This is a genomic window from Leifsonia sp. EB34 (genome assembly GCF_041260585.1).
Lineage (GTDB): Bacteria > Actinomycetota > Actinomycetes > Actinomycetales > Microbacteriaceae > Leifsonia.
The window spans coordinates 1-53,547 of sequence record NZ_JBGCCV010000004.1; the positions used below are offsets into that span (position 1 = coordinate 1).

Sequence of the window (53,547 nt, forward strand, 5' to 3'; positions counted from 1 at the left end):
ACGCGGTCCTGGACGACGAGTTCCCCCTCTCGATGTTCTACGAAGCGCTGAACAAGAAGATGGCCACCGTCATCGAGTCCACCTCCGGCATCACCCGCGAGAGCGACGCCTGACGACGCCCGTGGGCGCGTCAGCGTCGCGGGAACCAGAGGGAGAGCTGGTGGGCGATCCGCCCGACATCCTCGAGCTCACCCGCCGCGATCGCCACGATGAAGTCGAACATCGCGTCCTCCTCGTACCGCTCTTCATGACCGTTGAGCTGAAAGAACAGGACACACACGATCCAGCCCGTGCGCTTGTTCCCGTCGAGCAATGCGTGGTTGCGCAACAGGGAGTGGAGGAGGGCGGCGCCTTTCGCGTAGACCCCGGGATACGCGTCGCGACCGAACAGAGTGGCTGCCGGCCGCTCGAGCGCCGACTGCAAGAGCACGGTGTCACGGACGTAATCCAGCGGGTCGCCGCCGTGGACGGCAGAGATGACGAGGAGCGACTCCTCGAACGTCACGTACCGGACGCTCACGCGTCCCGCAGTCGCTCGAGCAGGCCGGCGTTCTCCGTGACGATACGGTCGATCATCTGCTGAGTGGCGCTATCGTGCGCCGCAATGTAGGCGTCCACGGCATCGAGCACCGTCGCGGTGAAGTTCGTGTGGGTGTCAGCAGCGATCGCCGCGAGAGCCGTGACCTGGTCGTCCCGGAACGCGATGAGTTTCTTGCTGCGGGCGGGGGGCATCGTCTGAGTCATGGATCCGCCTCCTATATATCGACGTTCATCGAGTATATACACGAACCGGCAGCGGCGGCTTCCCCAGCGCCCTACCCCGCCGCGGCGACGCGCTGCGCGAGGTACTCCACCTCCGCGACGCGGCGGCGCTGCGCGCCGGGCGCATACAGCCCTGCGCTCTCGTCGACGAACCCGCGCACCGTGGCGGCCATCGCCGCTACCGCGTCCGCGGCGAGCGCGCTCTCGTGCTCCGCCCGATGCAGCGCGAGCACATGCCGCCGCAGCCCCGGCTCGAGGGTCAGCAGCTCCGTCCCGTCCCCGGGCAGCGCAGAGAGCGCGGGCACGAGGGCGATGCCGATGCCCGCCTGCACGAGGCCGCGCACGGAGTCGGGGCGGGCGCCGCGCATCGCGACGAGGGGGTCGAAGCCCGCTCCCCCGCACAGGCGGATCAGGCAGTTGTCGCCGGCGGAGCCCTCCCGGGTGGAGACCCAGGTCTCGGCGGCCAGGCGCTCGATCGCGACCGTCCCGGCGCCGGCGAGCGCGTGACCCTCGGGCACCAGGAGGTACAGCTCCTCGTCCAGCAGCGGCGTCACCGTCGCAGCGGATGGCCAGCGCTGGGGCACCAGGTCGTACTCGGCGACGACCGCGACATCCAGGAGCGCGTCGCGCAGCTTGGCCACCAGCTCGTCCGGCTCGCCCTCGTCCAGCGCGAGATCGACGTTCGGGTGCGAGCGGCGGTAGTCGGCGAGGCTGCACGGGAGCAGGCGCTCGTTCGCGGCCGCGAAGCCGCCGATGCGGAGGCGGCCGAAGCCTCCGGAGCCGAGGCCGCGCATGTCGTCCTCCAGCGCGCCGAGCGCCATCAGGATGTCGTGGGCGCGTTCGGCCAGGAAGAGCGCGGCCGCCGTCGGCCGGATGCTGTGGGCGTCCCGCTCGAACAGGGTCGCCCGGAGGCTGTGCTCCAGCGCCGCGACCTGCTGCGAGACCGCCGACCCGGTGTAGCCGATCTGGCGGGCGGCGTCCGCGAACGAGCCCGTGCGGACTACGACGGACAGCGTGCGGAGATGGACCGGGTTGAGCATGAGCGTCAGGTTCCGTCGGAGAGGGAGGCGGCCGCGAGCGCGCTGACCGGTGACGCGAGCAGCCGCTCCACGTCCACCCGTCCGCCGGCCGCCGCGAAGTCGCGGTCGACCGCGTCGCGCAGCGCCGGGTCGGCCAGGTAGTCGGCCATCGTCGCCGCGAGCCCGAACGCGCTGTCGATCACGGCGGCGTCGCCCAGCGGGCTGATCGCCTGCCGGCCGAAGGGCGCCGTGTGCATGACGATCGGCTTCGGCGAGATGCTGACGGTGGGGTGGATGGCCGGGCGGCGCACGCTCACGTTGCCGAGGTCGGTCGACCAGCCGCCGCCGACGAGGCCGGGCGGGTCGAGCACGATCCGCCGGCCGCGCGCGGAGAGGTGGGTGAAGTAGCGGGCGGCGAGCGCGGCGTTGCTGCGCACCGGGAGGTACGCCGGGAACGGGTCCCAGCGCTCCTGGAGCCGGGTGCCGGAGAGGAGGGCGGCGCCGTCGAGGATGCGTTGCACGCGTTCGGACAGGTCCACCAGCCCGTCGAGGGTCTCCGAGCGCAGTTCGACGGTGAGGCTTGCGGTCGCCGGGACGACGTTGGTGGCCGATCCTCCGTTGGTGATGATGGCGTGCAGCCGGTCGGTGGCCGGGATGTGCTGGCGCAGCGCCGCGACCCCCTGGTACGCCGCGACCACGGCGTCCAGGGCGTTGCGGCCTTCGTGCGGGGCGGAGGAGGCGTGGGCCGCGACGCCGTGGAAGGTCGCCTCGACGTCGCGGACGGCGAGGGAGGTGAACGACGCCACCTCGTCCGGCCCGGTGAACGGGTGCACCATGACGACGGCGTCGATGTCGTCGAACGCGCCAGCACGCTCCAGCACTTCCTTGCCTCCGCCGTTCTCCTCGGCCGGCGTCCCGAGCAGCACGACGGAACCGCCGAGCTCCGGGAGTTGCGCACTCACGCCGAGGAAGGCCCCGACCGCCGCGGCGCAGATGACGTTGTGCCCGCAGCCGTGGCCGACCTCGGGCAGCGCGTCGTACTCGGCGAGCACCGCGATGCGCGGGCCGCCCGTGCCGGCCTGGGCGCGCAGCGCGGTCGGCATCCCGAACACGCCCACGGTCGGCGCGAAGCCGTGCCGACGGAGGAACTCGGACACGATGGCGGCCGAACGGTGCTCCTCGAACCCGACCTCGGGCGTCGAGTGGATGCAGTGGCTGAGGCCGATCAGGTCGGACCGGGCCTGGCCGATCGCGTGCTCGACGGCCCGGAGGACGTGGCCGGGGGCGCCCGTGGTGCGGGGCGTCGCGGTCGCCGGGCCGTCGGTCACCGGGGTGTCGGCGGAGGAGCGTTCAGGTGACATCGTCGTCTACTCGATTCGAGGGAGCGAGAGTTGAAGCTTTTTCTTACGATAACTCTTAGACTGTCGTAAGTACAACTAATCATGGAAGAATGTGCGCATGACGGACAACTCGCTCCCGGATGTCCCCCGCCTGCGCCTGCTCAGCGAGGTCGCGCGGCAGGGCTCGCTCGCCGGGGCGGCGCGGACGATCGGCATCAGCTCCTCCGCGGTCTCGCAGCAGATCAGCATCCTCGAGCGGGAGGCGGGCGTGAAGCTGCTCGACCGCTCCCCGCGCGGCGTCGGCCTCACCGGCGCGGGCGAGATCCTGGTCGAGCACGCCCGCCGCATCCTCCGCCTGCTGGAGGCCACCCGCGCCGAGATGGACCAGCTCAGCGGCGAGCTCGCCGGCCGCGTCCGCATCGGCGCCATCCCCTCCGTCGCCCGCTTCGTGCTGCTGCCCGTCGCCGAGAGCCTCGCCGCCGACGCCCCCGACATCGAGCTGACGGTCAACGTCATCGAGCCGGCGGAGAGCATCGACCTGCTGCTCGGCGGCGCGCTCGACGTCGCGATCATCGACCTCTACGACAACGTGCCGATGGCGTTCCCCGACTACCTGCACACGACCGAGCTGCTGCGGGAGCCGCTGGTGCTGGTCGCCCCGCCCACGTTCGACATGCCGGCGAAGGTGCGGCTGGCCGACCTCAAGAACGAGCCCTGGGTGATGCCCGAGGAGCTCGGCGCCTGCGGGCAGGCGGTCCGCTTCGCCTGCCGGTCGGAGGGCTTCGAGCCCAACGTGCGCTGGCACACGGCGGACCTCCTCCTCCTGGTCGAGTCGATCTCGCGCGGCCGGGGCATCTCGGTGCTGCCGCCGCTCTCGATCGACCGCGGCGTCGCCCCCGTCAGCATCCACGCGCTGGACCGGCCCCACCTCGGCCGCCGGGTCCTGGCGGTGACACGGGCGGCGGACGAACGCCGGCCGATCGTCCGTGCGGTGCTGGACGAGATCCGCCAGGCCGCGGCGACCCAGAAGGCCGTGATCGAGGCGGCGGCCACGGCCGGGAACTGACGAGCGCGGCCCAGCCGAAGGATCCCTGGCGGCAGCACCAGCGACCGCCGCGCTCGGAATGGTGCGCACGATCCCCCCGACTCGCACACTGGTGAACGAACCCCCATCACCGGCATTCCGAGGAGAAGATCATGACCGCCGAACGACTCATCGCACAGGTTCCCGGCCACTGGCAGGTGCCCGGCCAGTTCACCATCAACCACAGCCACGGCATCCGGGTCGGCGACATGATCTGGGTCGGCGGCCAGGAGGACCTGGACGAGCACGGCAACGTGCGGCACCCCGGCGACATCGAGGCCCAGTGTCACGCCGTGATGCAGTCCCTCCAGGCGGTCATCGAAGACCTCGGGGGGACGATGGGCGACGTGGTCCAGTTCAACACGTTCTATTCGGGCGAGCTCAGCGTCGAGGAGTGGCAGCGCACCTACGACATCCGGTTCAGCTACTTCCCGAAGCCGGGGCCGACCGCGACCGGCATCCTGATCGGCAAGGAGCTCAACATCCCCGGAATCCGGGTGGAGGTCAACGCCGTCGCCGTCGTCGGCAGCGCGGCGCGCGACACCGGGCGCCCGGCCGTGACCGCGGTGACCGCATGACCGCACGCACCCTGGGCGTCATCCTCTGCGACCTCGACTCCTACGCGGTCGACGACCTCGACTGCGTCGAGGCGGGCGCCCCGGCGATCAGCGCCAACCCGGTCGGCTTCTTCGAGAACCCGGCGAGCTGGCCGGGGATCCCGGTGTCGTACGCCGTCGCGCGCGGCGCCCGGGTGGAGCGGCTGGTCGCGGGCGACCCGGTGGCGATCGACGCCTTCTGGCGCGCCAGGGAGCGGCTGGCGCACTGCTCGCTCATCATCACGGACTGCGGGTTCTTCTACTACGCGCGCCAGTCCGACCTCCCGACGGCGAACACGCTGACCAGCAGTCTGGACCTCCTGCCGCTCGCCGCCACCCTAACCAGGGCGCGGATCGGCGTGCTCACCGTCTCCGCGCCGCTCGCGAGCCGCATGCTCGCGGCCGACCCGCTGTACCCGCGGCTGACGATCGTCGGCCTGGAGGATCAGCCGGGCTGGAGCGGCATCCTCACCGACGACCACGCCTACGGCAACGGCTGGGACCTCGGCACCCTGCGCGCCGGCGTGGAGGCCGTGCTCGAACGCGAGTGCGCGCCGGGCGGCCGCCTCGCGGACGTCGGCGCCCTGGTGCTGGAGTGCACGCTGCTGCCCGAGTTCCGCCGCGACATCGCGCAGTACACCTCCGTGCCGATCCTCGATGTCGCATCGTTCGCGCTCAGCGCGCTCGGCCCCGGCTTCGACAGCGGGGCCGGCTTCGACAGCGGGGCCGGGTACGACGACGGGACCGGTCAGGTCGCGAGGCCGCGCAGGTAGGCGGAGTACCCCTCCGGCGCACGACCGGAGAGCCGGCCAGAGGTCGTCACCGGATGGCGCTCGCTCTCCGCGATCCGGAAGCGGGCGTCGCGCAGCCGGGCGACCAGGTCGACGTCCTCCCCGACGAGCAGTGGGAGGAAGCCGCCCACCCGCAGGTACGCGTCCGCCCGCACGCCCAGGTTGGCGCCGTGCACGTGGCCGAGCGTCGCGCCGGGCGGATGGCTGCGCTGCCAGGCCCGCCGTCGCGGCTCGTCCAGCTCGGCGAGGCGCGGGACGACCGCGCCGACGTACGCGTCGGCGGTGCGCGCCGCGCGCAGGTGCTCCCGCAGCCACGGCCGCGGAACCGTGCTGTCGGCGTCGGTGAACGCGATCCAGGTGCGGTCCGGCGACGAGCCGCATGCGCGCAGCCCGGTGAGGACGGCGTCGTGACGGCTCCGGCCGACGTTCTCGTGCTCGCGCTCGATCACCAGCGAGTCGGGGAAGCGCCGCGCGACGTCCAGCGAGCCGTCCGTGCAGGAGTCCAACACCAGGACGACGGACGAGCGGACCGGGACGGCGGCGCGGGCGCGCTCCAGGGAGCGCAGGCAGTCCGCGAGCGTGGCCTCCTCGTCTCGCGCGGGCACCGCGATGAGGATGTGGTCGACGCTCACCCGAAGACCTCCAGGACGAAGTCCTCGTCGTGGTGCCGCACGAGCGGCCGGAGGCCGGAGCGGTCGGCGAAGGCCGCGTGCGCGTCGGCGCCCGACTGGGCGAAGTCGTCGGCCTGCCCCGTCCAGTGGCAGAGCACGACGTGGCCGCCGGCAGCCAGCGAACCGGCGATCCGCTCCACCGTCGTCGCCCACTGGTCGGCCGCGAGGTAGTAGGCGACCTCGGACACCACGATCAGGTCGAACGAGCCGTCCGGCCACTGGTCGGGGACGCGCATCCGCCGCACGAGCACGTTCGGCTCCGCCGCAGTCCGCTCCGCCGCCAGCGCGACCGCCGCGGCGGCGCTGTCCACGCTGAGCAGCTCCGCGCAGCGCTCGCCGAGCAGCGCAGACATCTCACCGTTGGAGCAGCCGATCTCGAAAGCGCGCCGGTACTGCTCCTTCGGCAGCGCGGCCTGGATCAGCGCGCGCTTGCGGCGCTCGTACCAGCGCGTGCGCACCGACCACGGGTCGTCGCTGCCGCGGTGCAGTGCCTCGAAGTGGTCGACCGGGGCGCGCGTGTCCGGTTCGAGCAGCACCTCCCTGCCGCGGACGGCCCGCTCGACGAACCCCTCGCTGAGCACGCCGGCCGGGTTCCCGGGCGAATGGAGCTGGCTCGAGAACGCCGCGAGCGCCAGACGTTTGCGTTCCCGCGCGGCCGCGGTGACCGCGAGCCGGCTCGCCCGCTCCCAGGGCAGGTCGTCCGGCGTCCCCCACTGCCACAGCCACAGCGGGTAGAGCAGGAGCGTGTGCCCGCGCTCGGCGCAGACGGCGGCGACTTCGCGTCCCAGGGTCCGGTGGTCGCCGTGCCGATCCCCCGGCCACGGGGCCAGCACGAGGGTCGCGCCGGCGGGGCGGTCGGCGAGGGCGCGGTCCACGGCGGCGCGCAGGGCGTCCGCCTCGTGCTTGAGACCGCCGTCCGGCAGGCCGAGCGCGGCGACCTCGGCGGGTGTGCTGAGGCGCTCGAGAGCCTCCCGCAGCTCGCCGATCCGCTCGCCGTCCCCACCCGTCGCCACGACGACGGAGACGGGAAGGTCGAGCTCCCCGGCCATCGCGAGGAGGCCGCCCACGCCCAGCGTCTCGTCGTCGGGGTGCGCCGAGAAGACGACGATCCCGCTGAAACCCGCCAGCCACTCTGCGCTCCGCTCCGGCACGGACTCCCAGCGGGCCGGGTCCTCCCAGTCCTCGAAGGAGGTCTCCGCGACCAACGGGTCGAACGTCACCACGCGCGCCCCCCTCCCGCCAGGTGGCCGGCGAGCGAGGCGTCGTCGCGGCCGCGGTGGTACTGGGACACGTACAGCTCCAGGTCGGCGCAGCGGCGGGCCAGGTTCTCGTCGAAGGCGAGGGCGGCGGGGCCGAGGACGTCCCGCGCAGCGGCGAGCGCGGCGACCACGGCGTCGGCGACGGTGCCCCGGACGGCGTGCGCGAGGACGGCGGGGTCCGCCACCTCGCCGGCGTCGATCCGGCTCGCGGCGTCGTCGAGGGCCAGCCGGCCGCTCTCCAGCCGCCGGTACAGCTCGCCCGTCCGCGCGGCGCCGAGCTGGTCGTCCGGACGTGTGCGACAGCGTGCCGTGAGCGCCTCCAGCACCGGCAGGCAGCCGCCCCACCAGCACGCGGCCACCCCGATCGCGCCCCAGCGGAAGCCTGGGCGATCGAGGTACCAGCCCTCGCCGCCGACGGGCCGGACTGGCGACCGGTCGAAGTCGACCGGCCCGCTGACGACCGCGCTGAGACCGCGCGCGACCCACTGCGCCGGAGCCGCGCTCACCCCGGGCGCCCCCATCGAGACCGCGAACATCCGCCGGCCCCCCTCCGGGGTGGCGGCGGTGACGAGGGCGCTGGTGATCCGCCCGGCGAGCGAGCACCACGGCTTGCGGCCCTGCAGGGTCCACCGGTCGCCGTCCTGGCTCGCGACCAGCGAGGCGTCCGGGCCTTCCGCCGCGAACACGCCCCAGACGGTCCCCCGCTCCGGCTGCGGCTCGTCGGCCTCGGCGAGGATCGCCACGGCGTCCAGGTGCGGTTCGAGCACCCGTGCGGCGGTGACGTCGACGGCGGCGACGCGCGCCAGCCCTCGGAAGCGCTCGGCCGTGCGGCCCGACGCGGGCAGCGGGAGCAGGTCCGTCGGCGGTGTGGAGCGGAGCGCGTCGAGCAGCGGCCCCACTTCGCCGCCGCACGCGGCCGCGGCGGCCAGATAGCCCTCGATCCCGACACTCACGACCGGCGGGGAGGTGTCAGGATCATGCATGTCCCCCACGCTCGGATCGCGCGCGCCGGCGCGCAACCCCCTTGCGCCGCCGCGACCGGTGTGTCCGCTCGTCTGTGTCCACTCGGCTGTGTCCGCTCGTCTGTGTCCACTCGGCTGTGTCCACTCGTCTGTGTCCACTCGGCTGTGTCCACCCCTCGGGAGCCCAACTGCGGCCGTCGCTCGCACGGTACCCGCCGGTCACCCGCCAGACAACCGGGTACGTCCCGCCCGGGGCCCGCGTAGCGTCCGTTGCGGAACCTCTCCTGCACCCGGCCGTGCCCCGACCGGGCGCACCGCACGAAAGGAACACGAACGATGAGCGAACGCGACCCACGCAACACCGACCCGGACGACCTGCCCGACGGAACCGGCCCCCAGTCCGAGGAGTCGGACGACGGCGCGGACACGGCCTCCGGCGGCGGCGCCGACGACCGGTAGCGCCACCACCACCAGACCACGACGAAAGGGGAGTTCCGGCGAATGCCTGAGAGCCAGTACGAATTCGACAATCCCGTCGACCGCTACCCGCACATCCACCCGCCGGAGGCGCAGGTCCCCGAGCCGGGCCGCGACAGCGAGCTGGACCCGCCCGCCGACCGCGGCGAGTCCAGCTACGTGGGAACCGGCCGCCTCACCGGCCGCAAGGCCATCGTCACCGGCGGCGACTCCGGGATCGGCGCGGCGGTGGCGATCGCGTTCGCGCGCGAAGGCGCCGACGTCGCCATCGTCTACCTGCCCGAAGAGGAGGTCGACGCTCAGGCCGTGGCCGAGCAGATCCGCGGCGCGCAGCGGACCGCGCTGCTGATCCCCGGCGACCTGACCGACCGGGCGTTCTGCGACCAGGTGGTGCAGCGCGCCGTGGACGAGCTCGGCGGGATCGACATCCTCGTCAACAACGCGGGCAAGCAGGTCTTCTGCCCCGACCTGACCGAGCTGCCCGACGAGCAGTTCGACCAGACGATGAAGACGAACGTCTACGCGATGTTCTGGCTGACCAAGTCGACGCTCCCGCATCTGCGCGCCGGCTCCACGATCATCAACACGACCTCCGTGCAGGCCTACCTGCCGAGCGAGCTGCTGGTGGACTACGCCACGACCAAGGCCGCGATCAACACGTTCACGAAGGCCCTCGGGCAGCAGCTCGCGCCGAAGGGCATCCGGGTCAACGCCGTCGCCCCGGGGCCGGTGTGGACGCCGCTGCAGGTCAGCGCGGGCCAGCCGCCCGAGAAGCTGCCCGACTTCGGCTCGCAGACCCCGCTCGGCCGGCCAGGACAGCCGGCCGAGCTGGCGCCGGCGTACGTGTTCCTGGCGTCGCCGGAATCCAGCTATGTCGTCGGAGAGACGCTGTCGGTCACCGGCGGGATGCCGACGCCGTGAGCCCCGGTGGACCCCCGGCGTCCGGGCGCCGGGGGTCCACCGCTCAGCGTCGCGCGGCCCGGCCGCCGACGGCCACCAGAGCGGCCGCGACCGTTGCGGCCCCAGCGGCGCCGAGGGCGCGGCGGTTGCGCGACGCCCACGCCTGCGCACTCCGAGCCTTCGCCCGGCCGTCGAACGGGCCGTGCGTGCCATGGTCGACGTCCCGGTCCGCGGGCTCCCACAGGTTCGCGGGCTGGTCGGCGGGACGCGGCTCGTCGGTCTGCTGGGACGCGTAGCCGGTCCGGCCCAGGTAGCGGTCGAGGAGCCCGGGGATGAGCCGGTTGCCGATGATCGTCTGCACCGTCGAGATCCCCACCCAATAGGCCCGGCGCGGCCGCAGGGCGGCGTGCACGATGGTGCGCGCCGCGACCTCCGGCTGGTAGATCGGCGGGACCGGCTGGGCCTGCTTCGGCAGGCGCGACAGCAGCCAGCGGAACTGCGGCGTGTTCATCGCGGGCAGGTGCACCATCGTGATCGCGACGTCGCTGTGGTCGTGCATCAACTCGGCGCGCACCGACTCGGTGAACCCGACGATCGCGTGCTTGGCTCCGCAGTACGCCGACTGCAGCGGGATGCCGCGGTACGCGAGCGCGGAGCCGATCTGCACGACGACCCCGCGGCCGGCCGGGCGCATCCGGCGCAGCGCCGCCATCGTGCCGTACACGAAGCCCAGGTAGCTCACCTCGGTGGTCCGGCGGAACTCCTCCGGGGCGATCCGCCCGAATTCCGCGAAGACGGACGAGAACGCGCAGTTCACCCACACGTCGATGCGTCCCCACTCGGAGACCACCCGCTCCGCCGCGGCTTCCACCGCGTCCGCGTCGGCGACATCGACCGAGACGGTGAGCGCACGGCCTCCGGCCGCGCGCACGTCGTCGGCCGCGGCTTCCAGCCCCGCCTCGCCGCGGGCCAGCAGGGCGACGCTCGCGCCGTGCCGGGCGAACTCGACGGCGGCGGCGCGGCCCACCCCTCCGCTGGCGCCGGTCACCACGACGACGGCGCCCTCCAGTGTCTCGATGCGGCTCATCGGTTCTCCTTCATCTGGGCTCCTTCATCCGTGCTTCTTCGGTCAGCGGTCAGGTCCACCGCCGATGCTCCGCGCTGCCTCCGAATCCGGTCAACCCCTTGCGTTCGGGCGGCACTGGGCATTGCATCCGAAGGGTCGGGACGAACCGAGGAAGGGGCACGATCATGACCGTGAAGCTCAACCGGAAGGCCCTCGACCACGCCCGAAGCCTGGTCGAGAAGGGCACCGTGGTCCACGACGAGCGCGACGACTGGAGCGAGGACGCACCGAGCGCGGACGCGGAGAACAAATTCATCGAGAAGCACGGCTGGGAGCAGTACGCGCTCTGGCACCTCGGCGAGGACGCCGAGAAGAGCGAAGAGACGAAGGGCCGGTACAGCTTCCCGTACGGCGACTTCGCCAAGGTCCACCGCTGCGCCGTCATCTCGCTGGAGAGCCGGGCGGCACAGAACGACCACGATGACATCGCCCGCGCCTCCAAGAAGCTGCTCGAGCAGCTCGACGGCGAGTGAGGCCGGGCGTGGGCCGTAAGGACACCAGGAACAGGACCACGAGGAAGCTGCGCCGCAGCGACACCGTGCAGGGGATCGACCGGCTCGTGCGGAACGTCGAGACGGGCAGGTTCGAGCGTTCGCTCTCCGCCCTGACGGCCGCGGGCGCCGTCGTCACCGCCGCCGAGATCTACTTCGAGCACGACAAGGCGAGCTTCGGCAATCGCTGGATGTGGGCTCCCGTGATCCTGGGGCCGATCGGCGCCGTCGCGGGGGTGGCCGGGTTCTTCAGCAAGACCGCCGCCAAGACGGCGCTCCCGCTCGCCGCGGCCACGATCGTGGCGAACGGCGTGCAGGGCGTCTACCTGCACGCCCGCGGCATCGGCCAGAAGCCCGGCGGCTGGCACAACCTCCGCTACAACCTGGAGATGGGACCGCCCCTGCTCGCTCCGCTCCTGGTGACCCTGGTCGGCGGGATGGGCCTGCTGGCCGCGATCCTGAGGCGGGAGAAGTGACGGCCGCGAGCCAGGGCGACGGCGACCGGGTGCCGGAGCGCTTCCCCGGCTTCCGCGTGCTCGACCAGGCGCCGGCGTGGGACGAGACGACCCGCGCCACCGTGCTGGACCGGGTCGGCCGGCCGCCGGACATCCGCTTCTTCGACGCGACCGAGGAGGCCGCGGCGACGGCGTTGTTCGACCGCCTGCTCGACCAGCACCCCGAGAACCGGGCGGTCCCGGTGACCGCGATGGTGGACGCCCGGCTCGCCGAGAAGGAGACCGACGGCTGGCATTACGACTCGATGCCGGACGACTGGGTCGCCTGGCGGACGAGCCTGGCCGCGCTCGACGAGGAGGCCCACGCACGGCACGGCCGTGCCTTCGCCGTGTGCGGGGAGGACGACCAGGTCGCTCTGCTCGCCGACGTGAAGGACGGCGACGGCGACTGGCGCGGCTTCCACCGGGCCCGCATCTGGAGCCTGTGGACCCGGTACGCGTGCACCGCCTTCTACAGCCACCCAGCGGCCTGGGACGAGATCGGCTTCGCCGGTCCCGCCTACCCCCGCGGCTACAAGAACCTCGGCATCGACCGGCGGGAGCCGTTCGAGGTCGCCGACGCCCGGCCGGGCGACCTCCCCCAGGCCGGGACGGGATCCGCATGAGCACCGTCCGCGACCGCAACGACTCCGCCTGGCTGCTGACGCCCGACGGCTCGCGTGCCGAGCCGCGCCTGACCGAGCAGATGCGGCGCTTCGCCGACAGCGACGAGGTCGACATCGCCATCGTCGGCTGCGGCGCGGGCGGCTCCGTGCTGCTGCAGCGCCTGGCGCGCGCCGGCTGGGACGCCGTCGCGTTCGACGCCGGCCCGTTCTGGGACCCCGCACGCGACTGGGTGAGCGACGAGGCGGGCTCCCACCACCTCTACTGGACGGAGCCGCGGCAGATCGGCGGCGACGACCCGGTGCCGCTCGGGTCGAACAACTCCGGCCGCGGCGTCGGCGGGTCGATGGTCCACTACGCCGGGTACGTGCCGCGCTTCCACCCGAGCGACTTCCGCACGTTCACCGCCGACGGCGTCGGGGCGGACTGGCCGATGGAGTACTCCGACCTCGCGCCGTTCTACGACGACATCGAGAACGAGCTCCCGGTCGCCGGCGAGGACTGGCCGTGGGGCGACCCGCACAGCTACCCGCATCGGCCGCACCCGGTGTCGGGCAACGGCGAGACGTTCCTCCGGGGCGCCTACGCGGCGGGCGTGGAGGCCAAGGTCGGGCCCGTGGCGATCACGAACGGCCGGTTCGGGCACCGGCCGCACTGCATCTACCGCGGGTTCTGCCTGCAGGGCTGCAAGGTGAACGCCAAGGCGTCGCCGCTCATCACCCACATCCCGGACGCGCTCGCCCACGGGGCCGAGGTGCGCGCGGACAGCATGGTCACCTCCGTCGAGGTCGATCAGTTCACCGGCCGGGCGACCGGGGTGCACTACGTGAAGGACGGCGTCCCCCGCTTCCAGAAGGCCAGGATGGTCGCCATCGCCGGATACTCGATCGAGACGCCGCGCCTGCTGCTCAACTCGGCGTCGGCGCGCTTCCCGGACGGCCTCTGCAACGACTTCGACCTCGTCGGCCGCTACCTGATGGTGCAGGGCGCACCGCAGACCGCCGGCCGGTTCGAGCAGGAGATCCGGATGTGGAAGGCGCCGCCGCCCGAGGTGAGCACGGAGGAGTTCTACGAGACCGACCCCACCAAGCCCTACAAGCGCGGGTACTCCATCCAGACCGTCTCGCCGCTGCCGATCACCTGGGCGGAGCACGTCATGGCGCAGGGGTACTGGGGCGCGGACCTGCGCCGCTACATGTCGGACTACGTGCACTGGGCGTGCCTGGGCGCGCTCTGCGAGTTCCTCCCGCGCGCCGAGAACCGCGTCACGCTGGCGGACGAGAAGGACCGCTACGGCCTCCCGGTCGCGCACTTCGCATACTCGCAGGGCGACAACGACCGCGCGCTGGCGAAGGCCGCGCAGGCGACCATGGAGCGCATCCTGGAGGCCGCAGGCGCCCAGGAGACCATGACCGTGCAGCGCTATGCGCACCTCGTCGGCGGCGCGCGCATGGGCGCGGACGAGACGCAGGGGGTCGTCGACGCGGACTGCCGGGCGTTCGCCGTCCCCAACCTGCTCATCACCGACGGGAGCGTGCTGCCGACGCAGGGCAGCGCCAACCCGGCCCTGACCATCATGGCGGTCGCCGCGCGTGCGGCGGACCGCCTCATCCGGCGGCCCCAAGGCTGAGCAAGCCATGCAGGCCGCTGGAACACCGCAGATCGACTGAAGGAGAGAGACACATGGCGACGACAGTCAGCGAGTTCGTGATCGGACGGCTGCGGGAGTGGGGCGTGCGGCGCGTGTTCGCCTTCCCCGGCGACGGCATCGGCGAGTTCGACGGGATGCTCGGCAAAGCCGAGCGCGCCGGCGAGGGGCTGGAGTACATCCGGCCGACGCACGAGGAGATCTGCGCCCTGATGGCCACGGCGCACGCGAAGTTCACCGGCGAGGTCGGCGTCTGCATCGCGACCTCCAGCCCCGGCGGTTTCCACCTGATCAACGGCCTGTACGACGCGAAGATGGACAACCAGCCGGTGGTCGCGATCGTGGGCCAGCAGGGGCTCAACTCGTTCGGCACGTTCAACCAGCAGGAGAGCAAGCTGGAGCAGACGTTCGCCGACGTCGCCGATTACGTGCAGACGATCGTGTCGCCGGAGCAGGCGCAGGCTGTGATCGACACCGCCTTCCGCACCGCGATCACCCGCAAGCAGCCGTGCGTTGTCATCCTGCCGCACGACGTGCAGGGGATGGAGATGGCGGCCCCCGGAGCGGAGATGTGGGTGTCCCGGTCGAGCGCCGTGGCGCCGTCGACCGCCATCGCGCCGCCCGCGGAGCAGCTCCGGGCGGCGGCGGACATCATCAACGCCGGCGAGCGGGTCACCTTCCTGGTCGGGCACGGCGCTGTCGGGGCGACCGACGAGGTGCTCGCGGCCGCGCGGCTCACCGGCGCGGGACTGATGACGACCCTGCGCGGCAAGCAGGTCGTCCCCGGCGACGTGCCCTTCCACACCCAGCAGCTCGGCCTCCTCGGTTCGCGGCCGAGCTACGACCAGATGCAGGACTGCGACACGCTCGTCCTGCTCGGCACGAACTACCCGTACGGCCAGTTCCTGCCGAAGACCGGCCAGGCCAAGGCCGTGCAGATCGACCTGCGGCCCGAGCAGCTCGGGCTGCGCTACCCCACCGACGTGAGCATCTGGGGCGACGTGAAGACGACGCTGGCCGGGCTCCTCCCCCTGCTGACGCAGAAGACCGACCTGTCCTGGCAGGAGAAGGCCGCCTCCGGGATGCGGGAGTGGGACGCCGAGCTCGCCGCCCAGGCCGAACAGCACTACGACGACGGCGTGAACCCGCGCCGGGTCTACCACGAGCTGAACAAGCGGCTCCCCGCCGGGGCGATCGTCACTGCCGACGCCGGCACCAGCGCCGACTGGTACGGCCAGCACATCCGGCTCCGCGACGGGATGCGCGGCGACCTCTCCGGCCGGCTCGCGACCATGCTCGCCGCGATGCCGTACGCGGAGGCGGCCAAGTTCGCCTACCCGGAGCGCCCGGTCGTCTGCACGATCGGCGACGGCGCCTTCCAGATGCTCGGGATGAACGAGCTGATCACCGTGAAGAAGTACCTGTCGCGGTGGTCGAACCCGACCTTCGTGGTGCTGGTGCTGCACAACGACGACCTCACCCAGGTGTCCTGGGAGATGCGCACGGAGGACGCCAACCCGGTCTGGCCGACCTCGCAGGACGTCGAGTCGGTCGACTATGCGGGCTGGGCGAAGCTGCTGGGCTTCCAGGGCATCACGGTCACCTCCGACGACCAGATCGAGGCGGCCTGGGACGCGGCGCTCGCGCACCCCGGCGTGACCGTCATCGACGCGCACACCAGCAAGAACGTGCCGCCGCTGCCTCCGCACATCACGTTCGAGTTCGCGAAGAACACCGGCCTCGCGCTGCTGAAGGGCGACCCGGACGGCCTCGCCGCCATCAAGGACTCGGCGACCTCCCTCATCACGGAGGGCGTCGAGCGGGTGAAGGGGGCGCTGCACCGCTCGACGGACGATGACGACGATGCGCGCTAGCTCACCGGACCGGATCCGGTCGATCCGGGCCGACGCCTATGTGGTGCCCACCGCGACCGAAGGCCGGAGACGGCCGGAGAGCGACGGGACCATCGGCTGGGACAGCACCGGGGTCCTGGTGGTCGCCGTCGACGCAGGCGGCAGCACCGGGCTCGGCTACGCGTACACGGCGCCGGCCAGCCTCCCGATCGTCGAGGACGTGCTCTGGGCGATCCTCGACGGCGCCGACCCGTTCGACACGGAGCGCCTGTACTGGGAGCTGGCCGCGGCCACCCGCAACATCGGCTGGCCCGGCGTGAGCGCCGGCGCCATCGCGGCCGTGGACATCGCGCTCCACGACCTGAAGGCCCGCCTCAGCGGGATGTCGCTGACCCGGCTGCTGGGCGGCGCGCACGAGGGCGTCGACGCGTACGGAAGCGGAGGGTTCACCGACTACACCGACGACGAGCTGAGCACCCAGCTCGGCTCGTGGGCCGCCCAGGGGCTGGGCTCGGTGAAGATGAAGGTCGGCTCCCGCCCGGACGACGACCCGCGCCGGGTGGCGCTGGCCCGCGAGGCGATCGGCCCCGGCGTCGAACTCTTCGTCGACGCCAACGGCGCGTACGAGCGCAAGCAGGCCCTGCGCCTGGCCGAGCTGTTCGCCGAGGAGGGCGTCACCTGGTTCGAGGAGCCGGTGTCCAGCCAGGACCGGCATGGACTCCGGCTGCTGCGCGACCGGATGCCGGCGCCGATCCGCGTCGCGGCCGGCGAGTACGGCTACACGCCGGCCGATTTCCGCGACCTCCTCATCGACGGGTGCGTCGACGTGCTCCAGGCCGACGCGACCCGCTGCGGCATCACCGGGTTCGGGATCGCCGCCGCGCTCGCGACCGCCTTCGGCGTGCCACTGTCCGCGCACACGGCTCCCGCGCTCCACGCCTCCGTGGCCGCGGCGCACCGGCCGGCGATCAACGTCGAATACTTTCACGACCACGTCCGCATCGAGGAGCAGTTCTTCGACGGACTGCCCGCGCTGGCCGACGGCCGGCTCCTCCCCGACCGCTCGGCCCCCGGCCACGGACTGACGCTGCGCGAGCCCGACATCGAGGTGCACCGTGTGCGGCGTTTCGCCGCCGGCGACTGATCGACCGGGTGCGGCGCCGCCCGGGGACGTGCGCGGTGGCGATATGGTCGGCTGGTGGTGGTGCCTCTCGTCCTCGATCTCCTCGGCACGTTCTTCTTCGCGATCTCGGGCAGCCTGCTGGCCGCGCGGCGCGGCTTCGACATCATCGGCTCGCTGCTGCTCGGCTCGCTGACCGGCCTCGGCGGCGGCGTGATCCGCGACGTCATCCTCGGCGTCACGCCGAACGCGTTCGCGAACCCGGTCTACCTGGCGCCGCCCGTCGTGGCCGCCGTCCTCGTCTTCTTCCTGTCGGGCGCCGTCGCCCGCTTCCCGCGGACGCTGCTGGTGTTCGACGGCGGCGGCCTCGCGCTGTTCTGCATCACGGGCACCGTCATCGCGCTGGGGCACGGCGCGAACCCGATCGCGGCCGGTGTGCTCGGCGTGACGACGGCCGTGGGCGGCGGCCTCCTCCGCGACGTCGTCGCCAACCGCGACCCGCAGCTCTTCGACCCGCACGACCTCTACGCCGTCCCGGCGATGCTCGGCGCCGCCCTCATCGTCGTGATCTGGTCGCTGCACGGCTACAACCCGTGGACGGAGGCGGCGGTCGCCGCGCTCGTGTTCGCCTTCCGGATGCTGTCGCTGCGCTTCCGCTGGCACGTGCCGCTCGCGGCCGTGTCGCGGCATCCGGTCTGAGGGGTCAGGCGTCGGCGGCCGCGCCGGTCAGGCCCCGCGCTCCGCGAGGAAGGCCGCCAGCTCCGCCGCCGTCGGATACGATGCCTGCGCCCCAGCGTGCGCCGCCGCGTAGCCGCCCACCCCGACCGCGAAGCGCGCCGCCTCGATCAGCGAAGCACCGTCCGCGAGGCGCAGCAGCAGCGCGCCCATGAAGGCGTCGCCGGCGCCGGTCGTGTCGACGGCGTCGACCCGGACCGCGGCGACGTGCGCCGGGTCGGCCGCGCCGTCGACGATGAGGCAGCCGTCGGCGCCGCGCGTGACGACCGCCCGCGCGATCCCGAGCGAGGCGAACCCGTCGCGCACGGATGCGGGGGCGGAGGCGACCGCGCCGGCCGGGAGGCCGAGGAGTGCCTCCGCCTCCCCCTCGTTCACGAGCAGCACGTCGGCGACGGGCGCGAGGTCGCGGGCTGCCGGCCCGAACGGCGACGGGTTGAGCAGCACGGTCGCCCCGGCCGCGCGGGCGCGGTCGGCCGCGGCGCGCACGGTCGCGTCCGGCACCTCGAGGCAGAGGCCGATCACCGCGGAGCCGTCGAAGACCCGCTCGGGGAGGTCGGCCGGCGCCAGCGTCCCATTGGCACCCGGCGAGACCACGATCGTGTTCTCGCCGTGCGCGTCCACGGTGATGAGCGCCGTCCCGGTAGGGACGTCGGCGCGCACGCTCACTGCGGAGGCGTCCACCCCGGCGGCCGCCACGGCCGAGCGGAGCAGGTCGCCGTTGCCGTCCGCTCCGACCGCGCCCACCATCGCGACGTCGCCGCCGAGCCGGCCGGCGGCGACCGCCTGATTGGCGCCCTTGCCGCCCGCGCCGATCCGCAGGTCGCCGCCCGCGACGGTCTCGCCCGCACGCGGGAAGGCCGCGGTCCGGACGACCAGGTCGGCGTTCAGCGAGCCGACGACGACGATCCTGCCGCCCGTCATCTGGTCGCCTCCGGTGCGGCCACCTCGGCCGAGACGGGACGCGGGATCAGGAAGGACACCCCGAACGCCGCGGCTGTGATCACGGCGCCGAGGATCATTCCGGCAGAGTATCCGGTCGTCGAGTGATCGGTCGCCCCGGCGGCGATCTGGATCGCCGGCAGCAGCGCGAAGCTCAGTCCGGCGCCCAGGTTGAAGGCGCCCGCGTTCAGGCCGGGGAGGAAGCCCGGGTTCGCGGCAGGGGAGAGCACGATGCCGAGCCCGTTCAGCATGATGTTCGCGATGCCCGCGTAGGTGATGCCGAGCAGCACGGTCGCAGCGATCAGCACCGGGAGCGAGTGCACGCCGACGAACGCCATGATGAGCGTCCCGATCACGCTGCCCGCGAGGCCGATCCGGAGGATGCGGCGGTAGCCGAGCGTGGGCGCGAGCCGGCCGGCGAGCGGTCCGACGACCCAGCCGACCAGCGCGTACGGGGTGAGGAAGGCGAGGGAGGCGACGTCCGGCGCCATCCCGAACCCGGCGTGCGGATTCTGCGCGATGGAGGTGACCAGGCCGTTCACGACGGCGAAGACGCCGGTCATCGTCAGCAGGGTAGTGAGCAACAGCGCCCAGGTCGAGCGCGGCTTCAGGTACGCGGTGGGGATGAGCGGCTGGCTGCGGCGGTTCTCGATCGCCCAGAACGCGGCGAACGCGAGCACGGCGACCAGCAGCGAACCGATGACGAGCAGCCCGTTCGCGGCGGCGAGCTTGCCCGCCTCGTTGAGGCCGGTCAGCAGCGCGCCGAGCGAGACCGCGAGCGGGACCACGCCCCACCAGTCCATCCGGACGCCTTCCGACGGGCGCGACTCCACGCCCCAGGCGGCGAGCATCACCACGGCCACGACCGTGACGGCGGCGATCACCCAGAAGACCGCGCGGAAGCCGAACGCCGTCGCGAGCCAGCCGCCGGCGATCGCGTCGATGCCGGCGATGCCGCCGTTGACCGCGGTGAGGAGGCCCATCGCGGCGCCGTAGCGGCGCGGGTCGGAGATCTCGGAGCGCAGCATCAGCAGGCAGATCGGGACAACGGGTCCGGCGACGCCCTGCACGATCCGGCCGACGAAGAGCATCTCCACGTTGACGGCGAGCGCGGCGACGACACTGCCGGCGAACATGACCACGAGCATCCCGAGCAGCACGCGCTTGCGGCCGAAGATGTCGCTGAGGCGCGGCAGGAACAGCGAGAACACCGCGGCCACCGTGAAGAACAGGGTCTGCGACAGCCCGATCGTGGCGTCGTCGCTGTGCAGCTCGCGCGCCATCGTGACGAGGACGGGGCTGAGCATGCTCGCGTTGAGCTGGAACGCGACGCAGGCGGCGAGGAGGGCCGCGGTGAGCGCGGCGATCCGGACCGGGCGGCCGGTCGGGGCGGAGGTGGCGACGGGGGCGGTCACGCGACGGCTCCGTTCGCGGTGGTCGCGGCGGGGCTCGCGGCCTCCGGGTCGCCGATGCGCTCGAGCGCGTCGACCACGAGGCCCCAGAAGCGGTCGCGGTCGAGTTCGAGGGCTGCCCAGGTCATGCAGTCGTCCGGCGCGGGGCCACGGCGGTCGGCCACGGTCATCCCGGTGGTCAGCCGGCCCTGCGTCTCGATCGCGAGGGGCATCCGCTCGGCGCGGACCACGGTCGGGTCGATCACGTAGGCGACTGCGCACGGGTCGTGGACGGGCGGGCTGTCGAAGCCCTGCGCCTCCGAATAGGTCTGGCCGAAGAAGTCGAGCAGCTCGCCGACGAAGCGCGCAGGAGCCGTGCCGACCGCGGCGATGCTCGCGCGCACCTCCGGAGTCGCGAGAGCCTGGTGGGTGAGGTCGAGCCCAACCATGACGACCTTCCAGCCTGCGCTGAAGACGATGTCGGCGGCCTCCGGGTCGATGACGATGTTGAACTCGGCGACCGGGCTCCAGTTGCCGACGTGCACGCCGCCGCCCATGAGGACCACCTGCTTGACCCGCTCCACGATCCGCGGCTCGCGGCGGACCGCCAGCGCGATGTTGGTCAGCGCAGCGGTCGGCACGAGCGTGACGGTGCCCGGCTCGTGCGCCATCAGGGTCTCCACGATGAGGTCCACCGCGTGCCGCCCGTCGAGTTCGATCAGCGGCTCGGGGAGGACGGGGCCGTCGAGACCGGACTCGCCGTGGATGGACGGCGCGACCTCGATCGGCCGTACCAGCGGGCGATCGGCGCCGGCCGCGAACGGGACGCCCGCGATGCCGGCGACACGCGCGACGGACAGCGCGTTCCGCGTGACCTTGTCGAGGGTCTGGTTGCCCGCGACGGTCGTCACGGCGAGCAGTTCGATCTCCGGGTTGCCGTGAGCGAGCATGAGCGCTATCGCGTCGTCGTGACCGGGATCGCAGTCGAGGATGATCTTCTCCATCAGGTGGAGCCTCCGCTTCTTCGAGGAACGTAAAACGTTTGACACGATAGACGTAAAGCGCTTGACGCGCAACCGGGCCGGTCCCCGATATCATGGGCGGATGCCGACGCCGCCCCCTCCCCCGCCGCGCAAGCGGGTGACCGCGGCGATGGTTGCGGAGCGGGCGGGCACGAGTATCGCGGCCGTCTCGCTCGTGGTCAACGGCAAGCACCGCGGCCGGATCTCCGACGAGAACGCGGAACGCGTGCGCGCCGCCGTGGCCGAGCTCGGCTACGTGGTCGACAGCACCGCGAGCGCGCTGGCCCGCGGCACGAGCGATGTCGTCGTGCTGCTCGCGCCGGACCTCCCCAACCCGTTCTTCGGCCGCGTGATCAACGCGGTGCAGGAGACCCTCGGCGAGCGCTTCCAGCTCCTGCTGTTCGCCTCCCCGACCGGCGAGCAGCCGACGGTCGCCGACGTGCGGCGGCTCGCGGCGCTCCGGCCCGCCGGGCTGCTGGTCTCCGCCCCCGCTGTCGAGTTCCTGGACGACGCGCCCGCCGGCGTCCCCCTCGTGCTGCTGGACGCGCCGGGGCTGGAGGACCGCGCGCCCGCGGTCAACTACGACCTGGCCTCCGGAGTCCGGGCGTTGATCGCACACCTCGCCGAGCGCGGCCACACCGTGATCGGCTACCTCGACGGCTCCACGCCCGCCGCGACCTACGAGCTGCGCCGCACCCTGCTGGAGGCGGAGGCGGGGCGGCACGGGATGACACTGCTCACCACGCCGCAGGTCAGCAGCCGCCCGGACATCGCCGAGGCGATGGCAGCCGCCGCGGCCGCGCTCCCGGCCTGGCGGGCCGCCGGCGCCACGGCGGTGATCGCGGCCTCCGACACCCTCGCCCACGGCGTGCTCGCCGCCTGCGCGCGCGCAGGCCTGCGGGTGCCGGAGGACATCGCCGTCGCCGGCTTCGACGACCTCCCCGCCTCCTCCGTCACGGCGCCGGCGCTGACCAGCGTCGCGCTGCCCGGCGACCTCCTCGGATCGGTCGCCGCGCGCCTCCTGGTGTCGCTCATCGACGGCGGCGACGCTCCGGAGACGCACGAGCTCGCGGCCGAGCTCGTCGTGCGCGCGTCGACGGGCTGACGGCTCAGAACCGCGCCAGCCACGCCCGCGCGATGTTGTACACGCCGGATGCGATGAGCCCGAGGCCCACCACGACGATCAGGACACCGCCGAACGGGAGCTGTTGCAGCGTGTTCAGGCCGCCCGCGAGGCCCGTCGCGCTCGCCGGCTGCGCGTTGATCGCCGCGAGAATGAAGGCGAGTCCCGCGAGGGCGACCACGATGCCCTTCGCGATGTAGCCGACCGTGCCCAGCACGACGATCACGTGTCCGGCCACACCAGGGGGCACCTGGACGTCCTGCCGGAACCGGCGCCGGATGCCCTTGACGACGAAGTATCCGCCGACCGCGCCGGTCACCAGGCCGAGCACACCCAGCCCGAGCTGACCTCCCGGGGACGCGAGGATGCCCGCGCTGACATGGCGCGTCGTGGTGCTGGCGTGCGACGGATGGCCTTGGGCGAAGGCGACCGCCGTGAGGCCGAGGACGGCGTAGGCGACGGCCTTGCTCACGTGCTCCCCGCGCGCGAGCCAGCGGTCGGCGGTCGAGCCGGCCCTGACCAGCACCGCCTCGGTCAGCAGCCAGAGGGCGAGGGCGAACAGCCCGATGGCGGAGACCCAGAGGATGATGAACCCGCCGGGGAGCTTGGTCACCTCGCCGAGAGCGCCAGTCTGGTCGGCCTCTCCGACGTGCGACGCCCCGAGCTGGATGGCCAGGCCGCCGAGCAGGACCTGGACGAGGCCGCTCGCGGCGAACCCCGCGCGCGCCGGGATCTCGAGGAGCTTGCTGTCTCCCGCCGTGCGCGCGGCCTTCCGGAGCTGGGCCTTGCCCTCCGCTGCGGTACTCATGGAGTGAATCTAGTCCTCCTGGACGCTGCTGAGCACCGTCCAGCCGTCGTCGGGGGCGATGGTCAACTCGCCGTCGCCCTCCGGGGAATGGGCGAAGAACACGGCGGAGCCGATCTGCTCCCCCGGGCCTCCGTAGGTGGAGAGCAGGTCCTCGCCGGACGGCGAACGGAGGACGTACGCCCGCTTCGGGAGGAGTTCGCTCCAGTCGGTCACGACCTCCTCGGCGTCGTCGGTCACGCCCGTCGCAGCAGCCATCCGATGAGTCCTGTCTTCTGCGGCCGGAACCAGTTCGCGTAGACCGCGATCTTGGCCTCGGCCAGGGTGGTGAAGGAGCCGAGCGTGCGTCCGCCGCCGGCCGACGCGGTGAAGCCGTCGTTCGTCTGCTCGATCATGCCGAGGTAGGCGGACGGGGTCTCTGCGACCCAGAGCCCGGGAACCGGCTGGCGCCACGCGAGGTGCTCGCTCTGGGCGGGCGCCACGGCCGGGCGGAGGCTGCGGCGCACCCGGGTCTCGGAGCGCTGCGGGAGCGGTCGTGCTGCCTTGATCGCGATCGTCATGGCAATCCTTTCGGGCGGAGCAGCGGTGCGGTGAACGATGAAGTAACTAGAGCTTCTAGCTAATCGGGCGTCTAAGCAACTTTCGCCCGGGGGGTTGATTCGCCGATGCACACCTGCTACTGCTTGTGCCGATCGAGCATCTAGAGATCCACGTAGTTAGCCGCGCTAGGGATCAGCTAGGCTCAACCCGCACGATCGACGACGGGGGAGGAAACGATGGGTACGTTGACCTACGACGGGGAGACGGTCTCCTTCGAGGACAGGACACTGGCGCACCTGCAGGCGGCGATCACCACGAAGCTGAGGCGCCGCGAGCCCTTCCTGCTGAGCTGGAAATGCGACGAGGCCGGTCTTCCCGCGCGCACGTCGCTGTGGATCGACAACGCCATCCCGATCCGCTACGCGTTCGAGCGCGCCGACCTCGGCGGACTGAACACCGCGTGGCTGAACAGCATGATCGAGATGGCCGGCCGCACCAGCGGGCTGCTCGTGACCGACGAGCCGACGGACCTGGGCGAGTACCGCGATCGCCGGGTGCGCGCCGGCACGCGGAGCGTCGCAGCAGTCTAGTGTCTAGACTCTCTAGCTTGTAGATGGTCTATCATCGTTCCATGACGACGGACAGGATGAGTCCGGCGCCCCACTACTGGTACAGCGCCGAGACGGACCGCGCACGGGCCATCGAGGTCCTCGAGCACCTGCGCGCGTACGGCGCCGCGGACAGCGCCATGCAGCGCCGTTCCGAGAAGGCCATGCGGATGAACGAGAACGACATCTCCGCACTGCGCTACCTGCTCCGGGCGCGCGAGCACGGGACGACGGTCGGGCCGCGCGAGCTCGCGGAGTACCTCGGCATCCAGAGCTCGTCCATCACCGTGCTCCTCGACCGCCTCGAGAAGGCCGGCCACATCCGCCGCGTCCCGAGCCCGTTCGACCGCCGTGCGCTGATCATCGAGCCGACGGTCCCCACCGACGAGCTCCAGCGCGCCGTCCTCGGCGACGTCCGCGAGGAACTGGTCGAAGTGGCCTCGAACCTGAGCCCGGAGGAGGCGGAGACCGTGGTCGACTTCATCGACCGCCTCCGCGACGCGGTCGACCGGATCGACACGACCGGAGCCGAGGGCACCGCCGGACCCCAGGGGAAGGCGACGGCGAAAGCGCAGTCGCACTAAGATCGTCCCGATGAGCGAGGCGCCCTGGTACGACGCGGCACCCCCGCACGCCGTCCGCGTCATCGCCTCGCTGCGCGAGTACCGCACCGCCGAGCAGGCCATGCGCCGCCGCACGCGCGAGTCCATGCGCATGGGCGAAGCCGACCTGAAGGCTCTGCGCTTCCTGCTGAAGGCCGAGGCGGAGGGCCGACACGCGACCCCCGTCGAGCTGGGCGCGCACTTGAGCATCAAATCCTCGTCGGTGACCGCGATGCTCGACCGTCTGACCGCCTCCGGCCACGTCACCCGCCACCCGCACCCGCAGGACCGGCGCAGCCTCAGCATCCGCGCCACGCCGGGGGCGGACGAGGAGGTCCGGCACACCCTGGCCGCGATGCACCGCCGGATGCTCGCCGTCGCCTCGGCGCTCGACCCGCGGGCGTCGGCGACGGTCGCAGCGTTCCTCGCACAGCTCACGGCCATCGCGGAGCAGGGCGAGCGGGCTTCGGCCGACTGACGCCACGGGGCCCGTCGTAGCCCGTCCCGTCACCCCTCGGCCGGCCGTGTCCGAAACCGGCCCACCCCCTGTCCCGGATCGGCTTTCGGGCGCCCGCACGCCGAAATAGGTTCTTTCCATCCACAGCCGCCCAGCGACGCGGAAGTCCCCAGCCGGACCACTCCGCATCGGCCGGACGGCGCTCTTCGAGTCTTCGGGACGGCCCGCCAACGTCGTGCGCGGCGTCCCCGGAAGGAACCGCCATGCGCCTGTACGCAGACACCGCCATCGACGACGAACTCGTCGGTCGTAGTCGAGCCGGCGACACCGCCGCGTTCGCCGAGCTCTGGCGCCGCCACTCCGGTGCGGGCCGCCGGTACGCGTCTTCCGTGACCTCCGCTTTCGAGGCCGACGACCTGGTCTCGGAGGCGTTCGCCCGGATCTACCGGGCGCTCCGGAACGGCAACGGGCCGGTCCGCGGCTTCCGCGCGTACCTCTACACGACGATCCGCCACGCTGCCGCCGGCTGGGGGTCAGCCCGGCGGGAGATCGCCGTCGAGGACCCGGGCGAGTACCGCGACGAGCCGTGGACCGACGATCGCCAGGACATCGTCTGGGAGCGTTCGCGCGTCGCGGCCGCGGTCGGGGCGCTGCCGGAGCGGTGGCGGGATGCGCTCTGGTACAGCGAGGTGGAGCAGCTCACCTCGTCGGAGTTGGCCCGCGTCCTCGGCATCTCGCCGAACGCTGCAGCGGCACTGGCGTACCGGGCGCGCGCGGGCCTGCGCCGCGCCTGGGACGCGCAGCTCGCCGCTTGAGGGCGGCGCCAGCCGACCGCCGATCCGCCGGTGCCGCAGCCGGCGGGGAAGCGCATACTGTCCCCATGGAGCCGACGCGGGACATGACGCTCCCGAATGGCCGGGTGTCCTCCTTCGCGACCCTCGACGCCGACGAAGCACGCACGGTCGGGTCGCAGATGTTCTACGGCGGCGGCATCCACCCGGCCGGCCGCGGCCGCGGCTTCGAATGCCGGGTCGTCGGCACCCGGATCGGTGGGGTGTCGCTCGGCCTCGTGGGCTTCGGCACGCGGGTGACGATCGGGTTCCGCAATATCGAGTCGTACGGCGTGAGCATGCCGACGCTCGGGCCGCTGGAGCAGCGCGTCGGTTCGCACGAGTTCACGGCGACACCCGACGTCGCGTCGGTCTACAGCCCCCTCGACGCGCTGGAGGTCGACGGCTGGGAGTCCCCGGGCGACCGGTTGGCGCACGTGCGATTCGACCGTTCCGTCCTGGAGGGCGAACTCAGCCGCATGCTCGGCGTCGACGCCGTGGACGAGATCCGCTTCCCGTACCTCCTGGACATCCGCAGCGGCCGCGGAGCCGAGTGGATGCGCCTCGCACACGTGCTGTTCGGCGCAGTCGACGGCCCGGGCGGGCTGGCCGGCAACACGCTGTTCTCGACGCAGCTCACCAGCGCGGTGATGACCGGGTTGCTGCTGGCGACCGACCACCAGTACCGGGAGGCGCTGGAGTCGCCCTCGAGGCCGGCGGCGCCCGCGGCGGTCCGCCGTGCTGCGGCCTTCATCGACGAGAACGCCCATCGGCCGATCGCCGTGCCCGACATCGCGGCGGCCGTCGGGGCGAGCGTCCGCACGCTGGCTCGCGGGTTCCGGGACCACCTCGGCACCAGCCCCGGCGCCTACCTCGCCCGGGCGCGCCTGGACGGCGCGCACCGCGACCTCGCCGCCGGCCGCCCGGAGAACACCTCCGTCTCGCAGGTCGCGGCGGACTGGGGGTTCTTCAACCTGGGCCGTTTCGCCGGCCGCTACCGCGCGACGTTCGGGGTGCTCCCGTCGCAGACGCTGCGCGCCGGGCTGTGAGGGGCTGAGGCGCGGCCTCTCGAACTCTCTGCTTCACGCTGTCTGCCTCAAGCCGTCTGCTTCAGGGTCTTGCGCGATCGAATGTATGCGCATACGGTGCGCGAGGTGATCGCTCCGCGCGGGTGAGTTCCCGTGCGGGCAGTTGTCGACGAAGACACGAAACGGAGACCGTCCCATGACCAGACCCCATCCGCCGCGGCGCTCGCGCCGCACCACCGCGATCGTGAGGGCCGGCGCGGCAGCCGTCCTCGCCGTCGCCTCCCTTGCGACCGCGCAGACCGCGTTCGCGACGAACGCCCAGGGCGACCAGGACTCCCATGGCCCGAACGCCCAGGGCATGCAGGGCATGAGCGCTCAGCCGCCCCTCACCCCCGCCCAGAAGGCGAGCCTCCTCCAGGTCGCGAAAGACACCTGGACGTTCTTCCAGAACGACACCGACCCCGTCACCCACCTGCCGCTCGACAACCTCGGGCCGGGCGCCACGAGGGGTCAGTACACCTCCGCCGCGAACATCGGCACCTACCTGGAAGGCGTGGTCTCCGCCGGCGACCTCGGCATCATCAAGCGCCCGCAGGAGCGCGCCCTGATCTCCGCCACACTCGATACCGTGGCCACGCTGAAGCGCTCGCACGGCTTCCTGTTCCAGTGGTACGACACCACGAACGGGCACACCATCCTGAACCCCGGCGCCGCCGACTGCTCCACGGAGACGACGCCGAAGCAGGACAACTGCTCGTTCCTCTCCGCCGTCGACAACGGCTGGTACGCGTCCGGCCTGCTGGTCGCGCGCCAGGCGCTTCCCGAGCTGCGCAAGCAGATCGACGCACTCATCGCGCCGATGGACTTCTCCATCTTCTACGACGACCGGGCGCAGACCGCGTGCAACACCAACCCGGCCATCGCGGGCAACCAGCCCACCGGCCAGATGTACGGCGGCTACTACGCCGACCAGGGTCCCGCCGGCTACCACAACGGTGCGATCTACAGCGACCCGCGCATCGCGATGTACATCGGGATGGGCCTGCACCAGATGCCCGGCGACGTCTGGTGGCGCACCTGGCGCACGCTGCCGCCGAAGCAGTGCCCGACCGATCCGGACTTCTCGTGGCAGGGCCAGTGGCCGGTCGGCGGCGACTGGCAGAAGTACACCGACCCGCAGAGCGGCAAGGTCTTCAACGTCTGGGAGGGCCACTACACCTACCCCGGGACGTCGATGACGTTCCTCCCGACCTGGGGCGGCGGCATGTTCGAGGCGATGCTCGCCAACGAGATCGTCCCCGAGACCACCTGGGGCCAGAACGGCTTCGGCCTCGCCGACGTCCGTGCGGCGCAGGTCCAGGAGAAGTACGCCACCCAGACCCTCGGCTACCCGGTCTGGGGGATGTCGCCGTCCAGCACGGCCGACGACACCGGCGGCTACGGCATCTACGGCGCCACCGGCCAGAAGTTCCCGGCCGGCCAGGCGCTCGCCCAGTGCCCGGGCTGCGCGACGGAGAACGTCGTCACCCCGCACGCCTCGTTCACGACGCTCGGTGTGCTGCCGCAGGACGCGTTCGCGAACATCCAGAAGCTGCGCACGCTCTACCCGGGCATCTACACGCAGGACGGCGGCTTCTACGACGCGGTCGACCCGGCGACCGGCCAGATCGGCCACCGCCGCCTGGTGCTCGACCAGTCGATGATCATGATGTCCATCGACAACGCCCTCGAGAACGGTGCGATCCGCCAGCACTTCGCCGACGACCCGGCGTCGTGGGCGGCGAAGACTTACCTGGGGATGGAGACGATGACGCTGAAGTAGCGTCAGACGAAGCAGAGGGACGTGCCCCAGGCGCTGGGCGCCAGGGGCACGTCTGCGCTTACGTGTCGAGCCCGCGGGATGAGCGCTCGGCACGTGATCGGACCCACCACCAGAGGAGCGCGGCGCCGATGCCGACGCTCCCCAGCACGATTGGCCCGCTCGACCCGTACAGGGGCCTGCCGAGGAACAGTCCGGCGATAAGCAAGGCGATGACCGCACCGGCGATAGCACCGGTCGTGAACGCGATCAGTCGTTCCAGCGGCTTCACTACTGTGCCCAGCAGATGAACCCGGCGAAGGCCAGCTCGACCCCCGTGCCGTTCCGCGAGCAAGCCTCGACCGAGGCGGCGGTCCCCGCGGCCGTGCCGCCGACCGTCGCCGCCTGGATGGCCGGGAGGTCCTTGTCCAGAGCCGTCAACTCGGCCGACTGCGCGGATGTCAGCTCCGCAAGGCCCCCAGAGGACACAGCGAGCCCATCATCCGCGAGCGTGACGCCCGGCCGATCTGGAGGCGCCTCGGATGCATTGACGGGCAGAGCGGGAAGCAGAGTGAGCAGGGCGGCGAGTGCCGCCATCCCGGTCAGCCTGGTTGTGATCCTCATGCGCGGGTGTTCTCCTTGTCTCGACGTTGAGCAATCACACGTCAGGTATAGCACCTCCGATTTCACTGGTCGATTCTCTGAGCTTCTTCAGGCGTGTTAGCCCGGTGTTCACCCGATGGGGGCCCGCGAACGGGGGGTGCGGTGCCTAGCGTGGGTGGCGGCCCCCCGCACCACCCCTCGAAAGGAACCCCATGTCGTTCACCGCGATCACGCGCACGCGCGCCTGCCTCCTCGTCGCTGGCATCGCCGCGACCACCGCCGTCGCCGGCGCCGCCCTGCCCGCCGCCGCCACCCCGGCACCGTCGCCGGCCCCCGCGCATGCGGCGTCCACGGTCCGCTCGTTCCCCGCCGTCGGCACGGCGACCGGCCCGGACGACATCACGCGCCTCGGCGACTCGATCTACGTCACGTTCCAGAACGGCGTCGGCCCGCTGGGCGAGGCCGCTCCGTCCGGTGCCACGGCCTCCACCATCCAGCAGTACAGCCTCGCGGGCGTCCCCGGCCGGTCGTGGTCGGTCACCGGCAAGGTGGACGGCCTGACGGCCGATCCCGAGCACCACCGGCTGCTGCTGACGGCCAACGAGGACGGGAACTCCAGTTTCCTCACCCTCGACCCCGCCCACGCCTCGGCCGCGACCCGCTACACCTACCAGGGCCTCACGCACGGCGGCGGCACGGACGCGATCTCGGTCTCGCACGGCTCCATCATCGTGAGCGCCTCGAACCCGACCGTCCCGAACGGCCCCGCCGCCTACCGGGTGGCCCTGCAGGGCGCGAACGCGGTGCTCACGCCCATCCTGTCCGACAACAGCGTCGCCACCAGCGCGAACGCGGCCACCGCCGGTCAGCAGGTGCAGCTCGCCCTCACCGACCCGGACTCCAACACGGTCGTGCCCCGCTCGGCGCCGCGGTTCGGCGGCTCGTTCCTGCTCGACGCGCAGGGCGACAAGCAGCTCCTGTTCCTCAACCCGTCCGCACGGGAGGGCGCGGCCAGCCACGGAATCCAGGTGCTCTCGGTCGCCCAGCCGCTCGACGACACCGCCTTCGCGACCGCGTCGCACCGGACCCTGTGGGCCACCGACCCGACGCACAACGCCGTCGACGAGATCTCCGGACCGTTCACGCCGGGCGAGGCCGTCTCCACCATCACCCCGGACAGCGGCCCGACCTCCCTCGCCCGCCTCGGCCTCACCGACGGCTCGCTCACCCCGATCCCGGGCCTCGGCTCGGTCACGCCGAAGGGCCTGCTGTTCACCAGCGCCGCGCACGGCGACGACGAGCAGGGCGACCAGGGCGACGGCGAGCAGGGCGACCAGCGGTAGTCAGCCGACGCGCGCGCTCCGTGCCGTCGCGACGACGCCGGCACGGAGCAGCGGTCGGCTAACCTACGGGGATGACGAACCACGCTCGGGCAGACGACATCTCGATCGGCGGCGAGGAGATCCGCCTCGGGCAGTTCCTCAAGTTCGCCGGCCTCCTCGACTCCGGCGGAAACGTGAAGGAGGCCATCCTCGACGGCCTGGTCACGGTGAACGGCGAGGTCGATCGCCGGCGCGGACGCCAGCTCGAGCTGGGCGACATCGTCGGCTTCGAGGGGCGCAGGGTCCGCGTCTGCCGCTGAGCGCCGGTGCGGTGCAGGATGAGCAGATGAAGCTGACGCTCGACCTGCACGACATCTACAACCGGGGCGGCGACATCGATCGCGCCCTGCGCGCGGTCATCGCGGAGGCCGCGGCGAAGAAGGCCCCGCTGGTCGAGATCATCCCGGGAAAGGGATCGGGCGCGTTGAAGAAGCGCGTGCTGCGGTTCCTCGATCAGCCGGACATCAAGGCGCAGTACCACCGGGTCGAGAAGGACTCGAAGAACTTCGGCCGGGTGTTCGTGCACTTCAGATGGAAGTAGCGCCCGTTCCGGCCTCCTCCACCGTCAGGCCCAGGATCAGCGCGTGGACCTCGGGCTCCGCCTCCACGATCGCCACCTCGGCGAAGCCGCTCGGGGTGCGCCGGTACAGTCCGGCCCGCGGCCGGACGTTGGCGCGCGGGTTGTCGACCATGAGCAGATGCCCGCCGTCGTCGAGGCTCGCGTGGATGGCCCGCAGGCCCCGCACGATCTCGTCATCGCTGAAGTAGAGGCGCCGCAGCAGGTTCGCCACCTTGATGACGTCCGGGTGCGGCTCCGGCCACGGCTCGAACGCGTCGTGCACCTCGCAGCGGATCCTGTCGTCGGAGGCGAGCAGTGCGCGCGTCTCCGGGTTGAGCAGCAGCACCTCACGGGCGGGCCGGCCCTCCGCGCGGCGGATCATCGGCGCGTCCAGGAGTCGCACCAGCCGGGACCTCGACGGCCAGCTCACCCACCGGCGTCCGACGACCAGGACGCACACGCCCTGCGGGTCGTAGAACAGCCGGTGGCGGCGCAGGGTCCGGCAGCTCATCGTCAGGTACAGGTCGGCGATGACGAACGCGGCGAACCGCTGCGGGATGGCGCGGACCAGGTTCACCGATGTGCTCCCGTCGGACGCCCCCAGGTCGACGATCGTCGCGCCGGTGAGGTCCACGTGCTCGATCAGCAGGGCGTCGGCCGCCGCGTGGCGCCGGGTGCCCGTGATCTTGATCGTGCGCCCGGCGTCGAAGGCCGCCATCGCCTGCCGGAACTGCTCAGGTGGAGCGTCATCCCGGACGACGACGCTCGGGTCCGCCCAGAAGAACCGGCCGAGCAGCCGCTCGACGAAGCGCGGCCAACCGCCGCGCACGAACCTCACCGGGAGCTGCACGGCTCGGATGCTATCGGCGCCGGCGCCGGCCGTGCTTGACATTCCGACTGCATTCGCGCGACGGACTGAAGGATCACTCAGTTTCGCCTGCCGACTCATTCGACGTCTCCCACCCGCTCGGGTCGGGTCCGGTCACCGATGATGGATCACGCGCTGAACCTGACCGTGCGGTGAGGGAGCGGGCGCGAAAGCCATCAGCCCCAACTCGATCAGGGCGAGGCGCGCCCGGAGAACGGTGGAGCGCGGAAGCCCCGTCAGCTCGGCGAGCTGCGCATGGCTCGCGGTGCAGGTGCCGTTCTCGGACGCCGCCGACGCCTCGCATCCCGCGATCGTCAGCACACAGTCGCGGTCGATGGCCTTGGCCGCCAGGATCGGGTGCGCCTCGGAGCGCGCCAGAACCCGGTCGACCGCCACCATCCACTCGTCGCAGCCCTCGAAACGGGGGTCGTCCACGGCCTATCGCCTCCCGAATCGGATCACCCGCGCGAGCGCCCCACGGCTCCGAGGGGAGGGTTCGGGCCGGGTCTCCTCGCCCGCGTCTCCCCCTTGGTCGAGATTCCGGAGGGTCAGAAACCCGATGAACTCACAACGCGTGCAGCTCAACAGGTGGGTGTGGACCGCGAGGCCCACACCGAAGTAGGGGTTGAGGACGACGCGTCCGCGGGCGCCGCACAGCGGACACGGTCTCGGTCGCCTCGGCCACTCCGACCCGTTCATCGACGGCCGACCGCGCTTCTGTGGTGCATTCGCTTCCGCCTTCTGACGTGTTCTCCGCCTGCGGTCGCAGTGCGGGGCAGAAAGGTGCGGTGGCCCTCCCCACCCGAAGGGGAGGGCCGCCGCGCGTCGCCCCCGAGGGACTCGGCGACCACTCCACGCTATGCACGGCCGGATGGGGCCGATATCCGCCGTGCGCGATCGGCAGTCCGAAATGCGCACGGTCGCGATCCGGTTACTGAGTGCACGAACAATCGCCAGAAGACGGCTACACGATTCCGCGGAGGAGTCCGCCGACGACGCCGAGAGGTGAGGCCGGAAGCTTCGGAAGCGGCAACGGCGGCGGCGGCGGCACCTGGACGACCGCCGGCGGCGTGCCCGGCACTGCTGGCGGCGCGACCGCTGGCGGCTGCGGGGCAGGGGCAGGCACCGGCGCCGGTCGGACAGGCGCACCCCCACCACCGGCAGCGCTGGCGCCGCCTCCGGTTGCGCCCGCACCTGCGCCCCCGCCGGTACTCCCGGCTACGCCCGTCGCGGGCGCGCTGACGGACCCGGCCGGCGCCGAGACGGTTCCCGCCCCTGCCGAGCCGCCGGCGTTCGCGGGAGGCGTCGAAACAGTGGATCCTGCCGGTGCGACGGTCAGGGCGATCCTCGTCCCCCCGGCCACTCGCGCGCCCGCGCCCGGAGACTGCTGGATCACGACGTCGTCCGTCCGGCCCGTCGCTGGCTCCCCCGCCTCGGTCCGGAACTCCATCGAGAACCCCTGCGCGCGCAACGCGTCACTCGCGCGCGACTCCGGGAGGCCGATCACGTTCGGCACGGACAGCGCGACGACGGGGGTCGCATCAGGCGCCGGAGAATGCGAGCGGGCCGACGCCGGCAGGTGGGCTCTTCCGGGCGGCGGTGCAGCCAGCGGCGTGAGGGCCAGCGCCGCCGCCATCGCCGCGGTCACGACGGCGCCGGCCGGGAACGGGTGTGCGACGATGACATCGCCGACGCGGCGGAGTCCACCGGATCGCGCGACGTGCCTGCCCACTGCTCTCTTTCCTGCCGATGCTGACGTCGACGGGCGGATCGCCAGCCGACGGCGAAGACGGTACGCCTGGAGCGCCGGATTCGCGAGGTCGGCCAGGAGACTGCCAGGCAGGACGGGCGTGCTCAGTCCTCAGTGCTCAGTCTTCAGTGCTCAGTCTTCTGGGACGAGCGTGTAAACGACGGCGTCGCCACCTTTCGCGTACCGGGCGGCGACGATCTTGAAACCGGGGTTCCGCTCCGCGATGACCGGCAGCCACGGGTCGGCGCCGTCGGTACGCAGACGGTGCTCCACCTCCACCGGCAGCCGCGGGATCGTCGTCGTGTCGTTGGGTGCTTCGATCACGTCGAGCAGCCACTGCCGGTGAAACCGGGGCCGGGCGCCGACCGCACGACGTTCCGCCGGCGCGTACGGGCGCGTGACACGGGAAAGCCGGCCGGCCGCATTCTCGATGGTGGTCATGGTCCCTCCTCAGCTCGCTGGCCCACCCACACGTACCACCCTTCGGGATGCGGTTCGACTCTGGTGCTGAATATCTCGGCAGCCCGAGGACCGTTCAGGTGCAGGACAATAGCTCGACCGTCCGCGTCATCCGACGGGCGACGCGACCGTCCTGTCCCACAGCCAGCGGAACGCGGCCTCCGCCTCCTCCGCCTGGAAGGGACGCAGCTCCGGCATCAACGGCGGGGCCGGATCCAGCGACGAGTTGAGGAACAGGCCTGCCAGGCCCGCGAGTGCGCCGTCGATCGTCGCGGCCGCCACCCCATCGAACGCGGGGTGCTCGGCGAGCAGTGCGTCCGCGTCGGGCGACCCGAGGCGCCGGGCGTCGAGCAGCATCGTCAGGGCGTCGATCCAGGGGGCACCGGCGGCGCCCCAGGCCCAGTCCAGGAGGCGTGCCCTGCCGGTGCGATCGATGAGCACGTTGTCGCCGCGCAGGTCGAGATGCACCACCCGGTCGCCCGCGGTCAGACTCGCCGCAGCGGCTGCCGCTTCATCGAATCGGCCCGCCAGCGGCAACGCCCAAACGGGCACCGCGTCCCGGTGTTCGTGGACGAGCCGTGGCCACACCGCGAACGCCGGACCCAGGAGCGCCTCCGCGTGCGCGACTCCGTCGAGGCTCGGCCACACCGGAGACTGCGCGACCGCATCCAGCACAGCGACCAGCTCCGCGCGCATCGGCGGTTCGGCGGGATGCTTTCCGTCGACCTCCTCCGTGACGAGCGCGACCCACCCATCCTCCTCCACCACGCCGAGCAGCGCCGGCGCCCCCACCTCCGGGGGCAGCAACGCCAAGGTCGCGGCTTCGCCGCGGTAGAGTCCGGCCGACGCGCCGATGCTCTCCGGTGCGGATTTGACGAAGGCCGTCGTGCCGTCCGCCGTCACGACGCGGTCCGCCTGCCCGGGCGAGAACCCCGAAGGCTGCGACACCGCAGAGACGACGGGCGAGCCGAGGATGGCGGCGACGCCGTCCGTGACCTGCGGTGGCAGCGAATCCCAGGTCAGGCGCGTGGATGACATCCGCCGAGCGTAACAGCGGCACATCCCCGCCCGGCCCCGCCCCTCGCGGTCGGCCTACTCCGCCTGCCCGTCCCCCGTCGCCGCGGCGAGCGCAGCCTCCTGCGCGCGATCGATGAACCCCGGCAGCGCCGAGCTCTGGACGCGTCCGGCGGGCGCGCTCCTCGTCTCCCACCGATCCCATCGGCTGAACGGCGTCCCCGCCTCCATAACCTCGCGTGCCCCGAGGATGTCGTCCCAGGTTCCGTCCGAGACCAGCGTCGCCTCGAGGTCCGGGTCGGGCGTGTAGCGCTGATCGTCCGCATCGGCCAGGTATTTAAGCCACCCGGAAAGGACCAGGAGGCCGGCCCGGACTTCGGAGCGGGCAGCCCCGTCCGGCTCCAGCTCGAACAGCCGCCGGAGCGCCTCCGCTGCGAGTTTCGCGATGTCCGGCCGCTGGGCGTCGAGGGCGAGCTTGACCAGCTCGACCATCGCCCAGGTGCCGCGTGACCGCAAGGCGTGCGGCTCACTCGCGGAGGGATCCGTGTACAGGGTCAGGTTCTTCACGCACGCGATGATGCGAACCGGGAGCGCGTCGAACTCCGGCCCGCCCCGGTTCAGGATGTCCGACCACTGCCGCATGAAGCTCCGAAGACACTCGTCGATGTATTCGCCGGAGCCCGTCGTCGCGGCTTCGAGGGTTCGGGTCGTCGTCGCGGCGATGAAGACGTCCGCCACCTGCGGGGAGAGCAGGACGTCGTGCTCCACCTCGACGATGCTCTGGAGGAGTCCGCTCCCCCGCGTCAGGGAGGTCCCTTCGGCCACGTTCGACCGATCGAGTCCGGCCATCCAGACGCCTTGCACGATCTGGCCGAGAAGTTCCAGCGCCCGCTCAGCGGTGGCCAGAGCACCGGACCGCAGGCTGGTGCCGATGGCGTCCATGAGGGTGGCGATCTCGTGCTCGGTCTCCTCGTAGGCGGTGACCGCCGCCGGCGGCTCCAGCTCGATGGTCGACTGGAGGAGCTCGACCAGCCGGGCCGCCGCGGCATCGTCGAGCCGGGTCGACGTGACGATCCGGAAGGCCGTGGCCCCGAGGCGGGTGCGGTCCCCTGGTCGGATGTCGAGCACGATCCCCGGCGGCTCGCCCTGGCCGGTCTCCGACGAGGAGAGCGACGCGATCGCCTGGCGCACACCCTCGGGGTCGATGGCCCGAATGACCCGCCCGGCCTGCGGGACCGGGACGTACAACGTCGAGACGGAGCGGGTGGAGGTACGCGACGAGTCGGACGTCAGGAGTTCCTCCAGCCCGTTCCTCGCGTCGGAGTACCGGCGCGCCACCCGGTCGAAACGATCGGAGAGCGACTCGATCAGCGAGGACCGCACGACTTCGTCGAGGCGGGACGGGTGCCCGAAGAGGTGCGTGAGCCTGGATGTGGACACCATCAGCAGGACGGCGGCCGCCGCAAGCCACGCGAACGCGATCACGACACCCGTCGCGCTCGGCAGCCAGATGGATTCGAGAGCCATGACCGCGTTCCCGGCGAGCCCCGCGGTCACGAACCAGCTCGCGCCGATGTACGCCAGGACGCGCTTGCGGGACGTGCCGATCGCGAGGGGAGCCTCCGCGAAGAGCTGGGCCGCGATCGTCAGCCCGGCGAACCCCACGGACAGCAACGTCGTCTGCACCTGCCAGAGCGCAACATCGGACCCGGGGGAAGGCGACAGGTACCGGTGTATCCAGGCGGGATCGCCGGCGGAGTGGAAGACGACCAGGAGCACCAGGCTGAGAAGCAGCGCGCAGGCCACAACCGTGACCTCGCGCCACCACGCACCCCCGGGCGCGTCTGCTCCTCCACGCTTCTCCCGCATGACGCGACACTACTCACATTCGGCCGCTGCGAAGCGACGAGGCGGACGCGCTCTAGCCCTGCACGTCGTCCTTCTCGTGCTTGACCGCGAGAAGGTCGACCGCGCTCAGTTCCGGATCCTTCGCCAGCAGCGTCGGGCCCACCTCGCCGAGAGCTTTGGGGATGTCGCCGCCCAGGTGCGCTTGCCGCGCATCCTCGTCCGCGAACGAGTCGAAGATGCCGAAATGCGTGTCGTCGACCTGGAAGGCGTACCAGGTGCGCGTTCCGGGCTCCCGGTCAACCACGTCCTTGCCGCCGATCAGGAAGTCCCTCAACTCCGCCGCTTTCTCGGGCTTCGCTTCGAGTAGTGCCAGCACACCGAACTTCAGGTCCATGTCCGTCTCCTTCGAGGTCGTGACGCCCCGTCACCCCCGCAGGTGTCAGGGCCGACGGTACCCCCCGAAGGGCGCGTCCGATAGGCGGAGGAGGTGCCTCGGCTTCACCGCACCCGCTCGCGCAGGAACCGTCCGATCCGCTCGGTCGCGTCGGCTGCCTCCGGGGTCCCCAGCATGAGCTGATACACGTGTGGCAGCCCCTCCCCGATCTCAAGTCGAACATCGACGCCGGCGGCGCTCGCCGCGCTCGTCAAGCGTTCGGCGTCGCTGAACAGCAGATCGGCCGTCCCCACCTGCACGAGCATCGGCGGCAGCCCCGTGAGCGTTGCGTACAGGGGCGAAGCGAGCGGCGTCCTCGGGTCGGCCCCGGCGAGGTAGTCGGAGGCGAGTTCGCGCAGCAGGTCGGGAGTGGAGATCGGATCCTGGTCGACCCGGTCCGTCATCGACGGCCCGGAGCTCGTCAGGTCGACCGTCGGAGACATCAGCACCGCAGCGGCGGGGAGGTCTCCTCCCGCATCGCGGGTGGCCACGAGCAGGGCGACGGTGAGGCCACCGCCCGCGGAGTCGCCGGCCACGGCGATCGAGTCGGCGGCCGTTCCCTGTTCCTCGCGCAGCCACAGCCAGACGGCGCGGACGTCGTCGATCGCGGCCGGGAACGGATGCTCCGGCGCCAGCCGGTACTCCGGGAACAGCACCCGCATCCGGCCGGCCCGTCCCAGTCGAGCGGCCAACTCCCCGTCACTGGCCAGCGAACCCAACCGGAAACCCCCGCCGTGCAGGAACAGGAGCACGCGGCCCGGGTCGCCCCCCGGAGGGTCCAGCCAATGCGCCTTCACCCCCGCGGCCGTGACCTCGGTCACCCGCACGTCGTCCGGGATCGGATGCACGGGCCCGGCTGGCGCGAATCCTGCTCGTTCCTCCGCCACCGTCTCGGGCGGTTGCCCGGCTGCAGCGTTCTGGCGCTCGTGGAGCGACGCGATCAGCTCCTCCATCGAGGGACTCGGCATGGTGGCACCTCCTCGGCCGTGACCGCGTCAGTCCGGGACGGCTTCGCTGAGCCGACCGGTGTGGACATCGAAGACGAACCCGCGGACCGGGATGTCGGAGGAGATCCACGGATGGGTCTTCACCTTGGCGACCTGCTCCTTGGTGTTCTGCTCCACGTCGGTGAAGCTGTAGAAGCGGGCCGGTGCGATCGGCGTCGCACCCGTCTCGGTCCGCAGCCGGGCCTCCAGCTCCTGGTCGCTGAACTTCGACATCCCGCAGTCGTTGTGGTTGATGATCATGATCTCCCGGGTGCCGAGCAGCCGGGTGGAGACGATGAGGGATCGGACCGAGTCGTCATCGATCACGGTGCCCACGTTCCTGATCAGGTCGACGTCGGCGTCGGCCAGGCCGAGCATCCTCACGATGCCGCTCAGCCGGGGATCCGCGCAGGTGACGATCGCGATCTTCGGCGCCGGCGGCGCCCCGTTGCTCGCGTCGTAACCGTCGGCGTTCGCTGCGATGGCGCTGAGCGCCTCATCGATGATGGTCATGGCTAGTCCTTAGGTTGTCGTATGGGAAGACGTGGCCCTACCCGAAGGTGAAGCAGTACGCCTCGACGCCGGTTCCGTCGAATTCGATCTCGAAGAGCCGGTCGCGTATCGCACCCTGCTGCCGGATCAGTTGGTACGTGTCCTGCCGGTCGAGGATGCCGCGGCCTTGGTCGTCGACGTCGGTGCCGCTCGCCCCCACAGGGGGCCTGCCGTCGAGCAGGACGCGGAAGCCGCTCGGCTCGGATCCGGCGGCGCCTCCCATCACCAGGTTCACGTCCCTGGCGTGGAATGCGTACGCGATCCGGCCGCCGGGTCGGCTGGACACCGCAGCGTACGGGGTCTGCACCCACGCGCCGCCCAGGTCCCAGTGGTTCCGCGCGAGGTCGGCGTGCACGGCGTAGTCGGTGATGTTGTCGTAAGCCCCCGCATCCTCGGAGACGAATCCACTGCTCTGCCGGTAGCCCAGGTAGGTCTCGGGTGATCTCAGGGTCGCCCAGTCCGCGGCCACCTCCAGGCCGTGCGCCTGAGGCTCCGCGAGGCCGAGGTCCAGGTCGGCCGCACCGGCTGCCATGAGCAGGTGCTGGATGGCCATCTCGGTCATCGCGTAGTCGCCCTCCCCGAAGTGGTGGTACCGCACGCGTCCGGATGCGTCCGCGACGTAGACAGCCGGCCAGTAGTTGTTGGCGAAGTCGCCCCACACCCCGTAGTCGTCGTCGAACGCGACCGGGTACTCCACGCCCAGCGCTCGGACCCGGGCCTCGACGTTGCCGTGGTCGTGTTCGAATCCGAACTCCGGAGTGTGCACCCCGACGATGGTCAGCCCTTGCGCGGCGTACTTCGTGTGCCACGCGCGGAGGTACGGCAGCGTGCGGAGCCAATTGACACACGTGTAGGTCCAGAAGCTGACGAGGACAACCCGGCCGCGCAGCGCCTCAGGCGTGAGCGGCTCGGAGTCCAGCCACCCGGTGGCTCGGTCGAAGGGGGCGAGCCTGCCTTCGTCGGGAAGCGCTTCGGTCGTGTCCGGGGGGCGGTGGGCGACCGACCAGAAGCGTGCGGTGCGCGCGTCATCCGGCATGCGGCGCCTCCGTCCCGTGCGCATCACCCTCTGTGCTCCGCGCCATCTGGTCGGCGTCGACGACCGCGCGCGCGAAGGCCTCAGGCGCTTCCTGCGGGAGGTTGTGGCCGATCCCGCCGGCGAGCGTCCGGTGCTCGTACGGGCCGGTGAATCGGTCGCGATAGGCGCCGGGATCGGGGTGGGCGGCGCCGTTGCTGTCGCCCTCCAGTGTGATCGTCGGCACACTGATCGGCGGCCGTTCGGCCAGCCGCTGTTCCACCTGGTCGAAACGCTCTTCGCCGTCAGCCAGGCCCAGCCGCCAGCGATAGTTGTGGATCACGATCCGGGCGTGGTCGGGATTCTGCAACGCGACGGCGGTGCGCTCAAACTCGTCCTCGCTGAACTCCCACTTCGGCGATGCGGTCCGCCAGATCAGGCGGGCGAAGTCGGTGCGGTTGGCGTCGTACCCCAGCTCTCCCCGCCGGGTCGCGAAATAGAACTGGTACCACCAGGCCAGCTCCGCCGCGGGAGGCAACGGCTGCGCATTGGCGGCCTGACTGCTGAGCAGGTAGCCGCTGACCGCGACGTGGGCGCGGCAGCGTTCGGGCCACAGCGCTGCGAGCACGTTGGCCGTCCGCGCACCCCAGTCGAAGCCGGCGACCACCGCATCGGCGACGTCGAGGGCGTCGAGCAGTGCGAGGGCATCCGCGGCCAGAGCGGCCGGCTGCCCGTTCCGCGGCGTCTCGTCGGACAGGAATCGGGTCGTTCCGTATCCTCGCAGGTGCGGGACGAGCACGCGGTAGCCCTGGTGAGCCAGAATGCCCGCGGACTCGCTGAAGCTGTCGATCGAGTACGGCCACCCGTGCAGCAGCAGCACGACGGGCCCGTCGGACGGCCCGCGCTCGGCCAGCCCGACGCTCAGGGCGCCGGCCTCCACCTGCGCGGTCGCCTCGAGTGTCGTGGTCACCGGAGTGGGCGGAACGTCGCGCGAACCTCCTGCGAGAACAGCTCGGGCTGCTCCCAGGCGGCGAAGTGCGTCCCGCGGTCGAGGCGGTTGAAGTGGATCAGGTTGGGATACGCCTGCTCGGCCCAGCTCCGCGGTGCCGCGTAGATCTCATCCGGGAAGACGCTGACCCCCGTCGGCAGCTCGACGCCCTTCGGCGCGAAGAACGCGAGCTTGCTCTCCCAGTACAACCGCGCAGAGGACACCGCCGTATTGGTGAACCAGTAGAGGTCGACGTTGTCCAGGATGTCGTCCCGGGTGAGTCCCTCCGACCCGCCCAGGAAGACCCGGGCGATCAGGTCGTAGCTGGCGGCGTCGTGATCGAGCATCCAGGCCGCCAGCCCGACCGGCGAGTCGGCCAGCGCGTACAGCGTCTGCGGCCGCCCGGCCATCTCCTGCGCGTACCCGAGACCGTGAGCGTAGAAGTACGCGAGCTGGTCCCATGCTCCGCGCTCCTCCGCGGTCAGCTCGGCGGGCGGCTCCTCGTGGGCGTCGAGCGCGGCCTGGATGCTGTCCGGAACCGTCGCCGGCATGTTCGTGTGAATGCCGATGAGCCCGGGAGGCCGGAGCAGCGCCATCTGCTCCGTGACGGCGTTGCCCCAGTCGCCGCCCTGCGCGACGTATCGTTCGTATCCGAGGCGGTTCATCAGTTCGGCCCACGCCCGGGCGATCCTGATCGGATCCCAGCCCGGCTTGTCCGGCTTCCCCGAGAACCCGTGCCCCGGGAGGGACGGAATGACAAGGTCGAACGCATCCGAGGCGTCCGCCCCGTACGCGGTCGGATCGGTCAACGGCCCGACGATCTTGAGCTGCTCGATGACCGACCCGGGCCAGCCGTGGGTGACGATCATCGGCAAAGCGTTCTCGTGCCTGGACTTCACGTGGATGAAGTGGATGTCCAGGCCGTCGATCTCCGTGACGAACTGCGGGAGCGCATTCAAGCGGGCCTCCACATTCCGCCAATCGTGGTGTTCGAGCCAGTACTCGGCGAGCGCCTGCATCACCTTCAACCGGACACCCTGAGAGGCGTCGTCGACGGTCTCCTTCTCGGGGAACCGGGTGCTCCTGATGCGGCGTTTGAGGTCGTCGACGTCCTCCTGAGGAACCTCCACGGTGAACGGGCGGACGGCGGTGTTGGGTGGTTGTTCAGTGACGGTCATGATGTTGCTTTCACGGGGCGGTAAAGCTGTTCAGACGGGGTGCGCGAGGGCGCAAAGGCGGCATTCGATAGCCGGCGACCAGTGGCGGTCGGCAAGCGGCAGGAGCGCACACCGGCGGACCCAACAGATGAATGGCGGAATCATCGAGAAGAGTCCACCGCAACGGACACGTCGCTCTCGGCCGAATTATGATCCCTCCGCAAACGGTTCGGCTAGACGGTGAGCAGAAACGTCGGACCGGTTCGATGGTCCGGCAGCGTCAGAGTGCCCTCACCGCGGGGTGCGGTGTCACGTCGCCCGACCCCGCACCTCGGTCGTGCTGTCAAAGGCTGCAGGAAGGCCAGTGGTCCTCCGCCCATTCCTGCCAGCTCGGCCAGCCCGGTGGAGGAGGGGGAATCTCGCCGCCGTCGAGTTCGGCAGCGTCGGGCACCTCGAACTGTTCCCGCCACTGGTCGACGTCGGCCGCGCTCATCGGGAACGTCTCATCCGGCGCCGTTTCCTGGCGGTGGACGATCCGGGCGACCTGGACGTCCTTGTCGATGGGCAGGTAGACCACCTGGGAGGATGCCCCGGCAGCTCGCGCCAGCCAGCGCAGCGCCGACCGCTCATCGCGACCCCAGAGCCCGAAGTCGAGCACGACGCTGACCCCGAGCCGGAGCGCCTGAAGGGCAACGGAGATGAGCCGCCCTTCGAGCACCCATCGCTCACCGCCCGGACGCTGGAAGTCGCCGATGACATTGCCGAACAGCGCGATGTGCCACTCATCCGGGGTCAACAGAAGCGCGGGGACCGCGGCGGCGAGTTCCTTGGCCCGGGTGGTCTTCCCCGCGCCGGGAAGCCCGACGATCAGGAACATCGTGGCGGCGCTCGGCGCGGAAAACGAGCCATCTTCGTGAAGTGAATGCGAATCGGATCGCTGCGAGCGAGACATGACTTCCCTCCAGGTCAGACAGGACGACCCAGCAGCGCGCAGAGAAAGGCATGCGTGGCTGCCGGCGGGCAATCATCCGGCGGTACGTCCTTGGCACTGACCCCGACCGGGACAGGCAGCGAGGCCGCGTTATGGCGACCCTGGTACCGCCGCTATGCGGCGGGACGGATATTCATGCAGCAGCACATGGCCGCCATCGTAGCCGACGGTGTCGGCACTAAATGTCGTGCGCTGGCCGCTCGGGCTGATCTTGACGACGTTGGGCGCTACTCGACCCGCTTCCCGCCATGGATCCGGTAGACGCCTGCCGTTAGGCCGAACAGTTCCAGGCTCAACATGATCGACGCGATCGACGCGACCACAACCCACAGCGCCGGGTGAGAGACCAGAGAGAAGAGCACGCCGAGCAGCCCCAGGCACATGAGCACACCACCCCCGATCGCCGCCGGCCGAATCCACGACGGCATATCGACGCCCGTTGACGGCGTACGCAATGTCGCCAGCACGAGCAGGACGGTGCCGACCGTGAGGAACCCGAGGCAGCACGCGAGCAGCAACCACCGGAACGCCGCCAGCGCCGTCGTATCAGGCCGGTAGATCGCCGCGTACGCTGCGCCCGCCACCCCGATGACACAGTAGGCGACGCCCATCGACCGTGCAGCACGCACACCATCTAGCGACGACTCCTGGCGCATGAGACGCACGGTACGCCTTCGGCAGTGCCCAATGGAGGACTCCGTCAGCGTCGAAAGCACGCTGGCCTCGGCGTCGCCCCGCTCTGAAGTGTGCGCAGATTGTGGGCGGATGGCCTTTTCCGGGAAGCGAACACCCCCGGATCCCTTGTAAGTACTGGGATCGCGGGGGTTTTTCGTGGCGGTACCGGCGGGATTTGAACTCGTATGCAGCCCTTTAAATATCAGGGCAGTTTCGTAAAAGTGCTGATCACTGCGTCGATTAGAGTCACATTGGATCTCATAGGATCACATCGAACCACGCACGATTGTGGGCAAAATGTGGGCAGATCGAGAGCCGGCCGTCCAGCCGTTTGTCAGGATGCGGGTTCCATCTCAGCCCTGACGTCCTCGATGCATCGATCAAGCTACGCCACGCTACCAGCCATGCCCGACAGCGCCCCGCTCATCGGAAGGTCAGTTGAGACGACGCAGCGTCAGATCCGTCTTCCGTGGACGCGGTGAGCGTTGGAGAGTCCGTGAGGGCGGCGCCGTCATCGCGGATGCCGCTGAGCTTGCGCAGCGTCGTGCGCACAAAATCGGCGAACTGAGGTGCGCCAGCGTCGCGAAGGGCCTCAGAGAGGCCCTTCGGTGCCGGATCGCCTTTGGCCGCGCGCTTCTTCTTGACCTCACTCCAGTAATCGACCTGCTGCCTGACGACTTCCTCGACGGCTGAAGGATCGTTGTCCGCAACCAGCATGAACAGCTCATCGGCGGAGTAGAGATCGAAGGGCACAGCGTCCGCAATTGGCGCAAAGTCCTTCATGTTTTCGGTGACGAGGATCTTCACGCCTGCATGGGTCGCAGCATTCACGACATGCCAGTCCTTTTCGTCGGGCATACCTGGAACTTCACCCCCAGGCCAGTCGCTGATGATGTCATGAAGCGCGCCTTCGATCGACGCCTTTATTTGGCGGATGACACCACCGTCTGCGGTCCGGTGAGTCTCACGAAAGTTGGCCAGCGCCTCGATTATGCAGTCCTGGGAGGTCACGACGGCGAAGCGGGTGCAATGCTCACTCAACATGAGCGCCCAATCCCGCAGCGTCTTGCTGTACAGGACGTTCGCATCGACGAAGACCAGATCCATATGAATGAGAATAGCCCCCGGCGTAGACACGCCGGGGGCTATGCGGTTACCTCGAACTCTGCGCGCAGGGATCAGTCGACATCGAGGTCCATCTCGATCTGGCGCAACGTATCGAATGCGGCTCGCCGGCCCTGTTCGCGATGTTCCTTCAGCGCGAGCACGTCGTTGATCCTAAGTCGATGGTGACTTCCGACCTTGGTTGCCGGGAGCTCGCCGGATCCGATCAGCTTCATCAGAGTAGGTCGGGAAACCCCAAGGATGCCAGCGGCCGTCGAGGTCGTCAGTTCCTCAGGCATGGCACGCATAGACACATTGCCTTGCGTCATGCCCTTAATGGCAAAGATCAATGCCCGCGAGAGCTCAGGAGGAAGCGAGATGGATTCGCCGTCTTCGAGCTCAAGGGCGAGACTGATCAGTTTGCGGTCGTGCGCCCTTGCGACAACCTCGCGAGCTTCTTCTTGGACTTGCTCGTCGATCAAGACTTTTTCGGTGGGTGCGCCGGAGCGTTCGAGAAGCGTGGCATTCATGGTGTGCTCTCTTGTTATCTGTATGGTTACGTGATTGCTGCAATGCTGCTGGCGGAGCCTGTTGCACTTATAACTGCGATCTCGTCCTGACCCGAAGATACGGCCTTGCGGATATAAATGCAACCTTACTGTGGTCCGTTGTGCAGAGGCTGAGTCGGTCGATCGGTCCCTAAATGTCACCGATGTCTGAGCCAGGAGCAAAGTATTGACTGCGATGACGGTGAAGCTGCCCGGTTCCATCAAGAGGATGCGCCCACCGGTGTGGCGATCTGCCGATGCTGTGTGCAGCGCTTTCAAGTGCAGGAGTCCGCTCGGGGTGAAGGACTACAGCGGGCCTGGCGACCCTGGCATCTGGTGTTCGTTCAAGCTCAAGCAAGTTGGGGCGGGGCCAAGCTGATGGACAAAGGAGACGAGATCAACGAAGCGAAACCAGAACCAAGAAGAAGCCAATGATGAAGGACCAGCCGAGGTAGAGACGAAGGAGAGATAGAAGAGATACATTGCCAAGGGAGATACATACCAAGAGCGAATACACGCAGCGCGGGAACGCGTTGCTTGACGACCTAGAGCTCGTAACGTCGGCCGTCGCACTCGACGAGTGGGACGGCCTCGTCTGGGCATACCCCCGGATCGTCGCCGTCGGCGCCGCTCGCGGTTTCAGCCACGTGGGGCCGAACTACCACATCGTGCGCATGCGCGCGCTCGGCATCATCGGTTGATCCGGGAGGGGAACGGTCCAAGGCTGCCGAACTGGTCCTCGATCCACCATTGGCACCTGTCCGCGAGGATTCGAACCTCGCGCTTCCCGCGAGCGTAGAGAAACAAGCCGGAGTCCATTGGGCCCACCTGTCTGTGAACAAGGGTGAACCCCGGACCACTCAGCTTCGACGCCGCCGAAAGGACCTGCGGTGGCGTCGTGGACGGCCATCCGTCGACATCCTCATCGGTCATGGTTGCAGCGTACTGGGCATCGCTCGCGCACTCCACAGTCCCCGCAAGTGTGGGCAAATTGTGGGCAAATCGCCTTTTCTGGGAACGCGAAAACCCCCGGATCCCTTCTAAACACTGGGATCGCGGGGGCTTTTCGTGGCGGTACCGGTGGGATTTGAACCCACGGTGGGCTTTCACCCACACAACTTTTCGAGAGTTGCACCTTCGGCCGCTCGGACACGGTACCGCCGACGAGTTTACTGGATGCGCCCGGTCACCGCGAATCGGGCAGCCAGCGGCGGCCGCGACACGTGCTCAGGGAAGCGCATGGGGCGCGCTGTACTCTGCCGGGATGGGGATTCTGAAGTCGGTGGTCTGGTTGGGCAGCGCCGTCGTCGTCGCGGCGACCGCGGTGGCCGGACGGGTGTGGGTGGCTCAGCAGCGGGCGTCGATCGCCGCCGGCAAGGAGCGCATCAACCAGACGTTGCCCGTGCACTCCGCGTGGTGGCGTGACCACGCCAAGACGGAGGGCGAGATCCTCTACGTGGCCATCGGGGACAGCGCCGCGCAGGGGATCGGCGCCTCCGCACCCCGCAACAGCTACGTCGGTGTGATCGCCGAGCACATCCGCTCCGCGACGGGGCGCAGTGTCCAGGTCGTCAACCTGTCGGTGTCCGGGGCGACCGTGGCGCTGGCCGCTGCCGACCAGCTCCCCCGCCTCGCCGACCACACGCCCGACATCGTCACCGTGTCGATCGGCGCCAACGATATCGCCGACTTCGACGCCGGGCGGTTCCGGGAGGGCATCCGCCGGGTGTTCGACGCGCTGCCCGCGGACGCGATCGTGGCCGACCTGCCCTACTTCTACCTGCCGCGCAACGAGCGCAAGGTCTCGGTGGCGAACGGCATCCTCCGGGAGGCCGCGGCCGAGCGCGGACTCACGGTCGTCCCACTGCACGAAGCCATGCGACGGGAGGGGTGGCGCGGTGCACTGCAGCACTTCGCCGACGACTGGTTCCACCCCAACGACCGCGGCTACCGGGTGTGGGCGTCCGCCTTCCTGCCTGCCGTCGTCGAGCTGGCGACGGCGAAGTTCCCGCGGAGGGCGGCCGCCTAGTTGCCCGAGTCGTGCAGCGGCTGCGGGTGCGGCGCCAGGAACTCCAGCACCCGGTCCCAGGCCGGCGCGATGACGAGATGGCCGGCGCCCGGCACGACCTCCATCCGGGCGTCCGGGATGGTGCGCTGATACCAGGCGGCATGCGGGTGACCCGCGATCGGGTCGGCCTGGCCGGCGACGATGAGCGTCTTCGCCTGGACCGCTGACGGGTCGAAGCCCCACGGCCGGGCGGTGTAGCTGAGGATGTCGGCCGCGACACCGCCGGGGCCCTGGCGATAAGCGTCCTTCAGCATCCGGCCGAGCCGGTCCTCCAGGCCGCGCAGGGCGAGCACCCCGGCGTCCACCGGCCCGACCCCGAGCACGTCGAGCGGGACGCCGCTCTCCAGGTCGGCGGACCGTATCGCGTCAGCCTGGTCCTGGAGCATGGCCGACAACCGGCTCCGTGCCTCGTCGGGCGACAGCCGGCCCAGTTCGTCGGACTGCTTCTGCAGCTCGGGCGGGATCCACGGAACGTGCTCGTTCGGGGCGGGTGTGGCGACCACGGCGACGCGGTCGACCAGCTCGGGATGCCGTGCGGCGAAGGCGAGCGCCACCCGGCCGCCCGCCGACCAGCCGGCGATGCCGATCGTCGGGGGCCGGTTCACGCCGATCGGCGCCTCCAGCCGCTTCATCTCGCGGATGTACTCGGCGATGTCGTCGGCGGCGCCCACGATGCTCGGCCAGGACCCGGCCGGCCACGGGTCGCTGGAGCCGTAGCCGGGCCGGTCGAGCGAGACGATGTGGACGCCGCGGTTCGCCGACGCGTCCGGGTCGGGGTCGAACACCGACGAGCCGGGAGCGGGATGGCAGAACACGACGACCCGCTCGGCGACCGCGTCGCCCAGCGTGGTGACGCCGACACGTCGGCCCGAACGGAGGGTGAAGGTCAGGTTGGCCATGCGGCCCATTGTGCTCCGCAGTCCCGACGGCGAGAACCCTGCGTCGCCACGGGAGGAGATTCGGCCCGACCGCTCCCCCTCAGAACGCTGCGTCCAGCTCCCGCTCCCGCGGGGTGGCCGCGGCCGAGAACGCGACCCGAAGGGCCTCCCGGATCGTCGCACTCCGTGCGTCGATGCGCGTCGCGAACCCGAGCCGGGTGGCCTCGGTCGCCCGTTGCTTGCCGCTCGTCACCGGCCGGATCTCGCCCGCGAGGCTGATCTCCCCGAACGCGGCGAGCGTGTGCGGGATGGCCCGGTCGCTCGCCGCCGACGCGACCGCCAGGGCGATGGCCAGGTCGGCCCCCGGCTCGGCCAGGCGCACCCCGCCGACGGTGGACACGTAGACGTCTTTGTCCCCGAGCCGGATGCCGGCACGGCGCTCCAGGACCGCGAGCAGCATGGCGACCCGGGAGGAGTCGACGCCATTGGTCACTCGCCGCGGGTTGGGGGCCGTGGTCGCCACGACGAGGGCCTGGACCTCCACGGGCAGTGGACGGCGGCCCTCCATCGCGACGGTGACGCAGGTGCCGGAGACCGGGGTGGTGGTGCGGCTGAGGAAGAGACCGCTCGGGTCGGGCACCTCGGCGATGCCGTCGCCGGTCATCTCGAAGCAGCCGACCTCGTCGGTCGGCCCGAACCGGTTCTTGAGCGCCCGGACGAACCGCAGCGCCGTCTGGCGGTCGCCCTCGAACTGGCACACGACATCCACCAGGTGCTCCAACAGCCGCGGCCCGGCGATGGAGCCGTCCTTGGTGACGTGCCCGACGATCAGCACGGGGAGGTCGCGCTCCTTGGCCACCCGGATGAGCGTGCTCGCCACCTCGCGGACCTGGCTCGGGCCTCCGGCGATGCCCTCGGTGGCGCCGTTCGACACGGTCTGCACCGAGTCCACGATCACGAGCGACGGCCGCACCGCGTCGATCTGGCCGATGATGGTCGCCAGGTCGGTCTCCGACGCGAGGAAGAGCTGGTCGTGGAGGGCGCCCGTGCGCTCGGCGCGCATCCGCACCTGGCTCACCGACTCCTCGGCGCTGACGTAGAGCACCGGGTTGCCCTCGCGCGCCGCACGGGAGGCGACCTCCAGCAGCAGCGTCGACTTGCCGACGCCGGGCTCACCGCTCAGCAGGATGGCCGCACCCGGCACGATCCCCCCGCCGAGCACCCGGTCGAACTCGCCGATGCCGCTCGGCCGCCGCTCCGCCGACTCCGTGCCGATCGACGTGATCGACCGCGCCGCCCGGTCCGCGCCGACGACGACCGGCTTCAGCGCCCGCAGCACGCCGGTGGGCGCGGACGCCTCCGTGACGGTGCCCCACTCCTGGCATTCGCCGCAGCGGCCCGCCCACTTCACCGTCGTCCAGCCGCACTCGGTGCAGCGATACGTCACAGCGGCTTTTGCCACGGAACCTCCTCAGTCGCGCTCCACACTACGGTCGGCCACCGTCATCGGCGGGAGGATCGCGGAACTCGTGGAGGAGTCGCCGCTAGGCCCGATCTGTGGAGGAGGAATCCACGGCGCGTCAGTTCAGCGCGAACTGCTTCGTCGTGGCCGAGGTGATCCCGGCGACCGACACCTGCAGGTGGTACGACGCACCGCCGGCCGGCACCTGCGCGCGCTGCGCCTGGCACGTGGCCGGGTCGGACCGCGTCCGGTCCCAGGTGATCGGGGTCTGCGACGAGATCGTCTTGCCCGGCTGCAGCAGCACCTGGGCGTCGACCTTCGAGCTCTGGCAGTCGGTCGACTTCCAGTAGACCTCGGAGCCGCTGGTGATCGTGAACACCTGCTGGGCAGTACCGGCGTCGATGACGCACGCGTTCGGCCCCGTGTTGGTCAGGGCGACGGAGAGCTGCGGGAGCTGGCCCACGGCGTAACTGGCGGCGTCGGTCACGGCCTCCACCTTGACGTCGGCCGGTTTGCAGGCCTGACCGCTGGCGCTGGCGCTGGAGGTCGGGATGCTCGTCGCCGCCGCGGCCGCGGTCGGCTTCGGCGTGTTCGTCGTGACGGGCGCGTTCGCGGGCTCGCCGCTCGAGGAGCCGGGCCGGACCACGATCAGGACGATGACCACCACGACCGCGACGAGGCCGATCAGGACGATGAGCCGACGGCGCCAGTACACGCCGCTCGGCTGCGGGCCGACAGGATGCTTGAACGTCGACATGCCCGAAGGGTAGCGCCGACCCGCGACACGCCCACGCAGGCGCGCTCAGAGACGCTTCAACATGCGCGTGTTTCCCAGGGTGTTGGGCTTCACGCGGGCGAGGTCGAGGAACTCGGCGACACCCTCGTCGTGGGAGCGGACGAGCTCGGCGTAGAGCGCGGGGTCGACGGTCTCCGAACCCATGTCGACGAAGCCGTTGCGCTCGAAGAACCCGACCTCGAAGGTGAGGCAGAACAGCCGGCTGAGGCCCAGCTCCCTGGCGTCGTCCTCCAGCCGGCCGAGCAGCGCACGGCCGACACCGCGGCCGAGCCACGGGTCGGCGACGGCGAGCGTGCGCACCTCCGCGAGGTCGCTCCACATGACGTGCAGCGCGCCGCAGCCGACCAGCTCACCGTCGGCGGTCTCGGCGACCCGGAACTCCTGCACCGACTCGTAGAAGGTCACGGCCTCCTTGCCGAGCAGGATGCGGCGCTGCACGAGCGGCTCCACGAGCTCCCGGATGCCGGGCACGTCGCTGGTCCGCGCCCTCCGAACCACATACCCGTTGCTCTCGCCACTCACCCCACAACCCTACCGACACCATCCATCCCGGACTTACGCACGCGACACGCCGGGCCCAGGCGTACAGAACTCCGGAACAGACGGCGAAGGGCCGGCCCCCGCGTGTGCGGAGGCCGGCCCTGTGGACGCAGCGCGTCAGTCGTTCGCGGCGAGGTCCGGGGTGACCGGGCCGGTGCCGATGGCGGCGGCCGCGTTGACCCCGGCGCCGACCGACTCCTGGCGGGCCGTCGTCGTGAAGACGAACTCGCCGTCCGTGAAGTCGACGTGCACGTGGTCGCCCGCGTTCAGCTCGCCGTGGAGGATCTTCTCGCTCAGTCGGTCCTCGATCTCGTGCTGGACGGCGCGGCGCAGCGGCCGGGCCCCCAGCGTCGGGTCGAAGCCGACCTCGATCAGGCGCTCCTTGGCGGGGACCGCCAGCTCGATCGTCATGTCGCGGTCGAGCAGCCGGTCGGAGAGGCGCTTGATGAACAGGTCCACGATCTGCAGCAGCTCCGGCTTGGACAGCTGCGGGAAGACGATGATCTCGTCCACGCGGTTCAGGAACTCCGGCTTGAAGTTCTTCTTCAGCTCCTCGTAGACCTTGCCGCGCATCCGGTCGTAGCCGGTGGTCGGGTCGCCCTCGATCTGGAAGCCGACGGGGCCGCCGGAGATGTCCTTCGTGCCGAGGTTCGTGGTCATGATGATCACGGTGTTCTTGAAGTCGACCACGCGGCCCTGACCATCCGTCAGACGTCCCTCCTCCAGGATCTGGAGCAGCGAGTTGAAGATGTCGGGGTGCGCCTTCTCGATCTCGTCGAACAGCACGACGCTGAACGGCTTGCGGCGGACCTTCTCGGTGAGCTGGCCGCCCTCCTCGAAGCCGACGAACCCGGGAGGGGCGCCGAACAGGCGGGAGACCGTGTGCTTCTCGCCGTACTCCGACATGTCGAGCGAGATCATCGCCGACTCGTCGTCGAACAGGAACTCCGCGAGCGCCTTGGCCAGCTCGGTCTTACCGACACCGGTGGGGCCGGCGAAGATGAACGAGCCGGAGGGGCGCTTCGGGTCCTTGAGGCCGGCGCGCGTGCGGCGGATCGTCTTGGACAGGGCCGAGATGGCCTCCTCCTGGCCGATGACGCGCTGGTGCAGCGCCTTCTCCATGTAGACCAGGCGGGCCGACTCCTCCTCGGTGAGCTTGAACACCGGGATGCCGGTGGCCTGCGCCAGCACCTCCGCGATCAGGCCCTCGTCGACCTCGGCCGTCGTCTTGACGTCGCCCGAGCGCCACTGCTTCTCGAGGCGCAGCCGCTCGCCGAGGAGGTTCTTCTCCTCGTCGCGCAGGGACGCGGCCTTTTCGAAGTCCTGGTCCTCGATCGCGGCCTCCTTCTGGGAGCGCACGGCGGCGATCTTGTCGTCGAACTCGCGCAGCTCCGGCGGCGCCGACAGGATCGACAGGCGCAGGCGGGCGCCGGCCTCGTCGATCAGGTCGATGGCCTTATCCGGGAGGAAGCGGTCCTGGATGTAGCGGTCGGCGAGGTTCGCCGCCGCGACGATCGCACCGTCGGTGATGGACACCTTGTGGTGCGCCTCGTAGCGGTCGCGCAGCCCCTTGAGGATGTTGATCGCGTGGGGCAGCGACGGCTCGGCCACCTGGATGGGCTGGAACCGGCGCTCGAGCGCGGCGTCCTTCTCGAAGTGCTTGCGGTACTCGTCGAGCGTGGTCGCGCCGATGGTCTGCAGCTCGCCGCGGGCCAGCAGCGGCTTGAGGATGCTGGCGGCGTCGATCGCGCCCTCCGCGGCGCCCGCGCCGACGAGGGT

At 70.9% G+C, this 53,547-nt stretch carries 63 protein-coding genes and 1 tRNA gene (1 of these 64 only partly in view); 25 read left to right on the forward strand and 39 right to left on the reverse strand.

Going from position 1 to position 53,547, the window contains the following annotated elements; translation table 11 throughout:
• A partial coding sequence (locus ABIA36_RS17970) for a DUF6421 family protein (protein WP_369964100.1) occupies positions 1 to 113 on the forward strand: 113 nt, incomplete at its 5' end.
• A 17-nt stretch (positions 114 to 130) separates the two neighbouring features.
• Here the strand turns inward: ABIA36_RS17970 and ABIA36_RS17975 are convergent.
• From ABIA36_RS17975 to ABIA36_RS17990, 4 genes are all read right to left on the reverse strand, one after another.
• Positions 131 to 505 carry a type II toxin-antitoxin system death-on-curing family toxin gene (locus tag ABIA36_RS17975; RefSeq protein ID WP_369963941.1) on the reverse strand — a complete coding sequence of 125 codons (375 nt, stop codon included), beginning with the start codon at positions 503 to 505 and terminating at the stop codon, positions 131 to 133.
• A gap of 11 nt (positions 506 to 516) precedes the next feature.
• Positions 517 to 744 (reverse strand): hypothetical protein, encoded by a 228-nt coding sequence (locus ABIA36_RS17980; RefSeq protein ID WP_369963942.1) that lies wholly within the window; start codon positions 742 to 744, stop codon positions 517 to 519.
• A 71-nt stretch (positions 745 to 815) separates the two neighbouring features.
• Entirely contained in the window at positions 816 to 1,802 is a 987-nt protein-coding gene (locus ABIA36_RS17985) for a LysR family transcriptional regulator (RefSeq protein ID WP_369963943.1), read from the reverse strand.
• A 5-nt stretch (positions 1,803 to 1,807) separates the two neighbouring features.
• A complete protein-coding gene (locus tag ABIA36_RS17990) occupies positions 1,808 to 3,142 on the reverse strand; it encodes a M20 family metallopeptidase (protein WP_369963944.1) in 1,335 nt (444 codons plus the stop codon).
• A 97-nt stretch (positions 3,143 to 3,239) separates the two neighbouring features.
• Between ABIA36_RS17990 and ABIA36_RS17995 the strand changes: the two genes are divergently transcribed.
• From ABIA36_RS17995 to ABIA36_RS18005, 3 genes are all read left to right on the forward strand, one after another.
• Positions 3,240 to 4,187, forward strand: a complete 948-nt coding sequence (locus tag ABIA36_RS17995; RefSeq protein WP_369963945.1) for a LysR family transcriptional regulator — start codon at positions 3,240 to 3,242, stop codon at positions 4,185 to 4,187.
• A gap of 131 nt (positions 4,188 to 4,318) precedes the next feature.
• Positions 4,319 to 4,783: a RidA family protein gene (locus ABIA36_RS18000; protein ID WP_369963946.1), complete on the forward strand. Its 465-nt coding sequence runs from the start codon at positions 4,319 to 4,321 to the stop codon at positions 4,781 to 4,783.
• Entirely contained in the window at positions 4,780 to 5,574 is a 795-nt protein-coding gene (locus ABIA36_RS18005; RefSeq protein WP_369963947.1) for a hypothetical protein, read from the forward strand. Before ABIA36_RS18000 ends, ABIA36_RS18005 begins: the two co-directional genes overlap by 4 nt.
• On the opposite strand, the gene ABIA36_RS18010 is transcribed toward ABIA36_RS18005, so the two are convergent.
• The 3 genes from ABIA36_RS18010 to ABIA36_RS18020 are packed head-to-tail and all read right to left on the reverse strand — an operon-like array spanning position 5,550 to position 8,505.
• On the reverse strand, positions 5,550 to 6,224 hold the full coding sequence (locus ABIA36_RS18010; RefSeq protein ID WP_369963948.1) for a glycosyltransferase family 2 protein: 675 nt from the start codon (positions 6,222 to 6,224) through the stop codon (positions 5,550 to 5,552). The two genes, ABIA36_RS18005 and ABIA36_RS18010, sit on opposite strands and share 25 nt — an antisense overlap.
• The gene (locus ABIA36_RS18015) at positions 6,221 to 7,486 is read right to left on the reverse strand and encodes a PIG-L family deacetylase (protein WP_369963949.1); all 1,266 of its coding nucleotides are present in this window, start codon (positions 7,484 to 7,486) and stop codon (positions 6,221 to 6,223) included. Before ABIA36_RS18015 ends, ABIA36_RS18010 begins: the two co-directional genes overlap by 4 nt.
• On the reverse strand, positions 7,480 to 8,505 hold the full coding sequence (locus tag ABIA36_RS18020; RefSeq protein WP_369963950.1) for an acyl-CoA dehydrogenase family protein: 1,026 nt from the start codon (positions 8,503 to 8,505) through the stop codon (positions 7,480 to 7,482). Before ABIA36_RS18020 ends, ABIA36_RS18015 begins: the two co-directional genes overlap by 7 nt.
• 315 nt (positions 8,506 to 8,820) lie before the next feature.
• Here ABIA36_RS18020 and ABIA36_RS18025 point away from each other — a divergent pair, with 315 nt between their 5' ends.
• Together ABIA36_RS18025 and ABIA36_RS18030 are read left to right on the forward strand one after the other, a co-directional pair.
• Positions 8,821 to 8,943 carry a hypothetical protein gene (locus ABIA36_RS18025; protein WP_369963951.1) on the forward strand — a complete coding sequence of 41 codons (123 nt, stop codon included), beginning with the start codon at positions 8,821 to 8,823 and terminating at the stop codon, positions 8,941 to 8,943.
• A gap of 42 nt (positions 8,944 to 8,985) precedes the next feature.
• Positions 8,986 to 9,882, forward strand: a complete 897-nt coding sequence (locus ABIA36_RS18030; RefSeq protein ID WP_369963952.1) for a glucose 1-dehydrogenase — start codon at positions 8,986 to 8,988, stop codon at positions 9,880 to 9,882.
• Between the two features lie 43 nt (positions 9,883 to 9,925).
• Here ABIA36_RS18030 and ABIA36_RS18035 read toward each other — a convergent pair whose 3' ends face one another.
• On the reverse strand, positions 9,926 to 10,948 hold the full coding sequence (locus ABIA36_RS18035; protein ID WP_369963953.1) for an SDR family oxidoreductase: 1,023 nt from the start codon (positions 10,946 to 10,948) through the stop codon (positions 9,926 to 9,928).
• Positions 10,949 to 11,112: 164 nt separating this feature from the next.
• Between ABIA36_RS18035 and ABIA36_RS18040 the strand changes: the two genes are divergently transcribed.
• From ABIA36_RS18040 to ABIA36_RS18070, 7 genes are read left to right on the forward strand one after another with little or no spacing between them, the layout of a single operon-like run.
• Positions 11,113 to 11,460, forward strand: a complete 348-nt coding sequence (locus ABIA36_RS18040; protein WP_369963954.1) for a hypothetical protein — start codon at positions 11,113 to 11,115, stop codon at positions 11,458 to 11,460.
• A gap of 8 nt (positions 11,461 to 11,468) precedes the next feature.
• A complete protein-coding gene (locus ABIA36_RS18045; RefSeq protein ID WP_369963955.1) occupies positions 11,469 to 11,954 on the forward strand; it encodes a hypothetical protein in 486 nt (161 codons plus the stop codon).
• Positions 11,951 to 12,598 (forward strand): gluconate 2-dehydrogenase subunit 3 family protein, encoded by a 648-nt coding sequence (locus ABIA36_RS18050; protein ID WP_369963956.1) that lies wholly within the window; start codon positions 11,951 to 11,953, stop codon positions 12,596 to 12,598. Before ABIA36_RS18045 ends, ABIA36_RS18050 begins: the two co-directional genes overlap by 4 nt.
• Positions 12,595 to 14,226, forward strand: coding sequence for a GMC family oxidoreductase (locus ABIA36_RS18055; protein ID WP_369963957.1), 1,632 nt, complete (start codon positions 12,595 to 12,597; stop codon positions 14,224 to 14,226). Before ABIA36_RS18050 ends, ABIA36_RS18055 begins: the two co-directional genes overlap by 4 nt.
• Positions 14,227 to 14,279: 53 nt before the next feature.
• Positions 14,280 to 16,118: a thiamine pyrophosphate-requiring protein gene (locus tag ABIA36_RS18060; protein ID WP_369963958.1), complete on the forward strand. Its 1,839-nt coding sequence runs from the start codon at positions 14,280 to 14,282 to the stop codon at positions 16,116 to 16,118.
• Positions 16,108 to 17,241 carry an enolase C-terminal domain-like protein gene (locus ABIA36_RS18065; RefSeq protein WP_369963959.1) on the forward strand — a complete coding sequence of 378 codons (1,134 nt, stop codon included), beginning with the start codon at positions 16,108 to 16,110 and terminating at the stop codon, positions 17,239 to 17,241. Before ABIA36_RS18060 ends, ABIA36_RS18065 begins: the two co-directional genes overlap by 11 nt.
• Positions 17,242 to 17,301: 60 nt before the next feature.
• Entirely contained in the window at positions 17,302 to 17,916 is a 615-nt protein-coding gene (locus ABIA36_RS18070) for a trimeric intracellular cation channel family protein (RefSeq protein WP_369964101.1), read from the forward strand.
• A 27-nt stretch (positions 17,917 to 17,943) separates the two neighbouring features.
• Here the strand turns inward: ABIA36_RS18070 and ABIA36_RS18075 are convergent, their stop codons facing one another.
• From ABIA36_RS18075 to ABIA36_RS18085, 3 genes are read right to left on the reverse strand one after another with little or no spacing between them, the layout of a single operon-like run.
• Complete coding sequence (locus ABIA36_RS18075; protein ID WP_369963960.1) at positions 17,944 to 18,873, reverse strand: ribokinase; 930 nt, start codon at positions 18,871 to 18,873, stop codon at positions 17,944 to 17,946.
• The gene (locus ABIA36_RS18080) at positions 18,870 to 20,306 is read right to left on the reverse strand and encodes an MFS transporter (RefSeq protein WP_369963961.1); all 1,437 of its coding nucleotides are present in this window, start codon (positions 20,304 to 20,306) and stop codon (positions 18,870 to 18,872) included. Before ABIA36_RS18080 ends, ABIA36_RS18075 begins: the two co-directional genes overlap by 4 nt.
• Positions 20,303 to 21,286: a nucleoside hydrolase gene (locus ABIA36_RS18085; protein WP_369963962.1), complete on the reverse strand. Its 984-nt coding sequence runs from the start codon at positions 21,284 to 21,286 to the stop codon at positions 20,303 to 20,305. Before ABIA36_RS18085 ends, ABIA36_RS18080 begins: the two co-directional genes overlap by 4 nt.
• Positions 21,287 to 21,386: 100 nt before the next feature.
• Between ABIA36_RS18085 and ABIA36_RS18090 the strand changes: the two genes are divergently transcribed.
• Positions 21,387 to 22,409: a LacI family DNA-binding transcriptional regulator gene (locus tag ABIA36_RS18090; protein ID WP_369963963.1), complete on the forward strand. Its 1,023-nt coding sequence runs from the start codon at positions 21,387 to 21,389 to the stop codon at positions 22,407 to 22,409.
• A 4-nt stretch (positions 22,410 to 22,413) separates the two neighbouring features.
• Here the strand turns inward: ABIA36_RS18090 and ABIA36_RS18095 are convergent, their stop codons facing one another.
• The 3 genes from ABIA36_RS18095 to ABIA36_RS18105 are packed head-to-tail and all read right to left on the reverse strand — an operon-like array spanning position 22,414 to position 23,792.
• Entirely contained in the window at positions 22,414 to 23,235 is an 822-nt protein-coding gene (locus ABIA36_RS18095; RefSeq protein ID WP_369963964.1) for a DUF1206 domain-containing protein, read from the reverse strand.
• Positions 23,236 to 23,244: 9 nt separating this feature from the next.
• On the reverse strand, positions 23,245 to 23,490 hold the full coding sequence (locus ABIA36_RS18100; protein WP_369963965.1) for a hypothetical protein: 246 nt from the start codon (positions 23,488 to 23,490) through the stop codon (positions 23,245 to 23,247).
• On the reverse strand, positions 23,469 to 23,792 hold the full coding sequence (locus tag ABIA36_RS18105) for a hypothetical protein (RefSeq protein ID WP_369963966.1): 324 nt from the start codon (positions 23,790 to 23,792) through the stop codon (positions 23,469 to 23,471). The genes ABIA36_RS18100 and ABIA36_RS18105 overlap by 22 nt, the downstream gene beginning before the upstream one ends.
• 216 nt (positions 23,793 to 24,008) lie before the next feature.
• Between ABIA36_RS18105 and ABIA36_RS18110 the strand changes: the two genes are divergently transcribed.
• From ABIA36_RS18110 to ABIA36_RS18135, 6 genes are all read left to right on the forward strand, one after another.
• Entirely contained in the window at positions 24,009 to 24,362 is a 354-nt protein-coding gene (locus ABIA36_RS18110; RefSeq protein ID WP_369963967.1) for a hypothetical protein, read from the forward strand.
• A gap of 41 nt (positions 24,363 to 24,403) precedes the next feature.
• A complete protein-coding gene (locus tag ABIA36_RS18115) occupies positions 24,404 to 24,964 on the forward strand; it encodes a MarR family winged helix-turn-helix transcriptional regulator (protein ID WP_369963968.1) in 561 nt (186 codons plus the stop codon).
• Between the two features lie 10 nt (positions 24,965 to 24,974).
• Positions 24,975 to 25,460: a MarR family winged helix-turn-helix transcriptional regulator gene (locus ABIA36_RS18120; protein WP_369963969.1), complete on the forward strand. Its 486-nt coding sequence runs from the start codon at positions 24,975 to 24,977 to the stop codon at positions 25,458 to 25,460.
• A 242-nt stretch (positions 25,461 to 25,702) separates the two neighbouring features.
• Positions 25,703 to 26,254: an RNA polymerase sigma factor gene (locus tag ABIA36_RS18125; RefSeq protein ID WP_369963970.1), complete on the forward strand. Its 552-nt coding sequence runs from the start codon at positions 25,703 to 25,705 to the stop codon at positions 26,252 to 26,254.
• A 65-nt stretch (positions 26,255 to 26,319) separates the two neighbouring features.
• Positions 26,320 to 27,318, forward strand: a complete 999-nt coding sequence (locus ABIA36_RS18130; RefSeq protein ID WP_369963971.1) for an AraC family transcriptional regulator — start codon at positions 26,320 to 26,322, stop codon at positions 27,316 to 27,318.
• Between the two features lie 175 nt (positions 27,319 to 27,493).
• Positions 27,494 to 29,119 (forward strand): glucoamylase family protein, encoded by a 1,626-nt coding sequence (locus ABIA36_RS18135; RefSeq protein WP_369963972.1) that lies wholly within the window; start codon positions 27,494 to 27,496, stop codon positions 29,117 to 29,119.
• Between the two features lie 58 nt (positions 29,120 to 29,177).
• On the opposite strand, the gene ABIA36_RS18140 is transcribed toward ABIA36_RS18135, so the two are convergent.
• Positions 29,178 to 29,387, reverse strand: a complete 210-nt coding sequence (locus ABIA36_RS18140; protein WP_369963973.1) for a hypothetical protein — start codon at positions 29,385 to 29,387, stop codon at positions 29,178 to 29,180.
• On the reverse strand, positions 29,387 to 29,719 hold the full coding sequence (locus ABIA36_RS18145) for a hypothetical protein (protein ID WP_369963974.1): 333 nt from the start codon (positions 29,717 to 29,719) through the stop codon (positions 29,387 to 29,389). Before ABIA36_RS18145 ends, ABIA36_RS18140 begins: the two co-directional genes overlap by 1 nt.
• A 191-nt stretch (positions 29,720 to 29,910) precedes the next feature.
• Between ABIA36_RS18145 and ABIA36_RS18150 the strand changes: the two genes are divergently transcribed.
• From ABIA36_RS18150 to ABIA36_RS18160, 3 genes are all read left to right on the forward strand, one after another.
• A complete protein-coding gene (locus tag ABIA36_RS18150) occupies positions 29,911 to 31,041 on the forward strand; it encodes a hypothetical protein (protein WP_369963975.1) in 1,131 nt (376 codons plus the stop codon).
• Between the two features lie 71 nt (positions 31,042 to 31,112).
• Positions 31,113 to 31,340, forward strand: coding sequence for an RNA-binding S4 domain-containing protein (locus ABIA36_RS18155; protein ID WP_369963976.1), 228 nt, complete (start codon positions 31,113 to 31,115; stop codon positions 31,338 to 31,340).
• A 26-nt stretch (positions 31,341 to 31,366) separates the two neighbouring features.
• The gene (locus tag ABIA36_RS18160; RefSeq protein WP_369963977.1) at positions 31,367 to 31,621 is read left to right on the forward strand and encodes a Smr/MutS family protein; all 255 of its coding nucleotides are present in this window, start codon (positions 31,367 to 31,369) and stop codon (positions 31,619 to 31,621) included.
• Here the strand turns inward: ABIA36_RS18160 and ABIA36_RS18165 are convergent.
• The 16 genes from ABIA36_RS18165 to ABIA36_RS18240 all read right to left on the reverse strand — a co-directional run bounded on the left by ABIA36_RS18165 (position 31,608) and on the right by ABIA36_RS18240 (position 46,006).
• Entirely contained in the window at positions 31,608 to 32,531 is a 924-nt protein-coding gene (locus ABIA36_RS18165; protein WP_369963978.1) for a hypothetical protein, read from the reverse strand. The two genes, ABIA36_RS18160 and ABIA36_RS18165, sit on opposite strands and share 14 nt — an antisense overlap.
• A 90-nt stretch (positions 32,532 to 32,621) precedes the next feature.
• On the reverse strand, positions 32,622 to 32,942 hold the full coding sequence (locus tag ABIA36_RS18170; protein ID WP_369963979.1) for a hypothetical protein: 321 nt from the start codon (positions 32,940 to 32,942) through the stop codon (positions 32,622 to 32,624).
• Positions 32,943 to 33,471: 529 nt separating this feature from the next.
• A complete protein-coding gene (locus tag ABIA36_RS18175) occupies positions 33,472 to 34,143 on the reverse strand; it encodes a PASTA domain-containing protein (protein ID WP_369964102.1) in 672 nt (223 codons plus the stop codon).
• Positions 34,144 to 34,389: 246 nt separating this feature from the next.
• Positions 34,390 to 34,698, reverse strand: coding sequence for a hypothetical protein (locus ABIA36_RS18180; RefSeq protein ID WP_369963980.1), 309 nt, complete (start codon positions 34,696 to 34,698; stop codon positions 34,390 to 34,392).
• Positions 34,699 to 34,824: 126 nt separating this feature from the next.
• Complete coding sequence (locus ABIA36_RS18185; RefSeq protein WP_369963981.1) at positions 34,825 to 35,754, reverse strand: phosphotransferase; 930 nt, start codon at positions 35,752 to 35,754, stop codon at positions 34,825 to 34,827.
• Between the two features lie 54 nt (positions 35,755 to 35,808).
• Positions 35,809 to 37,599 (reverse strand): hypothetical protein, encoded by a 1,791-nt coding sequence (locus ABIA36_RS18190; protein ID WP_369963982.1) that lies wholly within the window; start codon positions 37,597 to 37,599, stop codon positions 35,809 to 35,811.
• A gap of 52 nt (positions 37,600 to 37,651) precedes the next feature.
• On the reverse strand, positions 37,652 to 37,972 hold the full coding sequence (locus ABIA36_RS18195) for a putative quinol monooxygenase (RefSeq protein WP_369963983.1): 321 nt from the start codon (positions 37,970 to 37,972) through the stop codon (positions 37,652 to 37,654).
• 104 nt (positions 37,973 to 38,076) lie between these two features.
• Complete coding sequence (locus tag ABIA36_RS18200) at positions 38,077 to 38,979, reverse strand: alpha/beta hydrolase (RefSeq protein ID WP_369963984.1); 903 nt, start codon at positions 38,977 to 38,979, stop codon at positions 38,077 to 38,079.
• A 27-nt stretch (positions 38,980 to 39,006) separates the two neighbouring features.
• The gene (locus tag ABIA36_RS18205) at positions 39,007 to 39,510 is read right to left on the reverse strand and encodes a beta-class carbonic anhydrase (protein WP_369963985.1); all 504 of its coding nucleotides are present in this window, start codon (positions 39,508 to 39,510) and stop codon (positions 39,007 to 39,009) included.
• Positions 39,511 to 39,547: 37 nt separating this feature from the next.
• Entirely contained in the window at positions 39,548 to 40,585 is a 1,038-nt protein-coding gene (locus tag ABIA36_RS18210) for a redoxin domain-containing protein (RefSeq protein WP_369963986.1), read from the reverse strand.
• Positions 40,575 to 41,531: an alpha/beta fold hydrolase gene (locus ABIA36_RS18215; RefSeq protein ID WP_369963987.1), complete on the reverse strand. Its 957-nt coding sequence runs from the start codon at positions 41,529 to 41,531 to the stop codon at positions 40,575 to 40,577. Before ABIA36_RS18215 ends, ABIA36_RS18210 begins: the two co-directional genes overlap by 11 nt.
• A complete protein-coding gene (locus ABIA36_RS18220) occupies positions 41,528 to 42,727 on the reverse strand; it encodes an epoxide hydrolase family protein (RefSeq protein WP_369963988.1) in 1,200 nt (399 codons plus the stop codon). Before ABIA36_RS18220 ends, ABIA36_RS18215 begins: the two co-directional genes overlap by 4 nt.
• A 322-nt stretch (positions 42,728 to 43,049) precedes the next feature.
• Positions 43,050 to 43,583: an AAA family ATPase gene (locus tag ABIA36_RS18225; RefSeq protein WP_369963989.1), complete on the reverse strand. Its 534-nt coding sequence runs from the start codon at positions 43,581 to 43,583 to the stop codon at positions 43,050 to 43,052.
• Between the two features lie 341 nt (positions 43,584 to 43,924).
• Complete coding sequence (locus tag ABIA36_RS18230; protein WP_369963990.1) at positions 43,925 to 44,353, reverse strand: hypothetical protein; 429 nt, start codon at positions 44,351 to 44,353, stop codon at positions 43,925 to 43,927.
• A gap of 442 nt (positions 44,354 to 44,795) precedes the next feature.
• Complete coding sequence (locus ABIA36_RS18235) at positions 44,796 to 45,479, reverse strand: PIN domain-containing protein (RefSeq protein WP_369963991.1); 684 nt, start codon at positions 45,477 to 45,479, stop codon at positions 44,796 to 44,798.
• A 71-nt stretch (positions 45,480 to 45,550) separates the two neighbouring features.
• Complete coding sequence (locus ABIA36_RS18240; protein ID WP_369963992.1) at positions 45,551 to 46,006, reverse strand: helix-turn-helix domain-containing protein; 456 nt, start codon at positions 46,004 to 46,006, stop codon at positions 45,551 to 45,553.
• Between the two features lie 551 nt (positions 46,007 to 46,557).
• Here ABIA36_RS18240 and ABIA36_RS18245 point away from each other — a divergent pair.
• Entirely contained in the window at positions 46,558 to 46,725 is a 168-nt protein-coding gene (locus ABIA36_RS18245; RefSeq protein ID WP_369963993.1) for a hypothetical protein, read from the forward strand.
• On the opposite strand, the gene ABIA36_RS18250 is transcribed toward ABIA36_RS18245, so the two are convergent.
• Positions 46,715 to 46,957 carry a hypothetical protein gene (locus tag ABIA36_RS18250; protein ID WP_369963994.1) on the reverse strand — a complete coding sequence of 81 codons (243 nt, stop codon included), beginning with the start codon at positions 46,955 to 46,957 and terminating at the stop codon, positions 46,715 to 46,717. The genes ABIA36_RS18245 and ABIA36_RS18250 overlap by 11 nt on opposite strands.
• Positions 46,958 to 47,093: 136 nt before the next feature.
• A tRNA-Ser gene (locus tag ABIA36_RS18255) sits at positions 47,094 to 47,183 on the reverse strand.
• A 105-nt stretch (positions 47,184 to 47,288) separates the two neighbouring features.
• Here ABIA36_RS18255 and ABIA36_RS18260 point away from each other — a divergent pair.
• Entirely contained in the window at positions 47,289 to 48,053 is a 765-nt protein-coding gene (locus tag ABIA36_RS18260; RefSeq protein ID WP_369963995.1) for an SGNH/GDSL hydrolase family protein, read from the forward strand.
• Here ABIA36_RS18260 and ABIA36_RS18265 read toward each other — a convergent pair.
• The 5 genes from ABIA36_RS18265 to ABIA36_RS18285 all read right to left on the reverse strand — a co-directional run.
• The gene (locus tag ABIA36_RS18265; RefSeq protein WP_369963996.1) at positions 48,050 to 48,991 is read right to left on the reverse strand and encodes an alpha/beta fold hydrolase; all 942 of its coding nucleotides are present in this window, start codon (positions 48,989 to 48,991) and stop codon (positions 48,050 to 48,052) included. The two genes, ABIA36_RS18260 and ABIA36_RS18265, sit on opposite strands and share 4 nt — an antisense overlap.
• A gap of 79 nt (positions 48,992 to 49,070) precedes the next feature.
• On the reverse strand, positions 49,071 to 50,432 hold the full coding sequence (gene radA, locus ABIA36_RS18270; protein ID WP_369963997.1) for a DNA repair protein RadA: 1,362 nt from the start codon (positions 50,430 to 50,432) through the stop codon (positions 49,071 to 49,073).
• Positions 50,433 to 50,550: 118 nt separating this feature from the next.
• Entirely contained in the window at positions 50,551 to 51,189 is a 639-nt protein-coding gene (locus ABIA36_RS18275) for a hypothetical protein (RefSeq protein WP_369963998.1), read from the reverse strand.
• A gap of 45 nt (positions 51,190 to 51,234) precedes the next feature.
• Positions 51,235 to 51,750, reverse strand: coding sequence for an amino-acid N-acetyltransferase (locus ABIA36_RS18280; RefSeq protein WP_369963999.1), 516 nt, complete (start codon positions 51,748 to 51,750; stop codon positions 51,235 to 51,237).
• 135 nt (positions 51,751 to 51,885) lie between these two features.
• Positions 51,886 to 53,547 carry the 3' portion of an ATP-dependent Clp protease ATP-binding subunit gene (locus tag ABIA36_RS18285; RefSeq protein ID WP_369964000.1) on the reverse strand. The gene runs 861 nt beyond the window's last position, so 1,662 of the gene's 2,523 nt are visible here — the last part of the coding sequence; its start codon lies beyond the right edge, outside the window — the gene reads right to left on this strand; its stop codon occupies positions 51,886 to 51,888.

Excerpts from the sequence above, each read along its gene's own strand:
- ABIA36_RS17980 (WP_369963942.1), bottom strand. The coding sequence starts at position 744 with ATGACTCAGACGATGCCCCCCGCCCGCAGCAAGAAACTCATCGCGTTC.
- ABIA36_RS17985 (WP_369963943.1), bottom strand. The coding sequence starts at position 1,802 with ATGCTCAACCCGGTCCATCTCCGCACGCTGTCCGTCGTAGTCCGCACG.
- ABIA36_RS17990 (WP_369963944.1), bottom strand. The coding sequence starts at position 3,142 with ATGTCACCTGAACGCTCCTCCGCCGACACCCCGGTGACCGACGGCCCG.
- ABIA36_RS17995 (WP_369963945.1), top strand. The coding sequence starts at position 3,240 with ATGACGGACAACTCGCTCCCGGATGTCCCCCGCCTGCGCCTGCTCAGC.
- ABIA36_RS18000 (WP_369963946.1), top strand. The coding sequence starts at position 4,319 with ATGACCGCCGAACGACTCATCGCACAGGTTCCCGGCCACTGGCAGGTG.
- ABIA36_RS18005 (WP_369963947.1), top strand. The coding sequence starts at position 4,780 with ATGACCGCACGCACCCTGGGCGTCATCCTCTGCGACCTCGACTCCTAC.
- ABIA36_RS18020 (WP_369963950.1), bottom strand. The coding sequence starts at position 8,505 with ATGCATGATCCTGACACCTCCCCGCCGGTCGTGAGTGTCGGGATCGAG.
- ABIA36_RS18025 (WP_369963951.1), top strand. The coding sequence starts at position 8,821 with ATGAGCGAACGCGACCCACGCAACACCGACCCGGACGACCTGCCCGAC.
- ABIA36_RS18030 (WP_369963952.1), top strand. The coding sequence starts at position 8,986 with ATGCCTGAGAGCCAGTACGAATTCGACAATCCCGTCGACCGCTACCCG.
- ABIA36_RS18035 (WP_369963953.1), bottom strand. The coding sequence starts at position 10,948 with ATGAGCCGCATCGAGACACTGGAGGGCGCCGTCGTCGTGGTGACCGGC.
- ABIA36_RS18040 (WP_369963954.1), top strand. The coding sequence starts at position 11,113 with ATGACCGTGAAGCTCAACCGGAAGGCCCTCGACCACGCCCGAAGCCTG.
- ABIA36_RS18055 (WP_369963957.1), top strand. The coding sequence starts at position 12,595 with ATGAGCACCGTCCGCGACCGCAACGACTCCGCCTGGCTGCTGACGCCC.
- ABIA36_RS18060 (WP_369963958.1), top strand. The coding sequence starts at position 14,280 with ATGGCGACGACAGTCAGCGAGTTCGTGATCGGACGGCTGCGGGAGTGG.
- ABIA36_RS18065 (WP_369963959.1), top strand. The coding sequence starts at position 16,108 with ATGCGCGCTAGCTCACCGGACCGGATCCGGTCGATCCGGGCCGACGCC.
- ABIA36_RS18075 (WP_369963960.1), bottom strand. The coding sequence starts at position 18,873 with ATGACGGGCGGCAGGATCGTCGTCGTCGGCTCGCTGAACGCCGACCTG.
- ABIA36_RS18085 (WP_369963962.1), bottom strand. The coding sequence starts at position 21,286 with ATGGAGAAGATCATCCTCGACTGCGATCCCGGTCACGACGACGCGATA.
- ABIA36_RS18090 (WP_369963963.1), top strand. The coding sequence starts at position 21,387 with ATGCCGACGCCGCCCCCTCCCCCGCCGCGCAAGCGGGTGACCGCGGCG.
- ABIA36_RS18095 (WP_369963964.1), bottom strand. The coding sequence starts at position 23,235 with ATGAGTACCGCAGCGGAGGGCAAGGCCCAGCTCCGGAAGGCCGCGCGC.
- ABIA36_RS18100 (WP_369963965.1), bottom strand. The coding sequence starts at position 23,490 with ATGGCTGCTGCGACGGGCGTGACCGACGACGCCGAGGAGGTCGTGACC.
- ABIA36_RS18105 (WP_369963966.1), bottom strand. The coding sequence starts at position 23,792 with ATGACGATCGCGATCAAGGCAGCACGACCGCTCCCGCAGCGCTCCGAG.
- ABIA36_RS18110 (WP_369963967.1), top strand. The coding sequence starts at position 24,009 with ATGGGTACGTTGACCTACGACGGGGAGACGGTCTCCTTCGAGGACAGG.
- ABIA36_RS18115 (WP_369963968.1), top strand. The coding sequence starts at position 24,404 with ATGACGACGGACAGGATGAGTCCGGCGCCCCACTACTGGTACAGCGCC.
- ABIA36_RS18120 (WP_369963969.1), top strand. The coding sequence starts at position 24,975 with ATGAGCGAGGCGCCCTGGTACGACGCGGCACCCCCGCACGCCGTCCGC.
- ABIA36_RS18125 (WP_369963970.1), top strand. The coding sequence starts at position 25,703 with ATGCGCCTGTACGCAGACACCGCCATCGACGACGAACTCGTCGGTCGT.
- ABIA36_RS18130 (WP_369963971.1), top strand. The coding sequence starts at position 26,320 with ATGGAGCCGACGCGGGACATGACGCTCCCGAATGGCCGGGTGTCCTCC.
- ABIA36_RS18135 (WP_369963972.1), top strand. The coding sequence starts at position 27,494 with ATGACCAGACCCCATCCGCCGCGGCGCTCGCGCCGCACCACCGCGATC.
- ABIA36_RS18145 (WP_369963974.1), bottom strand. The coding sequence starts at position 29,719 with ATGAGGATCACAACCAGGCTGACCGGGATGGCGGCACTCGCCGCCCTG.
- ABIA36_RS18150 (WP_369963975.1), top strand. The coding sequence starts at position 29,911 with ATGTCGTTCACCGCGATCACGCGCACGCGCGCCTGCCTCCTCGTCGCT.
- ABIA36_RS18155 (WP_369963976.1), top strand. The coding sequence starts at position 31,113 with ATGACGAACCACGCTCGGGCAGACGACATCTCGATCGGCGGCGAGGAG.
- ABIA36_RS18160 (WP_369963977.1), top strand. The coding sequence starts at position 31,367 with ATGAAGCTGACGCTCGACCTGCACGACATCTACAACCGGGGCGGCGAC.
- ABIA36_RS18165 (WP_369963978.1), bottom strand. The coding sequence starts at position 32,531 with ATGTCAAGCACGGCCGGCGCCGGCGCCGATAGCATCCGAGCCGTGCAG.
- ABIA36_RS18175 (WP_369964102.1), bottom strand. The coding sequence starts at position 34,143 with ATGGCGGCGGCGCTGGCCCTCACGCCGCTGGCTGCACCGCCGCCCGGA.
- ABIA36_RS18180 (WP_369963980.1), bottom strand. The coding sequence starts at position 34,698 with ATGACCACCATCGAGAATGCGGCCGGCCGGCTTTCCCGTGTCACGCGC.
- ABIA36_RS18185 (WP_369963981.1), bottom strand. The coding sequence starts at position 35,754 with ATGTCATCCACGCGCCTGACCTGGGATTCGCTGCCACCGCAGGTCACG.
- ABIA36_RS18190 (WP_369963982.1), bottom strand. The coding sequence starts at position 37,599 with ATGCGGGAGAAGCGTGGAGGAGCAGACGCGCCCGGGGGTGCGTGGTGG.
- ABIA36_RS18195 (WP_369963983.1), bottom strand. The coding sequence starts at position 37,972 with ATGGACCTGAAGTTCGGTGTGCTGGCACTACTCGAAGCGAAGCCCGAG.
- ABIA36_RS18200 (WP_369963984.1), bottom strand. The coding sequence starts at position 38,979 with ATGCCGAGTCCCTCGATGGAGGAGCTGATCGCGTCGCTCCACGAGCGC.
- ABIA36_RS18205 (WP_369963985.1), bottom strand. The coding sequence starts at position 39,510 with ATGACCATCATCGATGAGGCGCTCAGCGCCATCGCAGCGAACGCCGAC.
- ABIA36_RS18210 (WP_369963986.1), bottom strand. The coding sequence starts at position 40,585 with ATGCCGGATGACGCGCGCACCGCACGCTTCTGGTCGGTCGCCCACCGC.
- ABIA36_RS18220 (WP_369963988.1), bottom strand. The coding sequence starts at position 42,727 with ATGACCGTCACTGAACAACCACCCAACACCGCCGTCCGCCCGTTCACC.
- ABIA36_RS18225 (WP_369963989.1), bottom strand. The coding sequence starts at position 43,583 with ATGTTCCTGATCGTCGGGCTTCCCGGCGCGGGGAAGACCACCCGGGCC.
- ABIA36_RS18230 (WP_369963990.1), bottom strand. The coding sequence starts at position 44,353 with ATGCGCCAGGAGTCGTCGCTAGATGGTGTGCGTGCTGCACGGTCGATG.
- ABIA36_RS18235 (WP_369963991.1), bottom strand. The coding sequence starts at position 45,479 with ATGGATCTGGTCTTCGTCGATGCGAACGTCCTGTACAGCAAGACGCTG.
- ABIA36_RS18240 (WP_369963992.1), bottom strand. The coding sequence starts at position 46,006 with ATGAATGCCACGCTTCTCGAACGCTCCGGCGCACCCACCGAAAAAGTC.
- ABIA36_RS18250 (WP_369963994.1), bottom strand. The coding sequence starts at position 46,957 with ATGACCGATGAGGATGTCGACGGATGGCCGTCCACGACGCCACCGCAG.
- ABIA36_RS18260 (WP_369963995.1), top strand. The coding sequence starts at position 47,289 with ATGGGGATTCTGAAGTCGGTGGTCTGGTTGGGCAGCGCCGTCGTCGTC.
- ABIA36_RS18265 (WP_369963996.1), bottom strand. The coding sequence starts at position 48,991 with ATGGCCAACCTGACCTTCACCCTCCGTTCGGGCCGACGTGTCGGCGTC.
- ABIA36_RS18275 (WP_369963998.1), bottom strand. The coding sequence starts at position 51,189 with ATGTCGACGTTCAAGCATCCTGTCGGCCCGCAGCCGAGCGGCGTGTAC.